At 69.7% G+C, this 55029-nt stretch carries 51 protein-coding genes, 2 tRNA genes and 1 pseudogene (2 of these 54 only partly in view); 38 read left to right on the top strand and 16 right to left on the bottom strand.

Translation table 11 applies throughout. The features are described 5' to 3' along the window. Both ccmA and ACQYVW_RS01100 read right to left on the bottom strand, forming a co-directional pair. A protein-coding gene (gene ccmA / locus ACQYVW_RS01105; RefSeq protein ID WP_434945763.1) for a heme ABC exporter ATP-binding protein CcmA crosses the window boundary here: on the bottom strand, window positions 1-489 show its 5' portion. It extends 162 nt beyond the left edge of the window; 489 of the gene's 651 nt are visible here — the first part of the coding sequence; the start codon lies at window positions 487-489; the stop codon falls past the left edge of the window. 34 nt (window positions 490-523) lie between these two features. Next, entirely contained in the window at window positions 524-1012 is a 489-nt protein-coding gene (locus tag ACQYVW_RS01100) for a DUF3293 domain-containing protein (RefSeq protein WP_434945762.1), read from the bottom strand. Between the two features lie 76 nt (window positions 1013-1088). Between ACQYVW_RS01100 and ACQYVW_RS01095 the strand changes: the two genes are divergently transcribed. Both ACQYVW_RS01095 and ACQYVW_RS01090 read left to right on the top strand, forming a co-directional pair. Beyond that, a complete protein-coding gene (locus tag ACQYVW_RS01095) occupies window positions 1089-2234 on the top strand; it encodes a pyridoxal phosphate-dependent aminotransferase (protein WP_434945761.1) in 1146 nt (381 codons plus the stop codon). 58 nt (window positions 2235-2292) lie between these two features. Then, entirely contained in the window at window positions 2293-3090 is a 798-nt protein-coding gene (locus ACQYVW_RS01090; protein WP_434945760.1) for an amidohydrolase, read from the top strand. A gap of 83 nt (window positions 3091-3173) precedes the next feature. On the opposite strand, the gene ACQYVW_RS01085 is transcribed toward ACQYVW_RS01090, so the two are convergent. Beyond that, window positions 3174-4268, bottom strand: coding sequence for an NAD(P)/FAD-dependent oxidoreductase (locus ACQYVW_RS01085; protein WP_434945759.1), 1095 nt, complete (start codon window positions 4266-4268; stop codon window positions 3174-3176). Window positions 4269-4361: 93 nt separating this feature from the next. Then, window positions 4362-4814: a PaaI family thioesterase gene (locus ACQYVW_RS01080; protein ID WP_434945758.1), complete on the bottom strand. Its 453-nt coding sequence runs from the start codon at window positions 4812-4814 to the stop codon at window positions 4362-4364. Between the two features lie 142 nt (window positions 4815-4956). Between ACQYVW_RS01080 and ACQYVW_RS01075 the strand changes: the two genes are divergently transcribed. The 13 genes from ACQYVW_RS01075 to ACQYVW_RS01015 all read left to right on the top strand — a co-directional run bounded on the left by ACQYVW_RS01075 (window position 4957) and on the right by ACQYVW_RS01015 (window position 18933). Beyond that, the gene (locus tag ACQYVW_RS01075; RefSeq protein WP_434945757.1) at window positions 4957-7311 is read left to right on the top strand and encodes a DNA internalization-related competence protein ComEC/Rec2; all 2355 of its coding nucleotides are present in this window, start codon (window positions 4957-4959) and stop codon (window positions 7309-7311) included. A gap of 54 nt (window positions 7312-7365) precedes the next feature. Further along, window positions 7366-8043 carry a MotA/TolQ/ExbB proton channel family protein gene (locus tag ACQYVW_RS01070; RefSeq protein WP_434933112.1) on the top strand — a complete coding sequence of 226 codons (678 nt, stop codon included), beginning with the start codon at window positions 7366-7368 and terminating at the stop codon, window positions 8041-8043. A 4-nt stretch (window positions 8044-8047) separates the two neighbouring features. Next, window positions 8048-8473 carry an ExbD/TolR family protein gene (locus ACQYVW_RS01065; RefSeq protein WP_434933113.1) on the top strand — a complete coding sequence of 142 codons (426 nt, stop codon included), beginning with the start codon at window positions 8048-8050 and terminating at the stop codon, window positions 8471-8473. A gap of 4 nt (window positions 8474-8477) precedes the next feature. Beyond that, the gene (gene msbA, locus ACQYVW_RS01060) at window positions 8478-10247 is read left to right on the top strand and encodes a lipid A export permease/ATP-binding protein MsbA (protein WP_434933115.1); all 1770 of its coding nucleotides are present in this window, start codon (window positions 8478-8480) and stop codon (window positions 10245-10247) included. Further along, entirely contained in the window at window positions 10244-11266 is a 1023-nt protein-coding gene (gene lpxK, locus ACQYVW_RS01055; protein WP_434945756.1) for a tetraacyldisaccharide 4'-kinase, read from the top strand. Before msbA ends, lpxK begins: the two co-directional genes overlap by 4 nt. Next, a complete protein-coding gene (gene kdsB / locus ACQYVW_RS01050) occupies window positions 11263-12033 on the top strand; it encodes a 3-deoxy-manno-octulosonate cytidylyltransferase (RefSeq protein ID WP_434945755.1) in 771 nt (256 codons plus the stop codon). Before lpxK ends, kdsB begins: the two co-directional genes overlap by 4 nt. Before the next feature lie 4 nt (window positions 12034-12037). Next, entirely contained in the window at window positions 12038-12520 is a 483-nt protein-coding gene (locus ACQYVW_RS01045; protein WP_434933152.1) for a low molecular weight protein-tyrosine-phosphatase, read from the top strand. Between the two features lie 9 nt (window positions 12521-12529). After that, window positions 12530-13954: a thioredoxin-like domain-containing protein gene (locus ACQYVW_RS01040; protein WP_434933118.1), complete on the top strand. Its 1425-nt coding sequence runs from the start codon at window positions 12530-12532 to the stop codon at window positions 13952-13954. After that, the gene (uvrC, locus tag ACQYVW_RS01035) at window positions 13951-15984 is read left to right on the top strand and encodes an excinuclease ABC subunit UvrC (protein ID WP_434933119.1); all 2034 of its coding nucleotides are present in this window, start codon (window positions 13951-13953) and stop codon (window positions 15982-15984) included. Before ACQYVW_RS01040 ends, uvrC begins: the two co-directional genes overlap by 4 nt. Beyond that, window positions 15981-16631, top strand: coding sequence for a CDP-diacylglycerol--glycerol-3-phosphate 3-phosphatidyltransferase (pgsA, locus tag ACQYVW_RS01030; protein ID WP_434933120.1), 651 nt, complete (start codon window positions 15981-15983; stop codon window positions 16629-16631). Before uvrC ends, pgsA begins: the two co-directional genes overlap by 4 nt. Next, a tRNA-Gly gene (locus ACQYVW_RS01025) sits at window positions 16622-16697 on the top strand. The genes pgsA and ACQYVW_RS01025 overlap by 10 nt, the downstream gene beginning before the upstream one ends. An 80-nt stretch (window positions 16698-16777) precedes the next feature. Next, window positions 16778-16851 (top strand) — tRNA-Cys (locus ACQYVW_RS01020). Window positions 16852-17304: 453 nt separating this feature from the next. Then, window positions 17305-18933, top strand: coding sequence for an FMN-binding glutamate synthase family protein (locus ACQYVW_RS01015; protein ID WP_434933121.1), 1629 nt, complete (start codon window positions 17305-17307; stop codon window positions 18931-18933). Window positions 18934-18942: 9 nt separating this feature from the next. Here ACQYVW_RS01015 and ACQYVW_RS01010 read toward each other — a convergent pair whose 3' ends face one another. The 5 genes from ACQYVW_RS01010 to ACQYVW_RS00990 form a co-directional block, all read right to left on the bottom strand. Beyond that, window positions 18943-19845, bottom strand: a complete 903-nt coding sequence (locus tag ACQYVW_RS01010; RefSeq protein WP_434945754.1) for an amidohydrolase family protein — start codon at window positions 19843-19845, stop codon at window positions 18943-18945. Window positions 19846-19967: 122 nt separating this feature from the next. Beyond that, window positions 19968-21260 (bottom strand): dicarboxylate/amino acid:cation symporter, encoded by a 1293-nt coding sequence (locus ACQYVW_RS01005; RefSeq protein WP_434933123.1) that lies wholly within the window; start codon window positions 21258-21260, stop codon window positions 19968-19970. A 228-nt stretch (window positions 21261-21488) separates the two neighbouring features. Continuing rightward, the gene (locus tag ACQYVW_RS01000; protein WP_434933124.1) at window positions 21489-22331 is read right to left on the bottom strand and encodes a MurR/RpiR family transcriptional regulator; all 843 of its coding nucleotides are present in this window, start codon (window positions 22329-22331) and stop codon (window positions 21489-21491) included. 1 nt (window position 22332) lies between these two features. Continuing rightward, window positions 22333-23427, bottom strand: a complete 1095-nt coding sequence (locus ACQYVW_RS00995) for a dipeptide epimerase (RefSeq protein WP_434933125.1) — start codon at window positions 23425-23427, stop codon at window positions 22333-22335. Window positions 23428-23470: 43 nt separating this feature from the next. Further along, window positions 23471-24862 (bottom strand): C40 family peptidase, encoded by a 1392-nt coding sequence (locus ACQYVW_RS00990; protein WP_434933126.1) that lies wholly within the window; start codon window positions 24860-24862, stop codon window positions 23471-23473. Between the two features lie 166 nt (window positions 24863-25028). Between ACQYVW_RS00990 and ACQYVW_RS00985 the strand changes: the two genes are divergently transcribed. The 5 genes from ACQYVW_RS00985 (at window position 25029) to ACQYVW_RS00965 (ending at window position 35244) form a co-directional block, all read left to right on the top strand. After that, window positions 25029-26555 (top strand): transglutaminase-like domain-containing protein, encoded by a 1527-nt coding sequence (locus tag ACQYVW_RS00985; protein ID WP_434933127.1) that lies wholly within the window; start codon window positions 25029-25031, stop codon window positions 26553-26555. 53 nt (window positions 26556-26608) lie between these two features. Further along, window positions 26609-29605, top strand: a complete 2997-nt coding sequence (locus ACQYVW_RS00980) for a TonB-dependent receptor (protein WP_434933128.1) — start codon at window positions 26609-26611, stop codon at window positions 29603-29605. A 329-nt stretch (window positions 29606-29934) separates the two neighbouring features. After that, on the top strand, window positions 29935-32847 hold the full coding sequence (locus ACQYVW_RS00975) for a TonB-dependent receptor domain-containing protein (protein ID WP_434945753.1): 2913 nt from the start codon (window positions 29935-29937) through the stop codon (window positions 32845-32847). Between the two features lie 146 nt (window positions 32848-32993). Continuing rightward, entirely contained in the window at window positions 32994-34505 is a 1512-nt protein-coding gene (locus ACQYVW_RS00970; RefSeq protein ID WP_434945752.1) for a serine hydrolase, read from the top strand. A 139-nt stretch (window positions 34506-34644) separates the two neighbouring features. Then, complete coding sequence (locus ACQYVW_RS00965; protein WP_434945751.1) at window positions 34645-35244, top strand: M15 family metallopeptidase; 600 nt, start codon at window positions 34645-34647, stop codon at window positions 35242-35244. Window positions 35245-35261: 17 nt separating this feature from the next. Here the strand turns inward: ACQYVW_RS00965 and ACQYVW_RS00960 are convergent, their stop codons facing one another. From ACQYVW_RS00960 to ACQYVW_RS00950, 3 genes are all read right to left on the bottom strand, one after another. Next, complete coding sequence (locus ACQYVW_RS00960) at window positions 35262-35441, bottom strand: hypothetical protein (protein ID WP_434945750.1); 180 nt, start codon at window positions 35439-35441, stop codon at window positions 35262-35264. Window positions 35442-35563: 122 nt separating this feature from the next. Beyond that, window positions 35564-36151: a cysteine hydrolase family protein gene (locus tag ACQYVW_RS00955; protein ID WP_434945749.1), complete on the bottom strand. Its 588-nt coding sequence runs from the start codon at window positions 36149-36151 to the stop codon at window positions 35564-35566. Between the two features lies 1 nt (window position 36152). Then, window positions 36153-36326 carry a hypothetical protein gene (locus ACQYVW_RS00950; protein ID WP_434933136.1) on the bottom strand — a complete coding sequence of 58 codons (174 nt, stop codon included), beginning with the start codon at window positions 36324-36326 and terminating at the stop codon, window positions 36153-36155. 213 nt (window positions 36327-36539) lie between these two features. Here ACQYVW_RS00950 and ACQYVW_RS00945 point away from each other — a divergent pair, with 213 nt between their 5' ends. After that, the gene (locus ACQYVW_RS00945; protein WP_434933137.1) at window positions 36540-36842 is read left to right on the top strand and encodes a DUF3247 family protein; all 303 of its coding nucleotides are present in this window, start codon (window positions 36540-36542) and stop codon (window positions 36840-36842) included. Window positions 36843-36871: 29 nt separating this feature from the next. Here the strand turns inward: ACQYVW_RS00945 and ACQYVW_RS00940 are convergent, their stop codons facing one another. Beyond that, entirely contained in the window at window positions 36872-37129 is a 258-nt protein-coding gene (locus tag ACQYVW_RS00940) for a hypothetical protein (RefSeq protein WP_434945748.1), read from the bottom strand. Window positions 37130-37276: 147 nt separating this feature from the next. Between ACQYVW_RS00940 and ACQYVW_RS00935 the strand changes: the two genes are divergently transcribed. The 3 genes from ACQYVW_RS00935 to ACQYVW_RS00925 all read left to right on the top strand — a co-directional run bounded on the left by ACQYVW_RS00935 (window position 37277) and on the right by ACQYVW_RS00925 (window position 40923). Continuing rightward, window positions 37277-38137: an SDR family oxidoreductase gene (locus ACQYVW_RS00935; protein WP_434945747.1), complete on the top strand. Its 861-nt coding sequence runs from the start codon at window positions 37277-37279 to the stop codon at window positions 38135-38137. Further along, a complete protein-coding gene (locus ACQYVW_RS00930) occupies window positions 38130-39209 on the top strand; it encodes a BON domain-containing protein (RefSeq protein ID WP_434945746.1) in 1080 nt (359 codons plus the stop codon). Before ACQYVW_RS00935 ends, ACQYVW_RS00930 begins: the two co-directional genes overlap by 8 nt. Window positions 39210-39381: 172 nt before the next feature. Then, on the top strand, window positions 39382-40923 hold the full coding sequence (locus tag ACQYVW_RS00925) for an FAD-dependent oxidoreductase (protein WP_434945745.1): 1542 nt from the start codon (window positions 39382-39384) through the stop codon (window positions 40921-40923). Here the strand turns inward: ACQYVW_RS00925 and ACQYVW_RS00920 are convergent. Beyond that, on the bottom strand, window positions 40853-41461 hold the full coding sequence (locus tag ACQYVW_RS00920; protein WP_434945744.1) for a hypothetical protein: 609 nt from the start codon (window positions 41459-41461) through the stop codon (window positions 40853-40855). The two genes, ACQYVW_RS00925 and ACQYVW_RS00920, sit on opposite strands and share 71 nt — an antisense overlap. Here ACQYVW_RS00920 and ACQYVW_RS00915 point away from each other — a divergent pair. Genes ACQYVW_RS00915 through cydB form a run of 4 tightly spaced genes read left to right on the top strand, consistent with a single transcriptional unit; the run spans window position 41399 to window position 45590 of the window. Beyond that, window positions 41399-42661 (top strand): SDR family oxidoreductase, encoded by a 1263-nt coding sequence (locus tag ACQYVW_RS00915; RefSeq protein ID WP_434945743.1) that lies wholly within the window; start codon window positions 41399-41401, stop codon window positions 42659-42661. The genes ACQYVW_RS00920 and ACQYVW_RS00915 overlap by 63 nt on opposite strands. After that, window positions 42652-43128: a DUF2269 family protein gene (locus tag ACQYVW_RS00910; protein ID WP_434945742.1), complete on the top strand. Its 477-nt coding sequence runs from the start codon at window positions 42652-42654 to the stop codon at window positions 43126-43128. The genes ACQYVW_RS00915 and ACQYVW_RS00910 overlap by 10 nt, the downstream gene beginning before the upstream one ends. A gap of 45 nt (window positions 43129-43173) precedes the next feature. Continuing rightward, window positions 43174-44577 carry a cytochrome ubiquinol oxidase subunit I gene (locus ACQYVW_RS00905; RefSeq protein WP_434945741.1) on the top strand — a complete coding sequence of 468 codons (1404 nt, stop codon included), beginning with the start codon at window positions 43174-43176 and terminating at the stop codon, window positions 44575-44577. Further along, window positions 44577-45590, top strand: coding sequence for a cytochrome d ubiquinol oxidase subunit II (gene cydB, locus ACQYVW_RS00900; RefSeq protein WP_434945740.1), 1014 nt, complete (start codon window positions 44577-44579; stop codon window positions 45588-45590). The genes ACQYVW_RS00905 and cydB overlap by 1 nt, the downstream gene beginning before the upstream one ends. Before the next feature lie 28 nt (window positions 45591-45618). On the opposite strand, the gene ACQYVW_RS00895 is transcribed toward cydB, so the two are convergent. Continuing rightward, on the bottom strand, window positions 45619-46116 hold the full coding sequence (locus tag ACQYVW_RS00895) for a hypothetical protein (RefSeq protein WP_434933149.1): 498 nt from the start codon (window positions 46114-46116) through the stop codon (window positions 45619-45621). A gap of 243 nt (window positions 46117-46359) precedes the next feature. Between ACQYVW_RS00895 and ACQYVW_RS00890 the strand changes: the two genes are divergently transcribed. Both ACQYVW_RS00890 and ACQYVW_RS00885 read left to right on the top strand, forming a co-directional pair. Next, on the top strand, window positions 46360-50013 hold the full coding sequence (locus ACQYVW_RS00890) for a hypothetical protein (protein WP_434945739.1): 3654 nt from the start codon (window positions 46360-46362) through the stop codon (window positions 50011-50013). A 60-nt stretch (window positions 50014-50073) separates the two neighbouring features. Further along, window positions 50074-51072, top strand: a complete 999-nt coding sequence (locus tag ACQYVW_RS00885) for a hypothetical protein (RefSeq protein ID WP_434945738.1) — start codon at window positions 50074-50076, stop codon at window positions 51070-51072. Window positions 51073-51218: 146 nt separating this feature from the next. On the opposite strand, the pseudogene ACQYVW_RS00880 reads toward ACQYVW_RS00885, so the two are convergent. Continuing rightward, window positions 51219-51377 (bottom strand): annotated as a pseudogene (locus ACQYVW_RS00880) (DUF3693 domain-containing protein); the annotation flags it as partial. Window positions 51378-51669: 292 nt separating this feature from the next. Here ACQYVW_RS00880 and ACQYVW_RS00875 point away from each other — a divergent pair. The 8 genes from ACQYVW_RS00875 to ACQYVW_RS00840 all read left to right on the top strand — a co-directional run. Beyond that, window positions 51670-51852 carry a hypothetical protein gene (locus ACQYVW_RS00875; RefSeq protein ID WP_434945737.1) on the top strand — a complete coding sequence of 61 codons (183 nt, stop codon included), beginning with the start codon at window positions 51670-51672 and terminating at the stop codon, window positions 51850-51852. A gap of 85 nt (window positions 51853-51937) precedes the next feature. Next, window positions 51938-52084, top strand: a complete 147-nt coding sequence (locus tag ACQYVW_RS00870) for a hypothetical protein (protein WP_434945736.1) — start codon at window positions 51938-51940, stop codon at window positions 52082-52084. Beyond that, window positions 52081-52680, top strand: coding sequence for a hypothetical protein (locus ACQYVW_RS00865; RefSeq protein WP_434945735.1), 600 nt, complete (start codon window positions 52081-52083; stop codon window positions 52678-52680). The genes ACQYVW_RS00870 and ACQYVW_RS00865 overlap by 4 nt, the downstream gene beginning before the upstream one ends. Next, the gene (locus ACQYVW_RS00860; protein WP_434945734.1) at window positions 52670-53761 is read left to right on the top strand and encodes a replication initiation factor domain-containing protein; all 1092 of its coding nucleotides are present in this window, start codon (window positions 52670-52672) and stop codon (window positions 53759-53761) included. The genes ACQYVW_RS00865 and ACQYVW_RS00860 overlap by 11 nt, the downstream gene beginning before the upstream one ends. Then, the gene (locus ACQYVW_RS00855) at window positions 53758-54030 is read left to right on the top strand and encodes a hypothetical protein (RefSeq protein ID WP_434945733.1); all 273 of its coding nucleotides are present in this window, start codon (window positions 53758-53760) and stop codon (window positions 54028-54030) included. Before ACQYVW_RS00860 ends, ACQYVW_RS00855 begins: the two co-directional genes overlap by 4 nt. Window positions 54031-54039: 9 nt before the next feature. Continuing rightward, complete coding sequence (locus ACQYVW_RS00850) at window positions 54040-54240, top strand: hypothetical protein (protein ID WP_434945732.1); 201 nt, start codon at window positions 54040-54042, stop codon at window positions 54238-54240. Window positions 54241-54255: 15 nt separating this feature from the next. Continuing rightward, window positions 54256-54480, top strand: coding sequence for a major capsid protein (locus ACQYVW_RS00845; RefSeq protein ID WP_434945731.1), 225 nt, complete (start codon window positions 54256-54258; stop codon window positions 54478-54480). A gap of 382 nt (window positions 54481-54862) precedes the next feature. Continuing rightward, on the top strand, window positions 54863-55029 hold the beginning of the coding sequence (locus tag ACQYVW_RS00840) for a hypothetical protein (RefSeq protein WP_434945730.1). 1114 nt of this gene lie beyond the right edge of the window; the window shows 167 of its 1281 coding nt (coding positions 1-167); it begins with the start codon at window positions 54863-54865; its stop codon lies off the right edge, out of view.

The raw sequence follows: 55029 nt of genomic DNA, 5'->3' as shown, positions 1-55029 counted from the left end.
TTCGTCGAGCAGCCACAGCGGCGCCGGCGACAGCCAGAGCCGCGCCAGCGACAGGCGCTTGCGCTGCCCGGCCGACAGCGTGCGCGCGGCGGCGTCCTCGTAGCCGGCCAGCCCGACGATCGCCAGCGCCTCTTCCGGAGACAGCGAGAGCCGGCGCCCCAGCAGCCCGCACAGATAGTCGAGGTTCTCCAGCGCGGACAGGTCGCCCTTGAGGCCGGGCAGGTGGCCGAGGTAGGCCAGGCTGCCTGCGCGCGCGGCGGGACCGGCGGAACGGCCGCCAAGGCGGATGTCGCCGCGCTCGCCATCGAGCAGGCCCGCCAGCAGGCGCAGCAGGGTGGTCTTGCCGGCCCCGTTGCCGCCCTGGACAAGCAGCGCTTCGCCGCGCTCGACGCGGAAATCCAGCGGGCCGAACACGGGCAGGTCGTTGCGGTCGAAGCTCAGGCCGCGCACGTCGAGCAGCGGCGCGGCGGCGGAAGGGGTCTCGGGCATCAGGCGCGCTTCGGCCGAAGACCGGCCATCGCGCTCATTCTACTAGCCAGTCGACGAAGCGGTCGTCGTCGTCGAGCTCGGCGGGCCGGCGCGCATCCATGCGCAGGCGCACCGGAGCGCCCGCCGGCCACCACAGCGCGCCGAGCTGCTCGAAGCGTCGCGACAGTGCGTCGTAGCCGGCCGCGTCCATGTCCATCACCAGCCAGCCCGGCTCGCGCCAGCTGCGGTTGCGCGCCGAGGAGAAGGCGGGAAGGTACTGGTGGCCGGTGGCGTCGAGCGTCTCGCACAGCAGCTGGTCCGCCTGCCGGTTCTCCACGGCGGCGCGTTCGATCGAGTAGGGATTCCAGGCCGATACCAGGCCGAAAGACCGTGCGTGCGGATATGCCAGTTCCAGCCCGGGCGCGGGCAGGCCGATGCTGATGTCGTGCCAGTCGCCTTCGCGCTGCCAGCGATATTCCGCGGCCAGGTAGGCGCGCAGCAGCAGCGCAAGACGCGCGTCATCGGGGGCTGGCTGCGTCGACATCGGCGACAAGGTTTAACCGATCGGGGCCGGACCGTAAACTGCCGGATCTCCCGCCCGCGCCGTGGATGGACGTTCGATGTTGCAAAGCAAGCTGCCGAAGGTCGGCACCACCATCTTTACCGTGATGTCGCAGCTGGCGCAGGAACATGCGGCAGTCAACCTCGGCCAGGGATTTCCCGACTTCGACGTGCCGGCACGGCTGGTGGAGGAGCTCGACCGGGCCATGCGCGCCGGCCACAACCAGTATGCGCCGATGACCGGCGTGCCGGCGCTGCGCCAGGCCATCGCCGCCAAGAGCGCGCGCGTCTATGGCCATCGCCCGGAGCCGGACGCCGAGGTCACGGTGACCAGCGGCGCCACCGAGGCCATCTTCAACGCCATCCACGCCGTGGTACGGGCGGGCGACGAGGTGGTGGTGCTCGACCCCTGCTACGACTGCTACGAGCCCGCCATCGACCTGGCCGGCGCGCGCGCGGTGCACGTGCCGCTGGACCCGGCCAGCTTCGCGCCCGACTGGCAGCGGGTGCGCGAGGCGATCGGCCCGCGCACGCGCCTGCTGATGATCAACAGCCCGCACAATCCGTCCGGGGCCATGCTCTCGGCCGAGGACATGCGCGAGCTGGCGTCGATCCTGGACGGCAGCGGCATCTACCTGCTCTCGGACGAGGTCTACGAGCACATCGTATTTGACGGGGCCCGGCACGAATCGGTGCTGCGCCACCCGGAGCTGCGCCAGCGCGCCTTCGTGGTGTCCAGCTTCGGCAAGACCTACCACTGCACCGGCTGGAAGGTGGGCTACTGCATCGCGCCGCCGGCATTGACCGCCGAGTTCCGCAAGGTGCACCAGTACAACGTGTTCTGCACCTTCGCCCCGGCCCAGCATGCCTTCGCCGCGATGCTGGAGGCCGAGCCGGAGCACTACGAACAGCTGGGCGCGTTCTACCAGGCCAAGCGCGACCGCTTCCGAGAGCAGCTCGCCACTACCCGGCTGCAGCCGCTGCCGGTACCCGGCGGCTATTTCCAGCTGGTGGACTATTCGGCCGTGAGCGACCTGGACGACGCGGCGTTCTGCCGCTGGCTCACGGTGGAGAAGGGGGTGGCCGCGATCCCGCTCTCGCCGTTCTACGACGCGCCGCCCGCGGGCCAGCGCCTGGCCCGCCTGTGCTTCGCCAAGAACGAGGCCACGCTCGACGCCGCCATCGAGCGCCTGCAGCGCCTCTAGGTTTCCGCGCCATAGGGACCGCCTACCCAAGCAGGTGCGGCTTGGATAGGCTGGACGCATGAACGACCTTCGCATTTCCCTGGTCCAGGGCGCGACCCTGTGGCACGACCCCGCGGGCAACCGCGACTACTACGGCCGGCTGATCGCGCCGCTGCGTGGCACCACCGACGTGGTGCTGCTGCCTGAAACTTTCACCTCCGGTTTTTCCAACGACGCCATCGGCAACGCCGAGACCATGGACGGCCCGACCGTGGAGTGGATGCATGCGCAGGCGCAGCGCCTGGACGCGGCCATCTGCGGCAGCGTGCAGCTGCGCGTGGACGGGGACGTGTTCAACCGCCTGTTGTGGGCCACGCCGGACGGGGGCCTGGCGCATTACGACAAGCGCCACCTGTTCCGCTACGCGCGCGAGCACGAACGCTACGCCGCCGGCCGCGACCGCCTGACCGTGGAGTGGAAGGGCTGGCGGATCTGCCCGCTGGTCTGCTACGACCTGCGCTTCCCGGTGTACTCGCGCAACCGCTACGACGTCGAGCGCCCCGGCGCGCCGGACTACGACCTGCTCATCTATATCGCCAACTGGCCCTCGGCGCGGGCCCATGCCTGGAAGACCCTGCTGCGCGCCCGCGCGATCGAGAACCTCTGCTATGTCGCCGGGCTCAACCGGGTCGGCACCGACGGCAGCGGGCTGCACTACTCGGGCGACAGCGCGGTGATCGACTTCCTGGGCCAGGCCGCCAGCGAGTGCACGGATGCCGAAGTGGTGTCGACCACGACCCTGCTGGCGTCCGAGCTGGCGGCGCACCGCGAACGCTTCCCGGCGATGCTCGACAGCGACGCGTTCGAACTGCGCTGACGGCCGGCCATTCCGGGACAGGCACACCCGCCGCTTGCGCGGGACCATCAGATCGTCCCGGGCTCCCGGCACCCACGCCAGGGTCACCGCCCGCCGCGCGGCCGTGCGTGGAAGTAGATGCGCTCGGCGGCCCAGCGCAGCGGCGGGGTGCCGAGCAGCAGGTCGAAGGGCCAGTCCCGTTGCAGGTGGTCGAAGGCCCAGCGCAGCAGCCGCTTGCCGCGATAGCGCGGCGCGGCGCGGGCGGCCAGGCGTGCAGGATCCGGGCCGTCATCGCGCAGATGCGCCGCGATCGCCCGTCCCACCGCTTCGCCGTGCCGCCACGCCGAATGGATGCCACCCGCCGTCACCGGCGAGACGATGCCGGCGGCGTCGCCGGTCAGGATCACGCCTGGCGCGGACAAGGGCCGCACCGGTCCACCGCACGGGATCAGGCCGGCACGGGTGGCGGTTGGCTGCAGCGCCGGATCCAGGCCGAGGCGTTCGCCGACGCGCCGGCGGAACGCGGCGATATCGGGCACGCCCGCGCGGTCGTCGCCATGCCGGAACGCCAGCCCCATCTGCACGCCGCGCGGGTTCTGCGCGGCCCAGCCGATGTAGCCCGGCGCAAGCCCGCGGTCGATGAAGCAGTGCAGCCGCCCGGGTTCGGCCAGCGTGGCGCCGTCGAACTCGTGCTCCACGCCGTACAGGAACGCGCGCACGCGGCCCAGTCCGGCGCGCATCGCCACCCGCGACTTGGCGCCATCGGCGCCCACCAGCCAGCGGCAGCCGCCGAGGCCGGCCACCTGCCAGCCGGCACCGTCGCGGCGCGCATCGGTGAACGACTGCATCAGCCGCAGCTCGACGCCGGCGCGCTCGAGTTCGCCTGCCAGCCAGCGCATCACCTCCGGCGTATCGGTCGCCAGGAAGTAGTAGTCGCGCCGCTGCAGCGCCATGCTGCGCAGGTTTGGCGCATACAGGCGTACGCCTTCGATGCGCCGGACCAGCGCGGGCGGGATCCCGGCCAGCGCGGTGCCCTCGGCGGCCTCACGCACGATGATGCCGGTGGTATGCAGGCGCATGCCCGGATCGCGCTTGCGCTCGAGCACGCACACGCGCAGCCCGGCCCGGCGTGCCGCCAGCGCGCAGGCCGCGCCTGCGAAGCTCGCGCCCACTATCACCACATCCCACTCCAGCTGCATCCGCGCTTCTCCGCCGCAGGTCGCGCACAGCCTGGCGTGGCGGGATGTGCGGGACGGGGAGCCGGGGTGAAGCGGGAATGAAGCGGGCGCGGATCAGCCCGCCGCGCGCTCGCCCAGCAGCTGGTTCACCGACTGCGCCAGCACGACGATCTTCCCGGCCTCGTTGCGGGCCTCGGCATGGATGTGCAGCGTGTTGCGGGTGCGCTCGACCAGCCAGGCGCGGCAGGTGATGCTGGCATCGTCCGGGGTGACCGGGCGCAGGTACTGGGTGTCCAGGCTGGCCGTGGCGCTGGGCGGCGCCACCAGGAACGAGAACGGACCGATGGTGTTGTCGAGTGCGGCGACGATGAAGCCGCCCTGCATGTTGCCCAGCGGGTTGCGGTAGCGCGGCAGCACCGGGAAGCGCATGCGCAGCGCACGCCCCTCTTCGTAGTCGACCAGTTCGCCCTGCATGTCCAGCAGGCAGGGGGGCGGCACCAGGCCATGCAGGCCGGGCGGGAGGCGCTCGCGGATCAGGGCGGACGGGTCGGGGGTCGAGTCAGGCATCGGACGGGCCGGGACAGCGGATCATCGATGTTAAACGCGGCCCGGCTTCGGAACATTCCTACGCCGCGCTGCGCCGCAACCCGATGCCCGACGGTCCGGCTGCCGGGGCACGCTGGCGGCCATCTCCCCCGGGGCAGAGACCATGGAAGGTCCACGCGGCGATCCGGCCCATCGGGCCCCGTTCGGTCCGGCGGTCGCCGCCAGCCTCTTGCTCGGCGTGCTGGCCTGCGCGCGGCTGCCGGCTCTGCCGCCGGCCCTCGTCCTGGCGCCGCTGGCCTTGTCCGGCCTCTGGGCGTGGTGGCGCTTCGACGACTGGCGGCGCCCGGCCGGCGCGCTGGCGCTCGGCTTCGCCCTGTTCGGCCTGCACGCGGCCGGCGTGCTGGCGCGGCAGCTCCCGCCGGCGCTGGAGCGCGGCGACTTCGCCCTCGAGGGCAGGGTGGTGCAGTTGCCCCAACACGAGCCCAGGCGCACGCGCTTCCTGTTCCGGGTGGCGCACGACCCCGGCCAGCCCGCGGCCCTGCGTGGCAAGCTGCTGCGGCTGTCCTGGTACGACGATCGCGATGGCGCGCCGTCACCCCGGCAGGAGCTCGTGCCCGGCAGCCGCTGGCAGCTGACGGCGCGTCTCCGGGCGCCGCGCGGCCTGCGCAACCCGGGCTGGTACGACGGCGAACGGCATGCGCTGGCGGCGCGGCTGGCGGCGACCGGCTACGTGCGGACCTCCGACCCGTGGCGGCGCCTGGACGGCGCCTCGGGTGTCGACGGCTGGCGCGATGGCATGGCCAGGCGGATCGACGCCGCGCTGGCGCGGCCGACCTCGCGCTTCGTGCGGGCGCTGGCGCTGGGCGATACGCGGGCGCTGGACGATCTGGACTGGGAAGTCCTGCGTGCCACCGGCCTGACCCATCTGATCGCGATCTCGGGCTTCCATGTCGGCCTGGTGGCCGGCTTCTTCGCGCTCACGATCGCCGGCCTGTGGTGGCTGCTGCCCGGCCTCGGTCGCTGGCTGCCGCGCCCACAGGCGGCCGCCTGCGGCGCGCTGCTCGGCGCGGCGGGCTATGCGGCCGTCGCCGGCTTCGCCCTGCCGACTGTGCGCACCGTGCTGATGATCGCGGTGGTGGTGCTGGCGCGGCTGTGGCGACGCCCGATGGGGGTGGTGGATTCGCTGGCGCTGGCGGCGCTGGCGCTGCTGCTGCTGCTCGATCCGCTGTCGGTACTGGCGGCCGGGTTCTGGCTCAGCTTTGCCGGCGTGGCCTGGCTGGCCTGGTGCCTGCCAGGCGCCCATGCCCAGCCGCTCTGGCGCGGCTTCCTGTCGGCGCAGTGGGTGGCCACGCTCGGCCTGCTGCCGCTGACGGCGGTCCTGTTCGGCCAGGCCTCGCTGGCCGGGCCGCTGGCCAACCTGGTCGCCATCCCCTGGTGGAGCCTGGTGGTGGTGCCGCTGGCACTGGTGGGCACCGGCCTGGAGGCGCTGTCGACGGGCTGGGGCGGCCCGGCCTGGCGGCTGTCGGCCTGGTGCTTCGATCTGTCCTGGCCGCTGTTCGAGCGACTGGCGGCTGGCCGCCTGGCGCTGTGGTGGCTGCCGGAGGCCCACTGGCTGGCGCTGCCGCTGGCGCTGCTGGGGGCGTTCTGGCTGCTGCTGCCGCGCGGGGTCCCGGGCAAGGCGCTGGCGCCGCTGCTGTTCCTGCCCCTGCTGTGGCCGGAGCGCGGGCTGCCGGCGCCAGGTCGCTTCGAACTGGTGGTGCTGGACGTGGGGCAGGGCACCTCGGTGCTGGTCCGGACCGCCGGGCATGCGCTGCTCTACGACGCGGGCCCGGCATTGCCGGAAGGCTTCGACGCGGGCGAGCGGGTGGTGGCCCCGGCCCTGCATGCGCTGGGGGTGCGCCGGCTGGATGCGGTGGTGGTCAGCCACGGCGATGCCGACCACGCCGGCGGCCTGGACGCGGTGCTGCGCAGGTTCCCTGCCGTTCCGGTGTTCGCCGCGCGCGACGCCGGTATCGCCGCGGCGGCGCCCTGCCTGGCGGGCAGCACATGGGCGTTCGACGGCGTCCGCTTCTCTTTCCTGCATCCGCACCTGCATTTCCCCGCCATGCGCAACGAGTCGAGCTGCGTGCTGCGGATCGAGTCGGCGCAGGGCTCGGCCCTGCTGGCCGGCGACATCGGCGCGGTGGTCGAACGCATGCTGGTGCACGACCAGGCCGGGTCGCTGCGCAGCGACGTGGTCCTGCTGGCGCACCACGGCAGCGACAAGTCCTCCGATCCGGCCTTCGTGGCCGCCGCGCAGGCGCGGATGGCGGTCGCCTCGACCGGCCACGGCAACCGCTTCGGCCACCCGCATCCACGGGTCATGCAGCGCTGGCGCGATGCCGGCGCGATCACCGCCGATACCGCGCGCGATGGCGCCATCCGCATCCGCATCAGTGACCAGCCGCACATCGAACGGCACCGCAGCCGCCATCCGCGCCTCTGGGACTCGGTGCGCAGGGCCGACGCGGAGCGTTGAGCGGGCTATCCTATCGGCCGTTGCTGGGGCAGGCCCGCGGGCCGGAGGAAGAGCGTGCTTGAACTGGTGAAGGCCGGCGGCTGGCCGATGCTGCCGCTGTTGCTGCTCTCGGCGGTGGGGCTGGCGATCATCGTCGAACGGTTCTGGGCGCTGCGGCGCAGCGCGGTGCTGCCGCCGGGCCTGGGGCAGGAAGTCCGCACCTGGGCCGCGCGTGGCCGGCTCGACCCCAGCCATATCGACTCGCTGCGCCGCAACTCGCCGCTGGGCGAACTGCTGGCCGCGGCCCTGGACGTGCGCCACCGCCCGCGCGAGGAGATCCGCGAGCGGGTGGAGGACGTGGGCCGCCACATCGCCCACCGCATGGAACGCTTCCTCAATGCGCTGGGCACCATCGCCGGCGCCGGCCCGCTGCTGGGCCTGTTCGGTACCGTGGTCGGCATGATCCAGATGTTCCTGGGGGTGATGGACCACGGCGTGGGCGATGTGAACCAGCTGGCCGGCGGCATCGGCAAGGCGCTGGTCTGCGCCGCCGCGGGCATGGTGGTCGCGGTGCCGGCGCTGATCTTCCATCGCTGGTTCCGCGCCCGCATCGACGGCTACATCGTCGACATGGAGCACGAGGCCATCCAGTTGATGGACGTGATCGACCCGCGCGCCCGCGCCGCGGCCGCGGCCATGGCCGCCTGGCCGCAGGGCGAGGGCCAGCCCGCCGCGCAGCCGGCGCAGGGTTGAGCGCATGCGGATCCGCGACCGCAGGGCCGAGGACGTGCCCGAGATCAACCTGGTGCCGCTGATCGACGTGATCCTGGTGCTGATCATCTTCTTCGTGATCACCACCACCTTCGACGCGCGCTCGGTGCTCAAGCTCGAGCTGCCGCGCGCAGACGGCCAGGCCAACACCCAGACCGATTCGCTGAGCCTGCTGATCAATGCCGAGGGCCGCTATTTCGTCGGCGACCGCGAGGCGCTGCGCACCGACGTCGAGTCGCTCAAGCGCACCATCGTCGAGGTCGCCGGCGACGACCGCGAGCGCACCGTGCTGCTGCGTGCCGATGCGCGCACGCCGTGGCAGGCGGTGGTCACGGCCTACGACGCGCTGGGCCAGCTCGGCTTCACCCGCATCGCCAACGCGACCGCGCCCGAGCAGGCGCCGGCGCCCTGATCCCATGAGCGATTCCTCCCGCACCACCGAGAGCCAGGGCGCCTGGCCGATCTACCGGCGCCTCCTCGGCCACGCCTGGGTGTACTGGCCGTTCCTGCTGGTCGCGATGGCGGCGATGATCGTCGAGGCGCTGGCCGGCGCGGCCTTCGTCTGGCTGATGGAACCGCTGACCAACGACGGCTTCGTCGATCCCAAGCCGGACATGGCGATCGTGCTGCCGCTGGCGATCGTCGGCCTGTTCGTGCTGCGCGGCCTGGCCACCTTCGCCACCGACTACGGCATGGCGCGCGTCGGCCGCAGCGTGGTGCGCGACCTGCGCGAGCTGGTGCTGGGCAAGTACCTGCGGCTGCCCAGCACGCGTTTCGACACCGAGGCGGTGCCGGCGATGGTCAGCCGGCTCAACTTCGATACCGAGCAGGTCACCCAGGCCAGCTCGGACGCGCTCAAGGCCATCCTCACCGACGGGCTCACCATCGCCTTCCTGTTCGGCCTGATGCTCTGGACCAGCGTCAAGGTGACCCTGGCGATGATCCTCATCGCGCCGCTGATCGGCGTGCTGGTCTGGTACGTGGGCGGGCGCTACCGGCGCATCAGTCGCGGCATCCAGGACGGCATGGGCGCGCTGGCGGCCAGCGCCGAGCAGTCGCTGGCGGCGCAGCAGGACGTCAAGGTGTACGGCGCGCAAATTTTCGAGCGCAGCCGCTATTCGAGCTTCGCCAACCGCATCCTGCGGCTGAACATGAAGGTCGAGACCACGCGCGCGATGTCCTCGGCCCTGGTCCAGATCCTGGCCGCGCTGGCGCTGGCGGCGATCGTCTGGGTCTCGGTGCACGAGGCGCTCGAGGGCCGGCTCAATCCCGGCGAGTTCGTGCAGCTGATGACCGCGATGATGGGCATCATTCCTTCGCTGCGCCGGATCACCAACGTACAGAGCGTGATCGGCCGCGGCGTGGCGGCGGCCGAGCGCCTGTTCGGGGTGCTGGACTCGGACGAGGAGCGCGATGCGGGCGCGGTGCCGCTGGCGCGCGCGCGCGGCGAACTGGTGTTCGACAACGTCTCGCTGCGCTACGAGCGCGACGAAGTGCGCCACGCCCTGGAGGGGATCAGCTTCACCGCGGCGCCGGGCACCGTGACCGCGATCGTCGGTCGCTCGGGCAGCGGCAAGACCAGCCTGGTGCGGCTGGTACCGCGCTTCTACGAGCCGAGTTCGGGCGCGATCAGGCTCGATGGCGTGCCGCTCGACCAGTACCGCCTGTCTGACCTGCGCCGCCAGATCGCCCTGGTGGGGCAGCGCGTGATGCTGTTCGACGACAGCGTCGCGGCCAACATCGCCTACGCCGCGGAAGCGACGCCCGAGGCCCTGCGCGCCGCCGCCGAGGCGGCCAATGCCTGGGAGTTCATCGAGCGCCTGCCGCAGGGCATGGACACGCCGATCGGCGAGAACGGCTCGATGCTGTCCGGCGGCCAGCGCCAGCGCCTGGCGATCGCGCGCGCGATCCTGCGCGACGCGCCGATCCTGATCCTGGACGAGGCCACGGCGGCGCTCGACACCGAATCCGAGCGCCTGGTGCAGGACGCGCTCACCCGGCTCATGCCCGACCGCACCACCCTGGTGATCGCGCACCGGCTGTCGACCATCGAACACGCCGACCAGGTGCTGGTGCTCGACCAGGGCCGGCTGGTGGAGCAGGGCACCCATGCCGAACTGCTGGCGCGGGGCGGTCTGTACGCGCACCTGCACCGGATGCAGTTCCGCGAGGGCGGCGAAGCGTGAGCCGAGGCGGCCCGAAGGTCCCTGCCTATTGGTACGGCGAGGCGGACGCGCCGATCCACGCACGCGCGCTGGCGGGCCTCTATGGCGCGCTTGCCGGTCTGCGCCGCGACCTCTACCGGCGGGGCCTGCTGCGCGCGCGCCACCCGGGCTGCCCGGTGCTGGTGGTCGGCAACCTGGTGGCCGGCGGCAGCGGCAAGACGCCGCTGACCATCGCCCTGGTCGAGCGGCTGCGCGCGGCCGGATGGACGCCCGGCGTGGCCAGCCGCGGCTACGGCCGCAGCGAAGCGGGCAAGCCCGCCTGGGTGCAGGCCGACACCGATCCGGCGCTGGGCGGCGACGAACCGGTGCTGATCGCGGCGCGCACCGGCGCGCCCGTGCGCGTCGATGCGGACCGCCACGCGGCCGCGCTGGCGCTGCACGCGGCCGGCTGCGACCTGGTGGTCTGCGACGACGGCCTGCAGCACTACCGGCTGGCGCGCGATCTCGAGGTGGAAGTGATCGATGGCCGGCGCCGCTACGGCAACGGCCGCCTGCTGCCCGCGGGGCCGTTGCGCGAGCCTCCGGCGCGCGGCGAGGCCTGCCAGTTCCGCGTGCTCAACGTCGGCAGCGATCCGGACCTGGCCGCCGGCTTCGGCGAATGGCCGATGTGGCTGGAGCCCGGACAGGCACGTCCGCTGACCGGCGGCCGGCCGAGGTCGCTGGCCTCCTTCGCGGGACAGCGCGTGCATGCGGTCGCCGGAATCGGCGATCCGGAGCGCTTTTTCTCGATGCTGCGCGGCCATGGGATCGCCGTGGTCCCGCATGCCTTTCCCGACCATCACCGCTATGCCGCGGACGATCTGCGCTTCGGCAGCGACCTGCCGGTGCTGCTGACCGAAAAGGACGCGGTGAAGTGCGCCGCTTTCGCCGGCGACCGCTGGTGCAGCGTCGGCATCGACGCGCGCCTGCCCGAAGCGTTCTGGATCGCGCTGCTCGGCAGGCTGTCGTCCCTCAGGCCCGAACCCAGGCAGGCTCCATGACCCCACCGGATTTCGTCGTCGCCATTCCCGCCCGCCATGCCGCTACCCGTCTGCCCGGCAAGCCGCTGCGCCTGCTCGCCGGCGAGCCGCTGGTCCTGCATGTGGCGCGGCGCGCCCTGGCCGCCGGCGCGCGCGAGGTCTGGGTGGCGGCCGACGACGAACGCATCGCCCAGGCGCTCGAGGGCAGCGGCGTGCGGGTGGCGATGACCCGCAGCGACCACCAGTCCGGCACGGACCGCCTCGCCGAGTGCGCCGACATCGCCGGCTGGGTCGACGACACGCTGGTGGTCAACCTGCAGGGCGACGAACCCTTCGCGCCGGCGTCGGGCATCCGCCGGGTGGCCGAGCTGCTCGCCGACGGCCACGCCGCCATGGCCACCCTGGCCGAGCCGATCGCCGAGCCTCCGGTGCTGTTCGATCCCAATACGGTCAAGGTGGTGATCGCCGACACCGGCCACGCCCTGTATTTCAGCCGCGCGCCGATCCCTTGGCACCGGGACGCGTTCGCGCGCGAGGGAACGGTGACCGTGGCCGGCGAATGGCTGCGCCACATCGGCATCTACGCCTATCGCGCCGGCTTCCTGCGGCGCTTCTCGCAGATGCCGCCGGGCAGGCTGGAGCAGATCGAATCGCTGGAACAGCTGCGCGTGCTGCAGGCGGGCTGGCCGATCGCGGTGGCGCTGGCGCCCGAGCCGTTCCCGCAGGGCGTGGACACGCCGGAAGACCTGGCCCGGGCCGAGGCGATCCTGGAGGCTGGCCGTGGCTGAACCGTTGCGCCTGCTGGTGGTCTGCCTGGGCAACATCTGCCGCTCGCCGCTGGCCGAAGGGGTGCTGCGCCGGCGGCTGGAGGATGCAGGCCTCGACCACCGCGTGGAACTGGATTCGGCCGGAACGGGCGACTGGCATGTCGGCCAGCCGCCGGATCCGCGCACCATCGCCAACGCCGCCCGGCACGGGGTCGACCTGACCCTGCTGCGCGCGCGCCAGCTGCACGCCGCCGACTACCGCCATTTCGACTGGTTGCTGTGCGCCGACAGCTGCAACCTGGCCGACGTGCGCGCGCGTGCGCCCGCCGACGCCACCGCGCGCAGCGCCCTGCTGCTGGAATGGGCCGGCCTGGGGCAGGGCGCGGAGGTGCCCGATCCCTACACGGGCGGCCCGGAAGCCTTCGAACACGTGTGGACCTTGATGGATCGCGCCGCCGGCGCCATCGTCACGCGCCTGGCCGACCGTACCGCACGGATTGACGCATAATCGTCCGCGATGGACGCGAACACCGCCCCCGAGTTTCCGCCCGGCATCGAGTGGCTGAACCTGATGGCGCCGCTGCGCATGGCGCAGCTGCGCGGCAAGGTCTGCGCGCTGGCTTTCGTCAACGCCGGATCGGCCTGGTGCCAGCAGCGCCTGGCCGACCTTGCGCGCCTGCGCGCCCGCCATGGCGACCGGCTCAACGTGGTGGCCGTGCACGTGCCCCGCTTCGACGGTGAGCGCGACGCGCGCCGGATCGGCAAGCGCCTCAACCGGCAGCGCTACGGCTTCCCGATCGGGCACGACCCGGACTGGACCCTGTGGCAGCACTACGGCATCGAAGCCTGGCCGACCGTGGTGCTGATCGACGGCGATGGCCGGATCCGCGAGCGCGTCGTCGGCGACGGCCCCATCCGCGAGCTCGACGCGCGCGTCAGCGCGCTCACCGACGAACTGGTTCCGACGCTGCCGAGCGCCGATCCCATCGAGATGCGGCGCGGCGGCGAACCGCCGCTGCCGCTGCGCTTCCCGTCGGGCCTGGTGGTGTCGGGCAACTATCTGTACGTGGCCGACTGCGAGCACCATCGGGTGCTCGAATGCGACCAGGCCGGGCGCGTGCTGCGCCAGTTCGGCAGCGGCGATCCGGGTTTCATCGATGGCCCGATGGAACTGGCCGCATTCAACCGGCCGCACGGCATGTGCCTGTGGCGCGACGTACTGTACGTGGCCGACAGCGGCAACCATGCGGTGCGCCGCATCGAGTTGCGCGGCGGCGACGTCGACACCCTGTGCGGTGCCGGTCGTTCTGGTACGCCGCGCGAAGGCGCCATCGCCGATCCGCGCGCGGTCGCACTCGACCAGCCGCGCTCGGTCGCGATCAGCGGCAGCGCCCTGTTCATCGCCACCACTGGCGACAACCGCATCTGGAAATACGAACTGGGCGCGCCGGGCATCGAACTGGTGGCGGGTTCCGGTCGCCTGGCCGTCGCCGACGGCAACGGCGTAGGCGCGTCGTTCGCCGAACCGGCGGCGCTGGCGGCCGTGCAGCAGGTGCTGTACGTCTGCGACGCCGCCGGCTCGGCCATCCGCAGCGTGAACGTGCGGACCGGCGCGGTCTCGACCCTGGTCGGCCAGGACCAGTGGCAGTTCGGTCATGCCGACGGGGCGCGCAGCGAAGCGCGCCTGCAGCAGCCGCTGGCGATCGCGCTCGATCCCGACGCGCCCCTGCTGTGGATCGCGGACGCCGGCAACGACGCGCTGCGCTGCCTGCGCCTAGGCGGCGGCGAACTGTCGACCACCAGCCTGCCGCAACGCCTGCATGGCGCGGCGGGGCTGGCCGTCGGCGGCGGGGCGATCTGGATCGCCGATACCGACGCCCATGCCGTGCTCCGCTTCGACCCCCGCACCGGCGCGCTGCGCCACGTGCCCATCGGCGAATGACCGGCGAGCAAGCGCCCGTTCCCCGCTCCGGCAGCCCGCCCGACGACGTTCCTTTCGACGGCAAGGCCTTCGCCCGCGGCCTGAGTACCGCACCCGGCGTCTACCGCATGATCGCCGCCGACGGCAGCGTGCTGTACGTCGGCAAGGCCGGCGCGCTGCGCAAGCGCGTGGCCAGCTATTTCGCCAACACGCCCAAGGCCTCGCGCACGATCGCGATGCTGGCCCAGGTGGCGCGCATGGAAGTCACGGTGACGCGCACCGAGGGCGAGGCGCTGCTGCTGGAGAACCAGCTGATCAAGTCGCTGCGGCCGCGCTACAACGTGCTGCTGCGCGACGACAAGAGCTACCCCTACGTACTCGTCACCCAGGAGCCGTGGCCGCGGCTGGCCCTGCATCGCGGTCCGCGCAGCCTGCCCGGGCGCTATTTCGGCCCGTACCCCGGCGTCACCGCGGTGCGCGAGACGCTGAACATGATGCACAAGCTGTTCAAGCTGCGCAGCTGCGAGGACAGCGTGTTCCGCAACCGCTCGCGGCCCTGCCTGCAGCACCAGATCGGCCGCTGCACCGCGCCTTGCGTGGGCCTGGTGCCGGCGCGCGAGTACGCCGACGCGGTACGCCGCGCCACCCTGTTCCTGGAAGGCCGCAGCGACGAACTCACCCGCGAACTGGGCGAGGCGATGGAGGCGGCGAGCGCACGCCTGGATTTCGAGGAGGCCGCACGCCTGCGCGACCTGGTCGCCAGCGTGCGCACGCTGCAGGCGCGCCAGTACGTGGACGGTCGCGCCGCGGAACTCGACGTGCTGGCCGTCGCGATGCAGGGCAGCCAGGCCTGCGTGCTGCTGCTGGCCTTCCGCGACGGCCGCAACCTCGGCACGCGCGCCTTCTTCCCCAGGACCAACGGCAGCGACAACCCGGCCGAGGTGCTGGCCGCCTTCGTCTCGCAGTACTACGGCGAGCAGCCGGCGCCGCGCGAGATCGTGCTCGACCGCGCGATCGAGGACATCCCCCTGCTGGAAGAGGCGTTCACCGCCGCCACCGGGCGCAAGGTGCAGATCCGCCACAGCGTGCGCAGCGAGCGCGCCGGCTATCTCGACCTGGCGCGACGCAATGCCGAACTCTCGCTCGCCACCGAACTGGGCAGCCGCGCCGCCCAGCAGGCGCGGATCGACTCGCTGTGCGCCCTGCTGGGCCTGTCGCAGGCGCCGGCCCGGATCGAGTGCTTCGACATCAGCCATACGATGGGCGAGGCGACCGTAGCGTCCTGCGTGGTCTTCGACGCCGAGGGCGCGGTGCGCAGCCAATACCGCCGCTACAACATCGCCGGCATCGAGCCGGGCGACGATTACGCGGCCATGCAGCAGGCCCTGACCCGCCGCTTCCGCCGCGCGGTCGAACCGCGCGAGACCGCCGGATCGGCAACCGCCGGGGAGCCGGTGGACGTGCAGGACGCGGGGGGCGGGCCGCAGGCGCTCGAGGACGATGCGCCGCAGTCGCCGCGTGAGCCCAGGCCCGCCGGCATCCTGCCCGACCTGCTGCTGATCGACGGCGGGGCGGGGCAGGTGGCGCAGGCGCGTGGCGTACTCGACGCCCTCGGCATCGCCACCGCGGCCGGACCCGGCGACGCTGGCGTGATCATCGTCGGCGTGGCCAAGGGCGAGGAGCGGCGCGCCGGCCACGAACGCCTGCTGCTGCCCGACGGGCGCGAGCTGCGTCCCGGCGCGGATTCGCCCGGCCTGCAGCTGATCCAGCAGGTCCGCGACGAAGCGCACCGGTTCGCCATCACCGGACACCGCGGGCGCAGGCAGAAGGCGCGCAGTCACAGCCGGCTCGAGGACATCCCCGGCATCGGACCGCGCCGCCGCGCCAGCCTGCTCAAGCATTTCGGCGGCCTGGGCGGACTGAAGGCCGCCGGAATCGAGGAGATCGCGCGGGTGGAGGGCGTCAATGCGGCACTGGCCGCACGAATCTATGCGACCCTGCACGGCCTGCAGGACGCCGTTCCCCCCGGCACACCCCCATCGTCGAAATGAAGCTGACCGTCCCCACCTGGCTGACCCTGCTCCGGATCGTGCTGATCCCGGTGCTGGTGGCCGTCTTCTACATGCCGTCCCAGTGGACCAACTTCGCGTCGGCGTTCGTCTTCATCCTGGCCGCCGTCACCGACTGGCTGGACGGCTGGATCGCGCGCCGCTACCACCAGTACTCCGCGTTCGGCGCCTTCCTCGACCCGGTCGCCGACAAGCTGATGGTGGCCGTGGCGCTGTTCCTGATCGTGCAGGGACATCCCACGCCGTGGATGGCGTTCTGGGCCGCGGTGATCGTGGGCCGCGAGATCGCGGTCTCGGCGCTGCGCGAATGGATGGCCGAACTGGGGCAGCGCGCCACGGTCAAGGTGGCGGCTATCGGCAAGATCAAGACCATTGCCCAGATGGTGGCGCTGTCGTGCCTGCTGTACTCGATCAACCCCCGGCATCCGCTGCAGCCGGGCACCGACATCTGGATGGGCGTGCCCGTTTTCCACATCGGCGACTGGCTGCTGGGCGGCGCCGCGCTGCTCACGTTGTGGTCCGGATTCGCCTACCTGCGCGCGGCATGGCCGGTCCTTCGCGCGGCAGAGCAATCAGCTGTTGACACCAAGCAGACACCCGGTAAAATGCGCGGCTCAACGCGGGAATAGCTCAGTTGGTAGAGCGCAACCTTGCCAAGGTTGAGGTCGCGAGTTCGAGTCTCGTTTCCCGCTCCAGTTTCAAGCAGGCCCCGGCATCGCCGGGGTTTTGTTTATCGGCGCCACGAGCGTGTATCGTTCACGTGGCGCGCGTCACCGGCCTGGTGGCAGAGTGGTTATGCAGCGGACTGCAAATCCGCGTACGCCGGTTCAATTCCGACCCAGGCCTCCATCTCCCGCACAGGGAGCAAGACGCGATCGCCGGCCACGCCCGAGTGGTGAAATCGGTAGACACAAGGGACTTGAAGATTTGAGCCCTCCGCGGGAAACCGCGGGGGTGGCACCCGTCAAAGTCGGTGAACGCCCTGGACTCCGGTCCGCGCCAACGCCGAGCCAAGCCCTCCATGGCGGGGGGAAGGTGTAGAGAGCAGACGGCGGGCACCTACAGCGCATTGCGCCATGGTGAAGGCGTGCTCCAGACCACGAACGGCCGCGGCCGGCGGCGAAAGCCGAAGTGGTACGAAAATCCCTCGACCTCGCGGTCATGCCGGTTCGAGTCCGGCCTCGGGCACCACCACGCGATCCTCGGGCACGCCTGCGCGCGCGGCGACGGGGCACGCGCCCGCCACACCGGCTGTGTGATGATGGCTTCGCGCCAGTCCGGCGCGCGTCGCCCCCGGTGCCCATGTTCCATCGCAAGACCGTCTGGTTCGCCTGCATCGCGCTGACCGTGCTCGCCCTGGCGCTGTCGCTGACCTGGTCGCGATCCTGGTGGTGGGCGGTGGCCGTGGCCGGCGCGCTGGCGCTCGTGGGCCTGGTCGACGTGGTGCAGAAGCGCTCGACCCTGCGTCGCCTGTATCCGGTGATCGCGCACTTCCGCTACGGCTTCGAGTCGATCCGGCCGGAGATCCGCCAGTACTTCATCGAGGACGACCTGGCCGAGGTGCCGTTCTCGCGCGAGAAGCGCGCGCTGGTCTACCAGCGCTCGAAGAACGAGCGCGACACCGTGCCCTTCGGCAGCGAGCACGACCCCTACAGCGTCGACTACGAGTGGATCAACCATTCCCTCGCGCCGGCGCACGCCGAGTCGCACGACTTCCGGGTGCTTGTGGGCGGCGCGCAATCCACGCCCTACGACGCGAGCGTGTTCAACATCTCGGCGATGAGCTTCGGCTCGCTCTCGGCCAACGCCATCCGCGCGCTCAACGAGGGCGCCAGGCGCGGCCGCTTCTACCACGACACCGGCGAGGGCTCGATCTCGTCCTACCATCGCGAGCGCGGCGGCGACCTGGTCTGGGAGATCGGCTCGGGCTACTTCGGCTGTCGCGACGAGGCCGGCCGCTTCAGCGAGGAGCGCTTCGCCGCCAACGCCCGCGACCCGCAGGTGCGGATGATCGAACTCAAGCTGTCCCAAGGCGCCAAGCCCGGCCACGGCGGCATGCTGCCGGGCGCCAAGGTGACGGCCGAGATCGCCGCCGCGCGCGGCGTGCCAGCGGGGGTGGACTGCATCTCGCCGGCCTCGCATTCGGCGTTCTCGACCCCGCAGGGCCTGCTTGCCTTCATCGCGCGGCTGCGCGAACTGTCCGGGGGCAAACCCACCGGCTTCAAGCTCGCGATCGGCCATCCCTGGGAATGGTTCGGCGTGGCCAAGGCGATGCTGGAAACGGGGATCACCCCCGACTTCATCGTCGTCGACGGGGCCGAGGGTGGCACCGGCGCCTCGCCGCTGGAGTTCATCAACCACGTCGGCGTGCCGATGCACGAGGCCTTGATGCTGGTGCACAACACCCTGGTGGGCGTGGGCCTGCGCGACCGGATCAGGCTGGCCGGCGCCGGCCGCATCGCCAGTGCCTTCGACATCGCGCGCACCATCGCGATGGGCGCAGACTGGTGCAATGCCGGGCGCGGTTTCATGTTCTCGCTGGGCTGCATCCAGTCGCGCAGCTGCCACAACGACCAGTGCCCCACCGGGGTGGCCACGCAGAACCCTGCGCGCTGGCGGGCGCTCGACGTCGAGGACAAGGCCGCGCGCGTGTTCAATTTCCACCAGAACACGCTGCGCGCCCTGCGCGACATGCTCGGCGCGGCGGGCCTGGAACACCCCTCGCAGCTGGGACCCGAGCACATCCTGCGCCGCGTCTCGCCGACGGAAGTGCGCTCGCTGGCCGCGCTGTACCGGTTCCTGGCGCCGGGCGAACTGCTCGACCACGTGCCCGAGCACGCGGTGTTCCGTGCGTTCTGGGCCGGCGCCCGCGCCGATTCGTTCCAACCGCCGGAGCGCGCGCTGGAGATGCGGCGCAGCAAGCTGACCTGACCGCCGGGCTTATCGCGCCTCCAGCCCGAACAGCCGCGCCGCGTTGCGCCAGCGGATCGCGGCCTTCTCGTCCTCGTCCAGGTCCAGCCGCTCGAGCGCGTCCACGGCCGCCGCCAGGCCCATCTGCGGGTAGTCCGAGCCCAGCAGGATGCGGTCGATGCCGACGTTGCGCAGGGTCCACACCAGCTCCGCCTCCAGCGGCGAATCGGCGAGCAGCACCGGCCCGGAAATGTCGAAGTACAGGTTGTCCATCGCGAAGCCGTCGGCGGTACGCGCGAACATCACGATGTTCCAGAAGCGGAAGTTCATTCCGCCCATGTGGGCCAGGATGAACTTCGTGCCGGGCACCCGGACCACCAGGTTGAACAGCTTCTCGTGGTCGCCCGGCAGGATCCCGGCGTTGTCCATCAGCACCGCCAGCCCGAGTTCGCCGGCGCGGCGCGCCAGCGCCTCCACCCGCGCGTCGGCCACGTCGAACTGCTGGGTGTGGGCGTGCAGCTTGAGCAGCTTCACGCCGGCCGCCGCTACGCGCGCGAGCTCGTCCAGCGCCGCATCGCCGTCGTAGGGATGGACGGTGGCCGCGGCGACCACGCCGGGACGCGCGGCCGCCAGCGCGATGATGCCGTCGTTGCCGGCGCGGATCGCGCCCAGGTCCCCGGCCCGCGCCTGGTGGGGGCCGCCGAACCACATCGCGCCGATGCCGCCGGTCTCGATGCCGGCTTTGCGCGCCTCGGTCTCGTAGGCATCGAGCGATTGCGCGCCTTCGCGCAGATGCACATGCACGTCGAACACCGGCGGCGCGGCGGCCACGCTGCAGCAGGCCGCCAGCGACGAGGCCAGCAGCAGCAGGCCGGAATACCGGCGCCGCGACGATGCGGGGCGGGTGGACGGAAGGGGGACGATGGACGACACGGGGTTCTCCTGGCTGGGACGGACGCCGACGCCTGGCGTCGGACCCTGCTGCAGCGCTCTTGGCACTGGCTCGTCCCGACAGGACGCAGCGCAGCCTGCTTTCGTGACGGCCCCGGTCCGCGCTACGCGTCCGCGATGTCGGCGCCCGCGTCAGCCGAGCCGCCGTGCCGGGCGACGATCGCCGTGGCCGTGACATCGGCCGAGGTATTGGCCACGGTGGCGAACACGTCGGGAATCGTGTCCACCGCCAGCAGTACGCCCAGCGGCTCGACCGGCAGGCCCATCGACTGGGTGACCGGCATGTTGGTGGTCATGAAGCTCACCTGGCCAGGCAGGCCGACCGACCCCATGCTGACCACGATGCTCAGCGCCACGGCGGTGCCCAGCTGCACGCCGGTCAGGTCCACGCCGTACATCCAGGCGATGAAGCAGGCCACCACGATGTACTGGGGCGGGCTGGCGATGCGGAACAGCGATACCGCCATGGGCAGCACCAGCGAGGTGACCGCCAGCGGATAGCCCAGCCGCATGCGTGCGCTCTCGATCATCACCGGCAGCGAGGCCAGCGAGGACTGGGTGCTGGCGGCAATGGCCTGCACCGGCAGCAGGGCGCGTGCGAAACGCGCAGGCCGCTCGCCCGCGGCGACCGCGGCGACCACGTACAGCAGCAGGGTGATCGAGAGGTAGAGCACGCACTGGGTCAGGATGTAGTAGCCCAGCGCGCTGAGCATGTCGAGGCCGACCCGCGCGCATACCGCCAGCACCAGGGCGAACACGCCGACCGGGGCGGCCCACAGCACCCAGCGCACCACCACGATCATGGTGTCGCCGACGGTGCGGACCAGTTCCAGCAGGCGCGCGCGGCGCTCCGGCTCGATGCGGGTCAGGCCGAAGCCGAAGAACATGGCGAACACCACCAGAGGCAGCATGGCGCTGTTGGCGGCCGCGGCGATGGCGTTGCTGGGAATGATGTTGGCCAGCCAGGCACCGATCGCCGGCGCATCCGGCAGGTTCTCGGGCGCCTGGATCGCTGCCCGGAACGTGGCGATGAGCGCTTCGTCGCGCGGCAGCATCGACAGGAAGGTCGGGGCCGCGATCGAGGCGAAGGCCCCCGACAGCGCCAGCAGGACCAGGAACACCACGATCGCGGTGCGCGCGGTGCGCCCCGATGCGGCCGCGTCGGCAGCCGAGTTGATGCCCACCACCACCAGCGCTGCAACCAGCGGAACCACCGTCATCTGCAGCGCATTGAGCCAGAGTCGGCCGATCGGCTGCACGGCATCGGCCACCTGGATGGCGCGCCCCGGATCGAACGCGGCCAGCAGCAGGCCCACCGCCGCGCCGAGCGACAAGGCGATCAACACCCGCGCGGGCGTAGAGAGACGGGAGCGGGGGGCCGGCGGGACTGCGGTCATGGGCTTCCTGGCGATCTGGAGGTGGATGCGGCGGCTGACTGGATAACACGAACCGGCCGGCCCTGCCTGCGCGAACGGGCCGATGGCTGGAGCCAGCAGGCATGCGCAGGCCGCGCCGCGCGGCATCCGGCCAGGTCGAGGCGGGCCGCGCCATGCACGATGCTCGCTCGCGCGCCAGGGCGGCCACCGCGCGCGGTCGCCGGCACCGCCCGGTCGATCCCGCCCCGATCACTCATCGAGCAGGGAACGCAGGTGCTCGCGGTAGTCGTCGAGCCGCCGCCGGCGCGACTCGTCGCCGCACAGGCCGAGGAAGACCAGGTCGAGCAACTGGTGCAGGGCCGCCTGGTAGAGCAGCGGCTCCACGTGCCGCGCCTCGTCGTGGGCCGAAACCAGCAGCGCGAGGTCGGCGTGCGCACGCAGCGCATTGGCCGTGTGGCGCGTGATCGTCACCACCTTGCCGCCACGCGCGCGGAACAGTCGTGCCAGCCGGCCCAGGGCGGCCGCCTCGCCACGTTCGGAGAGCAGCAACAGCAGGGCGCCGGGTTTGGCGTTCGAGACCTCGGCCGGCACCAGCACGGGGTCGAAATGGTGGATCGCCAGCAGCCCGAGCTGCGACAGGCGGATCGCGAAGGCGCGGGCCGTCACGCTGTCCTCGCCGATCCCGACCACGAAGATCCGGTCGGCCTCCTGCAGCATGCCGGCGAAGGCCTGCAGGCGTTCGGGTGGATTGAGCAGGCGGGTCTCCTCTTCGGCCCGCGACTTGGCCTGCCACAGGCTGCGTGCGAGCGTGTCCTCGCCGTTCTCCACGCCCGCGGCGGCCTCCGGCTCGGCGCTCTCGCCGTTGCGGGCGATCGCCTCGCCGATCGAATACTTGAGGTCCGGGTACCCCTTGAAGCCCAGCTTCTGGCTGAACTTCACCACGCTGGACTGGCTGATGCCCAGCGCATTGGCCAGTTGCTGGGAAGAGTAGTCGCGCAGCAGCTGCGCATTGTCGAGGATGAAGTCGGCGATGCGGCGCTCGATCGCCGACATCTGCCCCCGTCCCGCGCGGATCAACAGCAGCGGCTGCATCTCAACCGATCGGCTGGTAGCCGCGGATCGCGCGGATGCCGAGGCCAGGAGCCTCCGACACCGAGATCTCGGCTTCGTTGAAACTCACCCCGCCATCGACCGGGTCGAAGGCGCACAGCGAGGGACCGTCGAGGTCGATCTTGGTGATCACGTCGGACTTGGCGATCGCCACGTGCACCGCCGCCGCGACGCTGATGCTGGTCTCGATCATGCAGCCGATCATGCATTCCACGCCGTACAGCGCGGCGATGTCGGCGATGCGGATCGCGTTGGAGATGCCGCCGGTCTTCATCAGCTTGATGTTGATGATGTCGGCGGCGCGCTGCTCGATGAGGCGGATGACCTCGAGCGGCCCGAACACGCTCTCGTCGGCCATCACCGGCGTCTTGATCCGGTCGCTGACGTACTTGAGCCCGGCGATGTCCTGTGCGCGCACCGGCTGCTCGAGCAGTTCGAGGTGCACGCCCGCATCCTCCAGCGCGTGCATCGCGTGCACGGCCTGCTTGGCGGTCCAGCCCTGGTTGGCGTCGAGGCGGAGCAGGGCGCGGCCCTCGACCGCGGCGTGGATCGCCTTCACCCGCTCCACGTCCAGCCCGATGTCCTTGCCGACCTTGATCTTGAGCGTCTCGAAACCGCGCTCGACCGCCGACAGCGAATCGGACACCATCTTGTCGATGTGGTCGACGCTGATGGTGATATCAGTGGTGATGACCGGCTCGCCACCGCCCAGCATGCGGTAGAGCGGCGCCTCGTACAGCTGCCCCCACAGGTCGTAGACCGCGATCTCGACGGCGGCCTTGGCGCTGGTGTTGCGCTCCAGCGCGGTTTGCACCAGGCGCACGATGCGATTGAGGTTGGCCACGTCCTCGCCGATGAGGCGCGGCGCGATGATCCGGCCGATGGCCTCGATCATCGAGCCGTGGGTGTCGCCGGTGATCAGCGCGGTGGCGGCGGCCTCGCCGTAGCCGACGTGGCCGCTGTCGGTATGGATCGAGACGATGATGTCCTCGACCGTGTCGACCGTCCGCAACGCGGTCTTGAACGGCGTCTTCAGCGGCACCCGGACCCGGCCCAGGCGCACCTCGGTGATCTTCATTCCATGAGTCTCCCTGCGGCGGTCGCCGCGGCTGCCCTTCCGGTCACGGCCGGATGCGCTGGATGCTGGTGATGCGGTCGACGGTCGCGGTGGTGGCGTTGGACATCTTCGGCAGCAGCGGCGTCACCACCACGCCGTTGAGCCGGTAGCGGCGCAGTTCCCCGTCCTCGCCGAGCAGGGACATGCCGCTGGTGTCGTGGATCACGTACGTCTCCCCATCGACGTGGCCGAGGATCATCATCACATGGCCCGGGATGTAGACCAGGTCGCCCACCTGGCTCCGGGCCAGCTGGCGCAAGCGTTCGTCGTGGCCGGTTTCCGTGCCCATCTGCACGCCATCCAGTCCCGGGCTGCGCGACTGCGCGCTCGTATTGCGCGGAAGCAGCACGCCGAAACTGCGGTAGATCTCGGACACGAAGCCGCTGCAGTCGCGGGCGTCGTAGCGATGGCCCCAGCCGTATCGCTCACCCAGGAACTTGAACGCCTGGCCGATCAGGTTGGCCTTGGTCAGCGGCAGATAGTCGTGCGCCACATCGGCCGAGCGCGGGATCAGGGCCGGCGCAAACGAGAGCGCGCCATCTTCGCCGCGCACCGGCAGTTCGACCGCATGACCGAAGGCCGGATGCTGGCCGTTGAGCGGCTCGTCGCGCGGCCAGGACGCCAGTGGCAGGCGCACGCCCATGTCGAGCAGCACGCCGGACACCGCCGGCCGCTCGGGCGTGTGCACGGTCCTCACCTGCGCACCGGTGACGACCAGGAAGGGCATGCGGCGGGTATAGGCGAAGATCTCGGCCTTGTCGCCGAGCGCCACCGCATCGGCTTCGATCCAGGCGGCATAGGTTTCGCTGAGCACGAACAGCCAGCGACGGTCGCGACTGCGGTGGACCACCGCCACGGGCGTCCCGGGGAACAGCGCGCTCTCCTGGAAGCGGTCGATGTCGCGATCGTCGGGCGTGCTGAACACGCGCAGATGGGTGGGAAAGGTGCGCAGGTCCGCGCGTCGCACCACCATCCCGTAGCGCGTCACCTGCGTCTGCGGCACCGCCTTCAGGTCGAGCGCGGCGACCAGCCGCTCGATCGCGCGGTCGCTGCCTTCCTTGCCGGACTCGTCGTACAGGGTGCGGGACGGGCGGGGCGAGGCCGACTCGATCCAGGCGCGTACCTGGTCGGCCTCGAGCGTGACCGGCAGTTGTTCGATGTCGTATAGCGAGGGTTCGGTCTGGCGCATGCGCGCGTTGTGCGCGGCGATGGCCTCTGCGTCGAGGATGACGTCGTCGGCATCGCGCAGGCGCGCGGTCCAGTACTCCGGCACCAGCTGCGCCTGCACCACGCCAGGCAGCACCTCGGCCTGCGGATCGCCGGACATCCGGGCATGGAGGGGCCAGCAGCAGGCAGCGATCACCCAGCTCGCCAGGAGCAGCCGCGCCCCCCTCATTGAAGTGCGCTTGTGCAAGACCTGATCTCCGGCGGGACGCGTCGGCAGCGACGTTGAAGAATAGATCATTCGTTTTTGGTACCTGTCAAGAATAATTTATTGACGGCGCATTTCAGCCATGTTACACAGCCCCTGACCGCCACCCCAGCGAAGGGGAGCCGCGCCAATGCCGAGCCGCCGCCGCGAATGCCAGACACGGGGTCAGGATGCCCGGCGGCGGACCGCGTTCCGGCTGGGCGCGGCTTTGGCGCTGACGGGCCTGCTGGCGACGGCCGTCGACGCGGGTGCGAGAACCTCGCCTCCGCGGCCCGAGTACGAGGCGCTGCCGGAGATCGTCGAGTTGGTGGACGCGGGCCGGTTCGAAGAAGCCGAGCGCCTCACCGACCAGGCCGAGGCGGCCGAACCGTCCGCGACGAGCCGGCGCGAGATCGCGTTCCAGCGCGAACGCATGCGCCGCATCCTGCTGGACTTCCGCCTCGACGGCGACCAGCTGCGCGCTGCGGTGCTGCGGGAAATCCCCGACCTGCGCGACGACGAGTTCGACCGCTGGCGGCGCGCCGGGCTGTTCGATGCGATGCGGATCGATGGACAGCTGCGTTACTTCGCGCGGGCGCCGCACAACCTGTTCCGGCTGAGCGCGGAGGCGCGGGCGCGCCGCGCACGCCCGCGGCCCTTCTACGACAGTCCGCTGCAGCTTGCCCAGCATGCCCACCATGCCGAGGTGCGGGCGGGTGCCGGTGCCAGTACGGCAGCGGCGCCCCGGCGAGTCCGGATCACGCAGTCGCTCGTGGTCAAGCCCGACGCGGTGCCCGCTGGCGAAACCATCCGCGCCTGGCTGCCCTACGCACGCGACATTCCCGGCCAGCAGGAGGGCATCCAACTGCTTCGCAGCGAACCGGCGCGCGCCCGGCTGGCGCCGCCGGACACCCTTCAGCGGACCGCCTATCTCGAGCGACAGGCGAGGGCGGGGGAGCCGACGCGGTTTTCGGTCAGCTACGAGCTGACCGTCTTCGGGCAGCACGTGGCGGTCGATCCGGAGCGGGTGGTTCCCGTCGTGTCCACGCCGGAGCTGGCCCCGCACCTGGAAGAACGCGCACCGCACATCGTGTTCACCGATGCGATGCGCCTGTTTTCCGCGCAGGTGGTCGGCGATGAGACCAACCCCTATCGCATCGCACGCAGGCTGTTCGATGCGGTCGACCGCATCCCGTGGGCCGGTGCGCGCGAGTACTCGACGATCACCAACCTCGGCGCGCATGCGCTCGAGTCAGGACGCGCCGACTGCGGACAGCAGACGCTGCTGCTGATCACCCTGCTGCGGCTCAACGGCATCCCGGCGCGCTGGCAGTCGGGGTGGATCTTCTCCGACGGCAGCTACAACAACATGCACGACTGGGGCTGGCTGTACCTGGCCCCGTACGGATGGATGCCGATGGACGTCACCTTCGGCCGCCTGCCGGGCACGGATCCCGGGCTCGAGCACTTCTACCTCGGCGGCATGGACGCCTATCGCGTCGCCTTCAACGACGACTACGGCCGCGATTTCGTCCCCGCCAAGACCCACTTCCGCTCCGAAACCATCGACCTGCAGCGCGGGGAGGCCGAGTGGGACGGTGGAAATCTCTACTTCGACCAGTGGGACTACGACTTCGAATGGGAGCTGCTGCCGCTCCCGCAAGACCAGCGCAGCTGAACACGCCAGCCACAGCAACTGTTCCGGGGAGATCCGCAATGAAGGTCAGACATGTGAAGTTCCGCCGCGCCGCCCTCTGCATCGCGCTTGGCGCTTGCTTCGCCGCCGCCACACCGATCGTGCTTGCGCAGAGCTCGACGGGCGCCGTCGCCGGTCGCGCCGGGGCCGGCGACCAGATCACAATCACCAACACGGCCACCGGAGCGAGCAGGACCGTGACCGTTGCCGCCGACGGCAGCTACCGGCTGACCCAGCTTCCGGTCGGCGACTACAGCCTGCAAGTGGTCCGGGATGGACAGAGCGTAGGCAGCCCGGTCGCAGTCGGCGTTTCGCTTGGGGGCACGACCACCGTGAACCTCGGCGGCGACGGCGGCCTGGTCAACCTCGACTCGGTGCAGGTGATAGGCGAGCGGGTGGTCAACCGCGTGGATGTCTATTCGACCGAATCGGCCACCAATATCCGGCGTGAAGAAATCGCCCGCATGCCCGTCGAGCAGAGCCTGAGTTCGGTGGCGCTGCTCGCGCCCGGCGTCATCGCCGGTGCAACGTCCAACGTCAGCGGACTTTCCTTCGGCGGTTCGTCCGTAGCGGAGAACTCGGTATTCATCAACGGGCTCAACGTCACCGACTTCTACAAGCGCCACAGCTTCTCCACCGCGCCGTTCGACTTCTTCCAGGAGTTCCAGGTCAAGACGGGGGGATACTCGGTGGAGTTCGGGCGCGCGACCGGCGGCGTCATAAACGCGGTCACGCGACGTGGCAGCAACGAGTTGCAGGGCGGCGCCACGATCACCTTCGAACCCGCGGCGTGGGCGTCCGACAGGGAAGACCGGTACTACGCCGATGGCAGCACCAACGTCCGCGGCAGCCGGGACCGGAGCAACTTCACCAAGGCCAACGTCTGGGCATCGGGCCCGATCGTCCAGGACAAGCTCTTCCTGTTCGCAATGTACGAGCAGCGGGACAGTAATTCCCGATATACCAACGCCAGCGGCAGCAGCCTGACCAGAAGCGGTGGCGACAACGGATTCTGGGGGACCAAGCTCGACTGGAACATCAGCGACGACCACCTGCTGGAGCTGCTCGCCTTCTCGGACGAATCTGCCAACGACACCAGCACCTACGCGTACAACTGGAACGACGGCACCATCGGGGCGAGCAGCGGCGACCGCTCGACCGAGTCCGGCGGCAAGAGCGGTTCGATCACCTACACCGGCCGCTTCGGCGACAACTTCACCGCCAAGGCGATGTACGGCATCAATGGAAGCAGCAGCTTCGGCCGGGCTCCGGCAGACGACTTGTGCGAGCAGGTGGGCTACGAGAACTCGTCCTACGGAGCCGTCTACCGCGCGATGGGCAGTCCCGTGCTGGGCTGCCATCCCGGCGGAACCGTGGTCGAGCATGAGGACGAACGCAAGGTCAAGCGACTCGACTTCGAGTGGGCGCTCGGCGACCACCTGCTGCGTTTCGGCTGGGACCACGAACTCATGACCACCGAGCGCACCGATCGTTACCCCGGCCCTGGTGGCAGGGTATGGACCGCCTATGGCCGGACCAGTCCGACGCAGGTCCTCGACAATGGCACACCGCTTCCCGTGGGCGTCGACGCCTTCCTGCGGGCGCGCAAGCGCGCTGCCGGTGGCGTGTTCGACATCGAAACAAGCGCCGTGTATCTGGAGGACATCTGGAATGTCACCCCCAGCCTGATGCTCAACCTCGGACTTCGGGTCGACAACTTCGAGAATTTCGACGCCGGTGGCAACAGCTATATCAAGCTGGAAAACCTGGTTTCACCGCGCCTGGGGTTCTCCTGGGACATGAAGAGCGACGGCAGCACGAAGCTGTATGGCAACCTGGGGCGGTACTACATGCCGGTGACCAGCATCATCAGTTACAACTTCGCCGGCGGGTTGACCGACGAGTACACGTTCTACGCTCTGGACGGATGGCGCCAGGAAGCGAACCCCGTGACGGGCGCGCCATACATGGCCCCGATCGTCGGGGCGCAGCTCGGCCCGGTCGACGACAGCTTCAACCTGCAGAACGAGCCGGTGGACGAGGACCTCGATGCCGTCCATCAGGACGAAGCGATCCTCGGCTTCCAGCAGATGATCAACCAGGCCTGGTCGTGGGGTGTCAATGCCACCTACCGGCGCATGGACAATGCCATGGACGACGTCCGCATCAACGCACTGTGCGGTGTGCGGCATGGGACTTTGTGGCCCATCGCCAATCCCGGAGACGAACTGACGCTGTGGGGCACTACCGACATGGGCTGTGCTCAGGATGGCTGGGTCACCATCGACACTTCGAGGGAAGGCTACATCACCGTCGGCAGCGACCGTATCGTGGGTTACGCCAACCCCCGCCGCACCTACAAGGCAGTCGAGTTCCAGATCGACCGCGCGTGGGACGACAAATGGGCGTTCAACGCGTCGTACCTGTGGTCCAAGTCGGAAGGCAACCACGAGGGGCCGGTCAACTCGGATACCAACTATGGTGATACCGGCATGGTCCAGCACTGGGACCATCCGGCCAACAACGAACGATACGGCGACCTGTTCAACGATCACCGCCACCAGATCAAGCTGCGCGGCAGCTACAAGCTCAACGAGATGTGGACGTTCGGCAGCACGCTCACCATGCTGTCCGGCGGCCCGAGGACTGCCTTCGGAGTGACCTGGCCCGACGAGAACTTCGCCGTTGCCAGCTTCACCAGCACCGGCAGCGGTGGCGGCACCGGCTGGCTCTGCGTGCAGAACTGCTCCGGGCCGTGGGCTGATCGCGTGCACGAGTGGTCGCCACGCGGCGCATACGGGCGGATGCCCTGGATCTACAACCTCGCGGCCAGCGTGACCTGGACGCTGCCGGTCGAAGGCATCGACCTGAAGGCCCGATTCTCGGTCTACAACCTGCTCAACAAGCAGGAGGTGGTCGCCGTGTCTTCGCGCTACGAGTCCAACCCCGGCGTGGTCCGCTCGACCTTCGGCACGGGCACGGCCTGGCAATCGCCGCGATACGCGCAACTGGTAGTGACCTGGAACTTCTGAGTTCCGTCCCGCTTGCGGCCACCCGATCGGGTGGCCGCTCTTCTTCGACCTGTATTACGCCTGATGGCGGGCCGGCAACGCAGAACGATCGGGCGGCGGATTCCAGCCGCGCCGTCGGAGGATGCGGCCGCACCCACGCGCAGCCAGCATCGATCCCAAGGCGTCCGCAGTCGCCGCCCCGGCACGGACGCAGCCGACATCAAATTGACATGTTTCTCCGGTGCATGTTAAGCAGCATGACGAGAGGGCGCATGCGACGATGCATGCCAACGGACACCTGGCCACCAGGGCCGTGCATCGCCATCGTTTGATTTTTCCGGGGAATCTTCATGCCAGCAGTCCACAGCCGTACCCACGCCGCGACCGCATCGACGCTCGCGTTCGCCATCGCGCTCACACTGGCAGGGACTGCCGCCGCCCAGGACACCACGACCGCGCCGGGGGCCGACTCCACGCGCACGCTCGACCGCATCCACGTCACCGGTTCGCGCATCAAGCGCACCGACATCGAAACCGCGCTGCCGGTGACCGTGATCCAGAAGCAGGAGATCGAGGCGCAGGGCATCACCTCCGCCGAGCAGTTGCTGCAGTTCCTCAACGTCGCCAGCAACGGCCCCGACAGCCTGGCGGCCAATAGCGGCATCGCGCCGCCGGGCACGCGCGGCAACAACGGCGTGTCGGGCGCAAACCTGCGCGGGCAGGGCGCCGACGCGACGCTGGTGCTGCTCAACGGCAGGCGCGTGGCCAGCCACGGCCTGGCCGGGCAGGTGGTGGACCTCAACTCGATCCCGTTCGCCGCCATCGACCGGGTGGAGGTGCTGCGCGATGGTGCGTCCGCGGTCTACGGGACCGACGCGATCGGCGGGGTCATCAACTTCATCACCCGCAACGACTACCAGGGCGTCACCGTCAGCGTGGGGGCCGATGTCACCCAGGATGGGGGCGGCGACATCTATCAGGCCAGCGTGCTGGCAGGCATGGGCGACCTCGATACGGACCGCTGGAACGCCTGGCTCGCGGTCAGCGCCAAGAGCAACGGGATCCTGCGCGGCAAGGATCGGGACTTCGCCAACAGCTTCCAGCCGGACCGCGGCCTTTCGCCCGATACCCGCGGCACGCCGTTCGCCAACGTGTTCGGCGCCGCCGGAAGCATGGTCGGCGTGGACGCCAATCCCGGCACGCCGGTGGCCTACGGCATGATCGACCCGGCCACAGGCAGCATCGTCTCGGCCATCAACCTGCTCGACCTGCCTGGAGCCGCCGGATGCGAAGCCGGCGGCGACATGATGGGCCCTTACGATCCCGACATCTGGGCAGGGCCCGCCTCGCGCTACGCCTGCGCCTGGGACTACGGGCGTGCCCGCACCATCCAGCAGCCGGTGGACACCACGCAGTTCGTCGGCCGCGCGACATGGCAGATCTCCGACGATCACCAGGCCTACTTCGAAGTGATGGGTTCGGACGTCACGTCCACGCGTCACTTCGAAGCCCAGCAGATCACCTCCAGCGTCAATGCGGGTCCTACCGCGCTCGATGCCTACGAGCGCAATGCCCGGACCGCCGACACCTACGACCGGATCTACGACGGCCTGGCCGCGTACTTCGGCACGGACTACCTGGTGGAAGGCGCGCCGATCGCCTATCGCTGGCGCTGCGAGGCCTGCGGCCCGCGCCAGATCGAAACGTCCACGGAGGCCTTGCGATTGCTGCTCGGCTTCGAGGGTACCCTGGGCTCGTGGGACTACAGTGCGGGCCTGTCGCGCGCGCGCAGCGAATCCAGCTCGGTGCTCGGCGGCGGCTACTACTTCACCCCGGCGCTCAAGACGATGCTGCGCACCGGCGTGCTCAACCCCTTCCTGATGCCCGGCCAGGACCAGTCGCCGGAAGCCTACGCGGCGCTCGACGCGGCGTCCGCGCGCGGTCTGCTGCTGTATCGCGGCGAGACCACCATGACCACGTTCGACGTCAGCTTCTCGGGTGGACTGGGCTGGCATCTGGGCGGCGGCGAGGTGCAGGCCGCGTTCGGCGCCGACGTGCGTCGCGAGGAATACGAGTTCGGCGGGCCGGCCGAGTGGACGCAAGGCAATGCCTACGTATTCGGCGCCCCCGGCGATTCGGTGAACTACATCCAGCCCGTGCATCGCGACGTCCGGGCGGTCTTCGCCGAGTTCTACCTGCCGATCCTGGACAGTCTCGAGGTCACCGCCGCCGGCCGTTACGACGACTACGGCGATTTCGGCAGCACCAGCAACCCGCGCCTGTCGTTCAAATGGCAGCCGGTGGACTGGCTCGCGTTCCGCGGCGCCTACAGCACCAGTTTCAAGGTTCCGGACTTCGCGCGTCTGTTGCGCGGAACCTCTTCGACGCCCTATACGGGCCTGGACCTGGCCGACCCGGCAGTCTGCCCGGGCGGCCGCTACAACCCCAACGTGGCGGCGTGCAGCGAGCAGATCAGGCCCGACATCCTGTCGGGGGGCAATCCCGCCCTGATTCCGGAAGAAGCTGACCAGCGCAGCATCGGCCTGGTCCTGGCACCCACGGAGAACTTCAACCTCAGCGTGGACTGGTGGGAGATCGAGCGGACCAACACGATCCGCAGCGGCTTCAGCCTGACCCAGATGGGCGCGAACTACGATGCGTACGCGGCCAGCTACATCCGCGACAGCGCCGGCACCATCGTCGCTATCGACCAGCGCGCCATCAACTCGGGCGGCACGCTGTCGCGCGGCGTGGAGATCGACGCCAACCTGATTGGCGAACTGGCCGGCGGGCGCTGGCAGATCAACCTCAACGGCAGCTACCTGGACAACTTCCAGGTGAAGGATTTCGCCAATCGCCCCTACAGCGAGAACCTGGTGGGCAAGTACGAGCGCTACTTCAACCTGCCGCTGCAGTGGAAGCACACGCTGAGCCTCGGCTGGGCCAGCGGCGACTGGACGCACACGCTCACCCAGGTCTATCGCGACGGTTACGAGGACTGGCAGCCGCCGGGCATCGCCAACGGCTACACGCCGGCCAACTGGGATCCGGACGTCGAGGAATACATCACCTACAACTACGGCGTGAGCTGGACGGGCATCGAACACCTGAAGGTGAGCTTCGGCGTGCGCAACCTGCTCAATACCGATCCGCCGTTCACCGTACGCTATCTCGACGATGGCGACGGCGCCGGCTGGGAGGCGCGCGTCGCCGACCCGCGCGGGCGCTCGTTCAACCTCATCCTCGAAGCCAGGTTCAACTGACAGACCCGGTCACGCCCCGCTCGAGCGGGGCGCGACCGCGTAGGCCACACAGCTCCGCCATGCGAATTTTTCCGATTGCCCTCGCGTTATCCCTGCTCGCATCGTCGGCCGCCGCCTCCGAGGTGCGGGCTGCCGAAGTCCATGACGTGCGACTCCTCGACGCGGCTTTCAACGACGCCTTCGAGCGCTATCGACCGCCAGGCCTCGCCGTGGGCGTGATCGTGGATGGCGAGATCGTTTTCGCCAGAACCCAGGGCGAACTGGCCGCCGGCAGCGGCGAACCGATCGATCGCGACACGCTGTTCAAGATCGCATCCAACAGCAAGGCGATGACCGCGGCGGTGCTGGCCCGGCTGGTGGACCAGGGCAAACTGGAATGGACGGATCCGGTGATCCGGTACCTGCCGGATTTCCGCATGCACGATCCCTGGGTGACGCGCGAGATGCAGGTGCGCGACCTGCTGATCCACAACAGCGGCCTGGGCGCGGGTGCGGGCGATCTGATGCTGTGGCCGGAACCCAACCTGTTCACCCGCGCCGACGTGATCCAGGGGCTGCGGCACCTGAAGCCCGCCTACAGCTTCCGCTCGCGTTACGCCTACGACAACACGCTTTACATCGTCGCGGGCGAAGTCGCGGCGGCCGCGGGTGGCGCTCCGTTCGACCAGTTGCTGCGCCGTGAACTGTTCGAGCCGCTCGGCCTGCGTCGCTGCCAGGCAGGCCAGTGGCAGCGCGATGTCGTGGGCAACGTCGCGCAACCGCACCGGCGGGGAGACGACGGGCGCCAGCTGGTGGCGCGCGCCGATGCCGAGATCATCGAGGACGTGCCCATGCTGGCGGCGGGAGGCATCCGCTGCAGCCTGGACGACATGCTGCGCTGGGCCAGCATGTGGCTGCAGCCCGATCGCCATGGGCTGGACGCTGCGGGAAAGCCCTACCTCTCGCCGCGGCAGCGCGAGGAGGTCTGGAAGGCGCACATGCCGATGCCGCTGTCGGCGCGCATGCGCGAATGGGACAACAGCCACTTTTCGGCCTACGGCTACGGCTGGCGGCTGACCGATGTGGACGGCACCTGGAAGGTGTCGCACACCGGCACCCTGTCGGGCATGTATTCGGCGCTGACGCTGCTGCCGCACAAGGGCGTCGGCATCGTGGTCCTCGCCAACGGCAACATGGACGAGCTCCGCACCGTGCTGACCCAGGTCCTGGTCAAGCGCTTCACGCGGCCGCAGGACGGCTCGCTGACGGTGGCGCATTACGCGCGCCTGCTGGAGGCGCGCGGTTCGGGCCCGGCCGAGGCGGGCGCGGGCGAGGCCGGCGCCACGCCTCGCATCGCCGCGACGCCTTCGGACGAGGAAATGGAAACCGGCGTCTACCTCGATCCCTGGTTCGGCGAGGTCCGGCTGTGCGCGGCAGGCGAGGGCGTCGAGTTCCGCGCGCTCAAATCGCCGAAGCTGCACGGTACGGTGATGCGCAGCGGCGAGCGGCTGCTCGTGGACTGGCATGACCCGGGCGTCGATGCGGAAGCCTGGCTGTCGTTCGAACGCGACGACGGCCCGGTGCGAATGACCATGGCCAAGGTGGATCCCGATGCGGACTTCAGTTATGACTACGAGGATCTGGCTTTCGAACGCATCGGCGGCTGCGCTGCGCGCTGAGCGAGTTCTCGCGGCCATGGCCATGGCCGTACTGCTGGGTTCGGGGTGTGGCGCGGCATCGCAAGCGCCTCGCGGCCCGGCGTCGCCGGCGCTGGCCGCCGCAGCAGCGGAGGCGCCTTCCACGCCGTCGTCCGTGGGAATGGTCGACATCGCCGAACTGGCGCCGGGCATCGATCTCGACATCCGCTACGCCGGCACCAACAATTTCACCGGCACCCGCGTGGATGGTTACGACGCAGCCAGGTGCTACCTGCTGCGCGAGGCCGCCGAAGCGCTGCGCGACGCGGAGCTGGAGTTGCGCACCGAGGGCCTGCGCCTGCGGATCTACGACTGCTACCGGCCGGCGCGCGCGGTCCGCCAGTTCGTGCGCTGGGCCGCGGACGCCAGCGACCAGTCCACCAAGGCGGCCTACTACCCGGCGCTGGACAAGGCCAGCCTGGTGCCTGGCTACATCTCCGACCGATCAGGCCACAGCAAGGGCGCAACGGTGGATCTGAGCCTGCTGGACTGTCGCAGCGGCCGCTGCGAGTCCCTCGACATGGGCACGGACTACGACTTCTTCGACCCACGCGCCAATACGGACCACTCCGGGATCACGCCGGCCCAGCGGCGCGCACGCACGCAGCTGCGCGACGTCATGGCGCGGCATGGCTTCGAGAACTATCCGATGGAGTGGTGGCATTACAGCTTCCGGATGGAACCGCCGCCAGAGGCCTTCCACGATGTCCCGATCCGCTGATGACCGGTCGGCCGGGCTCAGCCGATCTTCTTGAACGTGTTGGTGTTGCCGAGCTTTTCGATCTTGCCGCCGGCCTTGCGGAATGCCGCCAGGTGGTCCTCGATCTGCTCGCGGGTCAGGGAGGCGTTTTGCTTGCCACCGGCCTTGCCGGACTTACGGAGAACGGTGTTGTTGGTCTTGGGGGCCATCAGGGTCATCGGTTGCGGATGGTGCGTCACCATACCGTGAAGCCCGTAAAAATTTGTCAATTGGTGGCGGACGTCGGCCAAATGCCCCGTATCTGCAGCGAATTCAGTCGTATCTCGGCCTAATCGACGGCTCAGCGTCCGCCTGCCGCGGAACCCCGGTCTGCCGCCCAGGCCACCGCGGCCCGGCTTCCCAGCACGCGCGCGGTGCCCGAGCCTTCGATCACCCGGAGTGCCGGCATCTGCAGTTCCGCCCGGCCCGCCACCGCATCGCGGACCACGGCGACCTCGAACTCCCGCGAATTGCCATCGATCGCAGTGGCCAGCACGCAGCTTTCCAGCGCCATCCCGGTCAGCAGCAGGCGGCGCACTCCGAGCTTGGCCAGCAGCACGGGCAGGGGCGTCGCGAGGAACGCCGAGTGTTTGGGCTTGAGGACGAAATGGTCGCGTGGCCCCGGATCCAGGCGGGTGGCGATCTCGGCCGGCGCTCCTCCGGCATGCACCGCCATCGCCACCTGCTCGCGAAAGTCGGAACGCCAGCGGGCGAAATTGTCGTTGGCGAACACGACCGGCCAGTCGCGATCGTGGAACCGCCGGCGCAGCGCCTGGATCCGTCGCGCCGCCGCCACCGCCCGCGGCGCGATCCTGTCGGCGCCGGGAAAATCCAGCAGCCCGATCATGTCGATGATCAGCAGCGCGGCAGGCGCGCGGCCTTCGTCCATATCACTCTGGCCTCTTGGCCGGAATGAACGGCGAAACCGGATCGCTGGCGGGGAAGGTTTCTTCCAGCGCCTCGTCCTGGTTCTCGCTTTCCCTGGCCTTGCGCTCCCGACGCTCGCCCGGAGTCTCGTCTTCGGGCGTGGTGGAATCCTGTGGATCCTTGCGATCGCGACTCATGGTGGTGTCTCGGTTGGGAGGCGTGAGTGATAGCGCAGCGGGTGTTGAGCGCGCGTGACCCTGCGCCAGGGCGTTGCGACGCGGAAGTCGTGCGGGCCTGAACCCCAGCCATCGGCGGCGCGCGCACGCGCCTGTCTCGACGCCGCGCACGCGTCGACTTGACACGTGACTGCGTAGGATCCGGCAGCAACACACTATCGAAGGCGCAACGCCATGACACAGCATGCGGAGCGGGTCCATGTAAGACAGCAGGACGTCGAACGATTGTCCTCGCTGTGCGATGCGCTCGGGGAACAGGAACGGGTCACGATCACCTTGGCCAACGGCGCGAAGGTATCGGGCGTGGTCATCGCCAAACCCGGCCTGCAGACCTTCCTCGATCACAGCGGAAACGAGGGCGTGAATGCGGTCCTCAAGCTCGACAACATCGGCGGGATGGGCGTGATCCGCTACTTCTGGCTGGACGACGTGGTCGACGTGTCGCACCAGCCCTCGACCGAAGCGCCGGGACGCTGACCCGCGCCCGGCCCCGAGGAGGCCGGAAGTCACCGTGCCGGCGGCGACGTCTTCTCCGGTTCGACCGGGGTGGTCGATGTCGGCGGATAGCGGCGCAGGCAGGCCTCCCGTTCGGCACCGATCATGCTTTCGCAGTTGGCGATACCCGCGGCATCCTGCGGCGCCGGGCTCACCGGAACAGCGGGGACATCCTCGGCGGGAACGGTCCCGATGGGATCTGCATGCTTTTCGCAGGCGGTGGCCAGCGTCAGACAGGCGGCCATCAGCAGACAGCGCATGGGGTTCATGGGGGAATCCGAAAGACGGGCGGGCCAGCTTGCAATTGCTGCGGTACGCCCTGCGTGAAGCCGTCCGTTACCGAATCCTAAGGCGGCCGCGACATCGGCTGCACGCGCCGACTGCCATCGTGCTCTTCCCCATGCACGGAGCGCGAAATGAACGACGATGCACACAAGCTACCGCCGCAGGAGCAGGCGCACCAGCCGGGGCAGCAGTCGCAGATGCATCCGTTACCCGAAAGCATTCGCGAAAGTTATCGCGGGTCGGGGCGGCTGCAAGGCAAGGTGGCCTTGATCACCGGTGGCGACAGCGGCATCGGGCGCGCGGTCGCGCTTCACTTCGCCCGTGAGGGCGCCAAGCTGGTGATCGGTTATCTCGACGAGCGCGACGACGCCGCCGAGACCGAACGCCTCGTGCGCGAGGAAGGCGGGGAGTGCAGCAGCGTGGCAGGCGATGTAGGCGACCCGGCGTTCTGCCGTGAACTGGTGCGTCGCACGGTCGACCTCCACGGCAGGCTGGACATCCTGGTGAACAACGCTGCCGAGCAGCACACGGTGGAGAAGCCGGAGGACCTGACGCCCGAACAGGTCGAACGTACGTTCCGGACCAATGTCTTCGCCTACATCAATCTCGCGACCGCGGCGCTGGAGCACCTGGGCGAGGGTGGGTCGATCATCAACACCGGCTCGGTGACCGGTGTGCGCGGTCACGAGAAGCTGATCGACTACGCCTCGACCAAGGGCGCCATCCACGCGCTCACCTTTTCGCTGGCCCAGGCCGTGGCAGATCGGGGCGTACGCGTGAACGCGGTCGCCCCCGGCCCGATCTGGACCCCGCTGATCCCGGCCAGCTTCAGTGCCGAAGAGGTCGCGGAGTTCGGCACGTCAACCCTGCTAAAGCGCGCCGGCCAGCCCTCCGAGGTCGCGCCGGCCTACGTCTTCCTGGCCAGCGAGGAATCGTCCTTCATCACGGGCCAGACCATCCACATCAACGGAGGAGGGCACATCAGTGCGTAATTCCAATCGATGGAACCGGGGCTCCGGCTCCGACAACGAACGCCAGACCGCCGGCGTCGGCGAACTGCGGGCGGTCGCCGAACGCCTGCTGGAAACGGGCGCGCACTATCTCGAACAGGGCCGCGAATGGCTGCACGCGGCGACCCGACGCGAGCAGGGCGGCCATGACGAAGCGGAGCGGCGCCGGGAAGGCTTCCGCGGTAGCGAGGAAGGTTTCGGCCCGCCGCCGCAGGGCTTCGGCAGCGGCGGCGAGGACCCGCTGGGTCCGTGGTCCAGCAGTGATCGCCGGGGCGGCTCCGGAGGCGCGTCGGGCTCCGGCAACCGCGCCTACTCGACGCGGAATACGCCCTACGAGGGGCGGACGAGGGCCGGCTACGACTACGACGATCATCGCGCACGCGAGTTCGACGCGCATGCCGATCACCTGGCGCGGCAGCGACCGGGCGGCGCGATGCACGAGGACGGCTATCGGTCCCCCGGTCGCCAGGACTGGATGCGGGACGCGGATTACATACCGGGCAGTTATGGTTTTGGCGGGGAAGGGCGGCCGCAAACCGGCGCTGCGTCCGGCCGCGGTGGACAGGGTTCGGCACGTGGAGGCAGCGATCATTCCGGACATTGGGACCAGGCCTACCGCGCGCAGGGCCAGGGCGGCCAACGTGGTCGCGGGCCCCGCGGCTGGTCGCGCTCGGACGAACGCATCCTGGAAGATGTCAACGAACGCCTCTGCGACGATCCGATCGTCGATGCCACCGAGATCGAGGCGCGTTGCGAACAGGGGCGGATCGTGCTGGAGGGCACGGTGCCGACGCGCTGGATGAAGCATCGCGCGGAAGACATCGCCGACGCAGTCCCGGGCGCCAAGGAGGTCGACAACCGCATCCGCGTGGCCGCCGAGGAACCAGCGCCGCGCGGCGACTTCGACACCGGCAGCGACCAGCGCCGGACATCGGAAGATCCGCTGTCGCAGGACAGCGCATCGAAGCAGCAGACACGGTCGGCCACGGCAACTCCGGCCACGGGTGCGGCGGCCTCGCAAGGCGCGGCACCGGACCCGCAGCAGCCGCACTGAGCAGGCACTCGGGGTAGCCCAGCAGGGCTCCCCGATGAAACGAGGGCGGAGGGGCGCAACCCTCCGCCTGCGTCGCCGGGAACGGCGGCTCCTCTTCTCTACTGGTGATGCACCCTCCCTTCACTCCCGCATTTGCAAGCTGGCCCGAGTGATAGGCGCGCAGGGAGTCACCATGGGCACGGCAAGGACCATTCCGGTCTGGGAGGACATCGGCGCACGGACGCGGGCATGGTGGAGCGAGGAGCCCGGACCTTCCGGTTGCGATGTGGTCGTAGTGGGCGCGGGCATTGCAGGGCTCACCACTGCCCTGTGCCTGCTGCGCGAAGGTCGCGAGGTCCTGCTGGTCGACCGGCAGGGCGTGGGCGCCGGCGAAACGCTCAGGACCAGCGCCCACCTGGCATCCGCACTCGACAACCGCTTCAGCGTCCTGGCCCGGTACCACGGTCGCGAGGGCGCCAGACTGGCCGCAGCCAGCCATGCGGCCGCCATCGACTGGATCGAAGCACTGGCGATGCAGGACGCGGACGCCTGCGGATTCCGGCGCGTACCGGGATATCTGTTTCCGTGCGATGGCGACCCGTCCGGCCTGGAGCGCGAGGCTGCAGCGGCCGCCGATGCGGGGCTGGATGTGGCCTTGTTGCGCGATGGCGTCTCGGGGCTGCCCGCGCTGGGGCCGGTTCTGCGATTCGACGGGCAGGCGCGCATCGCGATCGGCGACTACCTGTTGCACCTGGCGCACTGCGTCCACGACGCGGGAGGCCGCTTCCTCCGTGCCGAGGCGACGGCGATCGACGGAGGTCCGCGCGCGGTCGTGCAACTGCGCAGCGGCGGGCGCCTGCAGGCGCGCAGCGTGGTCTCCGCGGCCAACGTGCCCTTCCACCAGACAGGCGTCGCCTGGCTCGAGCAGGCCGCGTACCGCACCTATGTGGTCGCGGGTCACGCGCCGCGAGGCGCCATTCCGGATGCGCTCTACTGGGATGACGGCGATCCCTACCATTACGTGCGCCTGCTCGAGGATGGCGACGATCGGGTCCTGGTGCTGGTCGGCGGCGAAGACCACAAGGTCGGACAGGACGACGACCCGGAAGCGTACGTGCGCCTGCAGGCCTGGGCCCGCAGGCGCTTTCCTGCGATCACGCATTTCACTTCGGCATGGTCCGGGCAGATTCTGGAACCGGCCGACGGCCTTGCCTTCGCCGGCGCCGATCCGGAGATGGAGAACGTCTACCTGATCACCGGCGACTCGGGCAATGGCCTGACCCACGGCACGCTGGGGGCGCTGCTGCTCTGCGACCTGATCCAGGGGCGGCCCAACCCCTGGGCCGAACTTTACGACCCTGCACGACGCCGCTGGGCCAGCGCGGGGCCATGGCTGAAGGAAAACCTCAACTCAGGCGCGCAGTACCGCGACTGGATCGCACCGGCAGACCTGTCCGATCCTGCCGAACTGACGCCTGGCAACGGCGCGGTGCTGCGCAGGGGCCTGCGCCGTCTTGCGGTCTACCGGGACGGTCACGGCGTGCTGCATGCGCACGACGCCCGCTGCACCCACATGGGTTGCGTGGTGCGCTGGAGCAGGGAGGAGAAGTCCTGGGATTGCCCCTGCCATGGCTCGCGATTCGAGGCGGTCACCGGGGCGGTGCTCAACGGCCCGGCGAGCGAGCCTCTGGCGCCGTGCGAACTCGACGAGGCTTCCGGGCAGGAGGGGCAGTGAGTGTCTTGCTCCTCCCGCGCGAGGCGAGCGTGGTGGCGACGTACAGCCCGAGTGCGAACGCGGCGTACGCGCAACCGATGCCCGCCGGGCCGATCCGGTGTTCGAAGCCCGGGCTGAGTCGGCGGGGCACCACGTGATAATCGACTACGTAGGCGACGGCGGCGACGCCGGCGGCGCGGATGATACGTCCAGCCGGCGGCGACCGATCCGGCCGCAGCGTCTCGTAGCCGATTGCCCAGAACAGCGAGCTGGCATGGTGCACCGCGTAACCGGTGAGCGTGTACTTCGGCGAGGGCCGCGCAATATGGCGAGCCCGCGGATACCAGAACCACTGGCTGGTGGCGTTGGTGCCCGCGGCGGCGGTGCCGCTGCGGCTGCGGCTGAACATCGACACGACAAGCGTGCTCAGCACGCTGGCGAGCGAGCCCGAGCGCAGGGCACGCATGGGCAGGGTGGTCGTCGGCCCCTCGCCGTCGTGGTGCTCGGCGGCGGCCTGGTGGGCGCGGCGCTGGTCGATGCGCTGGCCGCCCGCGGTCATCGGACCGCCCTCGCCAGGCGCGGCACGCGGGAACATGCCGGGACCGCGGTACTGGCCTGGGATTTCAATGCGCTGCCCGACGAACGCACCCTGGCGGACGCGCTGGCGGGAGTGGACGTGCTGGTCAATACGGTCGGCATCTTTCGCGAGGCAGCAGAGCAGAGCTTCGATGCAATACATGTGAAAGGACCGCGCCAGCTGTTCGAGGCCGCCTGCCGCGCGGGCGTTGCGCGCATCGTCCAGCTGTCGGCCCTCGGGGCCGATCCGGCATCCTCCCTGCCGTACTTCGCGAGCAAGGGGCAGGCCGAACAGATCCTGCGCGGACTGCCGGTGCAGGGGGCGATCGTGCGGCCCTCGCTGGTGTTCGCGCCCGCCGGCGCCAGCACGCGCTGGTTCGCGCAACTCGCCAGCCTGCCGCTGCTGCCGCTGCCTGGCGGCGGCCGCCAGCGGATCCAGCCGGTGCACCTGGACGACCTGGTGGAAGCCCTGGTCCGGCTGGTGGAAGCGGACCGGGTTCCCCAGTCGCTGGATGCGGTCGGGCCGCGTGCGCTGACGCTCGTCGAATACCTTGGCCTGTTCCGCCGTGGCATGGGGTTGCGCGGCCGCACCGTCTCCGTTCCATCGTTCGCCGCGCGCGGTGCGGCCTGGCTGGCGGCTTCGTTCTGGCCGCGCGTGCCCTTGGACCCCGACGCCTTGGCCATGCTCGACGCCGGGAACACGGCCGACCCGGGACCCCTGACACGATGGCTCGGCCGCCCGCCCCGCGCACCGGAGTCCTTCATCGGCCCGCACGCCGGCGCCATCATGCGCTGGCCGGCGCTGCTGTCATGGACCGTACCTGCGATGCGCTGGACCGTGGCTGCCATGTGGATCGCCACCGGGATCGTGTCGCTGTGGCTGTACCCGCGCGAACTGAGCCTGGACATGCTGGCCCAGGTGGGCTTGCGGGGACCGCTGGCGGACGCGGCCCTGTGGTCCGCCGCACTGCTCGACATCGCCCTCGGCGTGGCGTTGCTGCATGCGCGCTGGCGCGCGCCCGCCTACCTCGCGCAGCTGCTCCTGGTCCTCGGGTACACCGTCATCATCAGCATCTGGCTGCCCGGGCAGTGGCTGCACCCGTTCGGCCCGGTGCTCAAGAACCTGCCGCTGCTGGCGATGATCCTCGCCCTGCTCGCACTCGACCGGAAACCATGGACCTGATCCTGGTCAAGTACCTGCATGTGCTGTCCTCGACGCTGCTGTTCGGCACCGGCATCGGCACGGCGTTCTACCTGTTCTTCGTCAGCTGGACACGCGACGCGAAGGTCGTGGCGGCCGTCGCCCGTCTGGTGGTGACCGCAGACTGGATCTTCACCGCCACCACGATCGTGTTCCAGCCGCTGAGCGGCTTCTACCTGGCCCATCGCATGGGCATCCCCTGGGCCACGCCGTGGGTGTTCTGGTCCACCGTGCTGTTCGTGATCGCCGCGTTGTGCTGGCTGCCGGTGGTGTGGCTGCAGATCCGCCTGCGCGACATCGCAGTCGAGGCCGCCGCCACCGGCAGCGAGCTTCCGCCGCGCTACGCCGCGCACCTGGGCGCCTGGGCCGCGCTGGGCGTGCCGGCGTTGATCTCGTTCCTGGCGATCTTCTACATGATGGTGTCGCGACAGGTGCCGTTCGTCGACTGAGGCGGGTTCACCCGCTCTTAGCGGGCGCGGTGCTATCCAGTGGCGATGGATGCCTTGCTCCTGTCGCGGATCCAGTTCGGCTTCGTCATCAGCTTCCACGTCCTGTTCCCGGCCTTCACGATCGGGCTTTCGAGCTGGCTGGCCTTCCTGGAATACCGCTGGCTGCGCACCCGCGACGCGGTGTGGAAGGACCTTTATTTCTTCTGGCTGAAGATCTTCGCCGTGTCCTTCGGCATGGGCGTGGTCAGCGGCATCGTGATGAGCTTCCAGATCGGCACCAACTGGTCCGTGCTCGCCGAGCGCGCCGGCGCGGTGCTCGGGCCGCTGCTGGGCTTCGAGGTGCTGACCGCGTTCTTCCTCGAGGCCACCTTCCTGGGCGTGATGCTGTTCGGGTGGAAGCGCGTGCCGGAGCGGCTGCACTTCCTGTCCACCTGCATGGTGGCCCTGGGCACGCTGATCTCGACGTTCTGGATCCTCTCGGCCAACAGTTGGATGCAGACGCCGCAGGGCTACGAGCTGGTGGACGGCATCTTCCATGTCACCTCGTGGCGCGAGGTGATCTTCAACCCGTCGTTCCCGTATCGCCTCACGCACATGACCCTGGCGGCCTTCCTGACCACCTGCTTCGTGATCGGAGGCGTGTCGGGCTGGTACCTGCGCCGGGGCGTGCACCAGGAGGCGGCGACCCGAATGCTGCGGCTGTCCACCGCCTTCGCCCTGATCGTGGTGCCGCTGCAGATCCTGGCCGGCGACCTGCATGGCCTCAATACCGCCGAGCATCAGCCGCTGAAGGTGGCGGCGATGGAAGGACACTGGGAGCGGTTGCCGGAAGGGGAGGGCATGCCGCTGGTGCTGTGGGCGGTGCCCGACCAGGACGCCGGCACCAATCGCCAGCAGGTGGCGATCCCGAGGCTGGGCGGCCTGATCCTTACCCACACCTGGGACGGGCAGATCGATGCGCTGGATTCGGCGCCCGCCGAAGATCTGCCACCGGTCGCGCCCGTGTTCTATGCGTTCCGGGTGATGGTCGGGCTCGGGGTCGCGATGCTGCTGCTGGCCATCGCCTCGGGCGTGCGCTGGCGGCAGGGACGCCTGGCCACCTCCCGCGGCCTGCACCTGGCCTGGAACCTGATGCTGCCGGCCGGGTTCGTCGCGATTCTCGCAGGCTGGTTCGTGACCGAAATGGGCCGCCAGCCCTGGGTGGTGTACGGCCAACTCCGCACCGCGGAGGCGGTGAGCAACGTCGACGCGACCAGCGTGGCCATCTCGCTCGGCGTCTACGTGCTTGCCTACGCCGTGGTGTTCGGTTTCGGCGCCGCCTACATCATGAAGATGCTGCGCCGCGGGCCGCTGCCGCATGAGCCCGAACCGGAGACCGAGGGCGGCGACCGGACACCCGCACGGCCGCTGAGCGCGGCCGATGCATCGCTCGAAGAGGGGACGCGCTGATGCCGATCGAAACCTGGCTGCCGGTCGTCTGGTTCGGCGTGATCGGCTTCGGCGTGCTGATGTACGTCGTACTCGACGGGTTCGTGCTGGGCCTGGGCATCCTCGCGCCATTCGCGGAGGACGAAGACCAGCTCGACCTGATGATGAACACCGCCGCGCCGATCTGGGACGGCAATGAAACCTGGCTGGTGCTGGGCGGTGCGGGGTTGCTGGCTGCGTTCCCGGCGGCCTACGCGCTGGTGCTGTCCGCCCTGTACCTGCCGGTCCTGCTGATGCTGGTGGCGCTGGTGTTCCGCGGCGTCGCCTTCGAATTCCGCTTCAAGGCCGGAAGCACCCGCTGGCTGTGGGGCTGGGCGTTCGCGCTGGGCTCGCTGTGCGCGGCGTTCTGGCAGGGCGTGATCCTCGGCGCCCTGGTCGAGGGCATGCCGGTGGAGGAGGGGCGCTACATCGGCGGACTGCTGTCGTGGTTCAGTCCGTTCTCGATGCTGACCGGCGCCGCCGTGGTGTTCGGCTACGCGCTGCTGGGCAGCACCTGGCTGATCCTCAAGACCGAGGGCGACCTGCAGCGCGTGGCACGCGTGCTGACGCGGCCGCTGGTCCTGGTGGTGGCCGTGTTCATGGGCCTGGTCAGCGCCTGGCTGCCGTTCCTGGATTCGCGCGTGATGTCGCGCTGGTTCGAGAACGGCAACTTCTGGTGGCTGTCGCCGGTGCCCGCGCTGACGCTGCTCACGGCGCTCGCGCTGTGGCGCGCGGCGATGGCGCGGGGCCGCGACGCGCGCCCGTTCGTGCTGACCCTGTGCTTTTTCGGGCTGGGCTTCGCGGGGCTGGTGCTGGGCATGTGGCCCTATCTGGTACCGCCATCGCTGACCATCTGGGAGGCGGCCGCGCCGCCGTCCTCGCAGGGCTTCATGCTGGCCGGCGTGGCGGTGCTGCTGCCGGTGATCCTGGGATATACGGCCTGGTCCTACCGCGTATTCCGCGGCAAGATTCTGGCGGGGCAGGGATATCACTGACACGCCGCGCCAGGCACGGCGGCGTACATCAGCTCATTGCCGTGGCCGCATCGTAGGCCAGGCGCGAAGCCCCCGCGCCCTCCAGCGCCTGCTGCACCGCAGGCAGTTTCTCCGGCTCGGCGTCGACGATCACCAGCACGCTGCCGGCGTCGAGTTCGGAGCGGAAATGGCGCCTGATGGGATCGCGGACCGAAGCGCCGGCCAGCGACCCGCCGAGCCCGCCCATGGCCGCCACGATGCCGGTCGAGAGGATCAGCGCGTAGGCGGGCATCCCCCAGAGCAGCATGATCGCGATACCCGCCACCAGGCCGATGACCGCGCCCATCAGCACGCCCCGCATGGCGGCGGGAACCAGGTCGCTGTCGGCCAGCTTGCGGCGGTTGCTGACCCGCCGGACCTCCGTGTCGGAGCGCGCGATGATGTGGACATCGTCGTCCGGAATGCCCCCCTGGGTCGCCAGGGCCGCCATCCGGTTGGCGTCCTCGACGCTGCCTGCCTTGAACACGCTGCGATGCTTGATGGACATGCTTGACCTCGCTCACGTCAACCGCGGGAAGAGGGCTGGAGTCTAGGGAGGCCGGCGTGCGGTACGCGTGTACGCGCGCGCCGTGAACGCGTCTCGAGGGCCTGGCCGGACGCGCTGCCCTGTGCTGCGGTGCATGGCGGCCCTTGCGCGATCTCCCCGCCACCAGGTGACCGTTCCCGGATCGCCGCGGCGTTGGTGAGGAGGAACCCGTCGCGCGGCGACGGCGCCAGAGGATCCCCCGCCATGGCACGCAAGACCCGTTCCTCCTCCCCCCGCGCATCCGTCGCCGCGGCGTCCGCGGCCAGCAGCGGCACCGGTGCGTCCCGCGTCGCGCAGCCCGCCGCGGAGCGTTTCGATGCCCCGATCTCGCGCGCGTTCCTGCCGGCCTTCGACGCGGTGGATGCAGACGAAAAGCAGTTGCACGCCCTCAGCGAACAGGACCGCGAACAATGGATGGCGGCCAAGCTCGCCGACGTCAGCCATTTCCGCGTTGGCCTGGGCTCGCTGAAGCTGCACGCCCGCACCGCACGCGCGCTGGTGCCGCAGGTGCGGGCCTTGCCCCGGCAGGTGCGCGGCCGCCTGCTGAACGCGGATGGTTCGGCGGCGGCCCGGGTCAGCGTGACGCCGACGCTGCCCGGCCACGATGACGCCGCGCTGGCCCGCGCCGTGCTGACCGACGACTTGGGCGTGTTCGTCCTGCCGCTGCCCGACGTGGACGACGCCCAGCGCCGCGCGCTGTTAGCCGACGGACTGGGCCTGCGGATCACCGGCGCGGGCAATGCCACCGCAACGCTGGTGGTGGCGCTGCCGCGGCGTGGCGGGCAGGCGCTGGGCGAGCTCGCCCTGCGGGCCAACCTGCAGCCGCTGCCCCGGAACATCGTGTCCGCGCTGGTCGACCTGCTCGACGATCTTCCGGCCGTGACCGGGAGCCCCGGGCTCAGCGACGGCACCCAGGAGCCGGTGCGGATCCAGATCGGCCAGGACGCATGCAACATCCGGTTCGAGGAGGACGCACACCTGCGGCGGTTTCCCTACCGCACCCTGGTCCGGCTGATCGAACCGCGCACCACGACCGTGAGCCGGGTCATGATCTTCCGGCCAAGTTTCGACGTGGCCGGTGCCGCCGACAAGGCGATGATGACGCCCCTGTTCAATCCCGCCTGGCCGGGCGTGTTCGCCGGAACGAGCACGCGCTTCGTCGAGCGTGTGCCGGTGGACAAGCCGATCAGCGTCGACGGATTCCGCGACCAGCTGATCGGCGTCACCGGCAACCGGATCGGTCCGCAGCGCAGCGTGCCGATGGCGGGAACGCTGGGCCTGGGCTATGTGCTGAACCTGGCGCAGGTCTGGAAATACGACGGGCTGACCCTGGGCAACCTGCTGTACTCGCTGCCGCTGGCGCCGGGCGAGCAGCAACGCATCGCGGTGTCCGAACGGCGGGCCACCGCGTCGGTGCGGGACCAGGAACAGCTGAGCATGTTCGAACAGCAGTACGCGGCCCTGCGCGAGGACGCGTCGAGCTCGGCCGTGTTCCATTCGGCGTTCACCGAGCGCATCGACGCCGAAACCATACAGAGTGGCGAGTCGAGTTCGCCGGGCAGCGGCATCGGCGGCGCCATCGGCGGACTGCTGGGCGGCGTCGCCGGCTTCTTCGCGGGCGGGCCGGCCGGGGCGCTGGCGCTGGGCACGGCCGGCGCCGCGATCGGTTCGTCGGTCGGGGCGGGCATCGGCGGTATCAACAGCAGCGGCACGTCCTCCAGTTCGCTGGACGGCGCCCGCACCTACAGTTCGCGGGCCGCCGAAGACCTGCACCGGGCGGTGGAGCGCCAGGCATCGGCGCGCCGCTCGGCCAACCGCACCGCGATCCGCCTGGCCACCGCGACCGAGACCGAGTCGGTGACCACCAAGGTGATCACCAACCACAACAAGATGCACGCGCTGACCATCCAGTACTGGGAAGTGCTGCGCAAGTTCGTGGCGACCACCGAAGTGGAGGGCTGCACGCTGGTGTGCTTCGTACCCCTGGACCTGGTGCGCTTCCTGCCGGCCGGACAACCGCTGGCGCTGACCTCGGAAGCGACGGTGGACACGCGCACGGAACTGGTGGTGCGCTTCTCGATGCTGCATCGCCATGCCGACGCGATCCGCTCCTGGCTGCCGGCGCGGCACCGGGAGGGCCTGCGCGTCCTGGAGGCGTTCACGGCTGATCCGCGCGCGCAGGTCGACCTGGGCGCACCGTCCGCGAGCACGCTCAATTTCTCGATCAACGGCCGCTGGCTGCCGTTCGAACGCGCCCAGGTGCAGGTGGTCATGCGCGACGGCCGGCGCCTGCGGCCGGTGCAGCTCGTCTCCTCGCAGGCGGCGCTGGAACAGAAGAAGTTCGGCACCCGCGAAGCGTTGATGGCCGAACTGGTGCGGCGACGCGACGAGGACACCGTGGCGATGAGCGGACGGCTGCTGCTGCCGCAGGACGCGGAAGCGGCAGACGTGGTCGCGTTCGAACTCACGCGCTGGTTCGACCCGCTGCACTACCAGTTCGACCTGGAGATGATCCCCGCGTTCGCGGCGCTGAAGGCCCTGGGCATCAACGTGGGCCTGCCGCAGTTCGAGTCGTCGCTGCGGTTGAGTCCTGCCGAGCTCGAACAGGCGCTGCGCGGCCCGCTGGTCTGGGATTTCAAGGCGGCCGTGGACGGGGTGAACACCCGCATCGAGGCCGACTCGCTGGCTTACGGCCAGGAGTTTCCGCCCAGCGGGCTGGCGATTCCGGCGATCGAGTCGCCCGCCGTGCTGTCGTTCCGCGACGTGATGCGCATCGAGGCCACGCTGCAGCATGTGGTGCGCAACACGCTCAAGTATTCCAAGGCGGTGTGGATGAGCCTGAGCGCGGAGGAACGCATCGTGATGCTCGAGGGCTATACCGTTGGCCTGCCCGAGGACGGGCTGGATCCCGACGCGCTCAACGATCCCGGCCAGCACGTGCCGCTGCTCAACTGCGTCGCCAACCAGGTGCTGGGGTTCTACGGCAACTGCATGGTGCTGCCCTTCAGCATCCCCGCATCGTTGGCCGTCCAGCTCAACGGCGACGCGGAGGGGGAGGGGGAGGGCGGCGAACAGGAACCCTTGACCACCGCCGCGGTGCAGGACGCGCTGACCCAGTTCCATCGCGAGGGCTTCTCGCCACCGGAGTCGCGTTTCACGCTGCCCACGCGCGGCGTCCTGGGCGAGGCGGTGCTCGGCCACTGCGCGGCCGCCGAAAAGATCGATCTGACCCGGTTCTGGAACTGGCAGGACTCGCCCGCGCCGGAAGCGACCGCGATCGCCGGTGTGGGCCTGCGCGGCGGCGGGGTAGGGAACCTGGGGGCACCGGATTCGCTCGCTTCCATCCCGCAGATCGTCAACAACGTGGGCGAAGGCTCGGCCCTGGGCGCGCTGGCCCAGGCGCTGGCGGCGCGCGGTGGCGACGCCACGCCGTTCTCCGCGGAGTTCGTGACTAAGAACATCGACGCGGCCGGGACCGCCCGCAGCGGCGCGCTGACCGCACTGACCGACCTGTCCAAGCAGGCGATGAACACCGGCGTGGAACTGTTCAAGGCGCAGGCCGCCGCGGACAAGGACAAGGCCAAGGAAGACGACAAGGGCAAGGCGATCGACGCCGCGGTCAAGGATCTCAAGGACAACGCCGCCTCCTACCTGGGCGGCGCGGCGCAGGCGGCCACGGGGGGCGGAGACACCGCGGCCGGCGTGTTTGCAGCGGCCAAGATCCTGTCGCTGACCGGCGGCGCGGAACTGCCGAAGGACAAGGCCGAAACCCTGCGCGCCGCCTACGACAAGAGCGAGGGCGGCAGCCGCACCCTGGCCAGCACCGCCTGGCTGACCGCATTGAAGCTGATTCCCTGACCGGGCCCGGCCGCCGCGCATCGCGCCGGCCGCGACCACGCTTTCTCCTGGAGCCGCGTCATGAGCGACACCACCCAATCTCCCGTCGATACCTCCTTCGCTGGCCTCGTCGACGCACTGGTCGAACTGATCCGATCCGGCGTCCGGCCCGATGTGCTGGAGGCGCAGCGCGTCCTGCTGCAGCGCCTGTCGACACAGGGCGACGTGTTCCCGGCGCGGATCCCGGCGCCACGCAACATCACCGAGGTCGGCGGCTATCTCAACCTGCTCGAGCGGGCCGGACACATCGACCTGCGCTCGTCGGCACTGGCGGGGGCGCTGGGCATCGCCGGGCCGGCGATGGGCGGCGAAGTGCTGGCCGGGGTCGTGCCGGTGGGGTTCGTCGATGCGCCCAACCACCGGCCGGCAGGGCCGGGCCAGGCGTCGATCCCGCCGCTGCTGCGCATACGCGCCGACTTCCACGCGCCGCTGATGTCGGCCTTGGCGGCCATCCAGGCGGCGGGCTGTGCACTACCGCTGCGCGTGCCGCGCGCGGCGCTGCCCGCGTCGCAGCCCGGCGCCGGCCCTTGCGGCCCGGACCTGGCTGCCGTCCTGGACGCGCTGGGTCGCAGGCTGTCGGTCTTTCCGGGCACCATCCTGGTCGATCCTGCCGCCGATCCGCTCGCCATCGCGCGCCCGGAAGCGCCGGCCAGCGAGCCGCTGCGCCTGGTCGCGCGCGAACTCACCGGGGCCGGAGCCGTGCCCGAAGCGAGCTGGGTCGCCGTTCGTGCTTCGGCCAACGCGGTGACCGACGACGCGCCGGCGCCACGCCGCTATCTGGATCTCGCGCCGCTGCTATCCGCGGCCGGCTGGCACCATCCCGCGCCAGTGCAGCCACCGTCCGACCTGGGCCATCGCGGCACGCTGGTCGAACTGGTGAACTTCACCGGACTGATCGCCGGCGAGACGACGCTGGGCGAGGAGCTCGCGCTGCTGTACCCGCCGGCGGCGATCGCGCGGTCGGCGTTCGCTACCAGCGCAGATCTGGTCTGGGACGGGCAGCAGTTCGCAGGCGCATGAGCCGTGATTGTCTGGAGCGGCAGCCCGGCGAGCACCGTCGGAGCGGGGCTGTCGTCGCTGGTGCAGGCCGGCTCCTCGACCGATCGTGGTATTTCTGACTTCGCATAATGCATCGTTCCTCCGCTCGCTACGTGCCCGTAGGCCGCCTGTACGGGCTGTGGAAGGGCCCCGACGAACGCGACCGCTAGGAGGGTAGCGGTAGCCGCTAGCCGCCTTGCAATCGACTGCCACCGCGCTTTTGCTTCGCCCTCAGTCCTCGCCGCCTGGGCGATGGCCAGCCACTTGTCTACGTCCTCGCCTGCCATCCGCGCGAGCGCCATAACGTCACCGTCCGTTGGCACCTTCACGCCTGACCGCCAGTTGGTGATCAGTTGCTTGGAGCGGTCCAGCCGCTCGCCGATGTCGGTGTAGTTCGCCCCGGTTCGAGCCTTCGCAGCGTCGATCAGGTCCGCAATGGTTTCCATGAGTATCCCCGGGGGTTGACAACAGTCTCCCGGCGAGCATACTGCGCCCGTGTATGCCGTAGGGCATACCGCCCCGCCCCGGTGCCCTGCCGGGTGTCGGGGCACCTACAGGGCGCAGGGCAGGGGATAGGGCATGGCACGACTCACCGACACGGAGCGCGGCGCTCGCATGGCGCTCGACGTTGCCACTCACTGGCTGCACCCGGACCTGTTCGGTCTCGATCCGGCTTTCGATGAAATCGCCCAGGGCGTGTTCGCCGCTGCCGCCGAGCAGCTGGCCGAATGCCGGGCTTGCCGCCAAGCGGTGGCCGCATGAACGCCCTCGACCACTACACCTGGCAAGCCATGCTTGCCGAAGCGCTCCGCGCTGCGGATGCCATTCCCACCGGGGACCACTGGGCATGACCCGCTGCCTGATCTGGGGCGGGAACAGCATCGTGTTCGCCGCGCTCGCCGCCCATCCCAACCTTCCCACCGGCTGGAGCATCGCCGCGGCTGCCGTCGCTGTCGCCTGCTGGTCTCGCGGTTTCCAGGTGGCGCGCGCATGAGTGCCCACGTCGCTGTGCTGTTCGCCAGGGCTGACAGCAACTACAAGCAGCTGCCGGGCGTCGATGTGTACGACGAAGCCCGCGACGCTCGCACGTTCACCGGCCGCGTGCCGGTCGTCGCGCATCCTCCGTGTCGCAGCTGGGGCCGCCTGCGCGCCCTGGCGAACCCGCTTCCGCATGAGCGCGACCTGGCAATCTTCGCCGTCGCCCAGGTGCGGGCGAATGGCGGCGTTCTGGAGCATCCCGCGCGCTCAACCCTCTGGGCCGCCGCTGGCCTTCCTGTGCCCGGCGAGCGCGACGCTTGGAATGGGTGGACGCTGCCCATCGTGCAACGGGACTTCGGACACCGCGCCGACAAGCCGACCTGGCTTTATATCGTCGGCGTTGAGCTGGACGCGCTGCCTCCGCTTCCACTCGCTCTCGGCCACGCCACGCACGTCGTCGGCCGTAGCGGGCGCAACCGTGACGGCTCCCGCCTCCGCAAGGGGGATGCCGCTTGGCGTCCCGAAGTCAGCAAGGCCGAGCGCGAGCACACGCCGCCGCTGCTCGCCGCCTGGCTGGTCCGCGTCGCCCAGGAGGCCACCCATGCCCGCTGACGGCACTTTTCACCAGTCAGCCGGTGCAACCGGGCCGGCGCAGCCGGTTGGCCCGGGCAGTAACACGGGCCAAAAGTCCCCCGAAACGCTCCCGAAGGCCCGCGCCTCGAACACGTCCACCACGGCTGTTCGCCCTGAAAAGTCCTCGCTGACAGCCCCGATCATCGACTACTGCACTGCCGTTCTCGACTCGGACAAGGCGAAAAAGCTGTTCCGCAAGATGGGCATGACCGACGTTCTGCGCTACGTGTTCGGAACCGGTACGGCCATCGCAGTCGGCCCGCTACAGGACCGCGTTTTCAACTTCTACCAGCGCAGCGCCACGATGGTGGATGCCACCGGGAGCGTGTGCGGGAAGATTGGCCTTCGCGACGACGGGGCCATACAGATCAGCCTGACGGGGCAGGGGTGTCAGCACGTGCCCTCGTTCCCGCAGGTTGCGGACAGGCTCGATGACCTGGGCGCTCGATGCAGCCGCATCGACATTGCCGTCGACGACCTTACCGGCGACACATTCGATATCCAGACCTTTCTCGATCTCTACGACCAAGGCGAGTTCACGACCAATGGACGCCCTCCGCTTGCTTCGTTTGTCTCGGATTGCGGTAGCAACAAGGGTTGCTCTTTCTACGTCGGCCAGAAGGGCCACAAGCAGCTCAACATCTACGAGAAGGGCAAGCAGCTGGGCGATCCCGAGTCCAGGCACACGCGCTGCGAGTTGCGGCTCTACGCTAAGCGCATAGACCTGCCGAACGACGCGCTCCGCTCGCCTGGCAAGTATTTCGGTGCCGCGTATCCGTTGCTGGAAGCCTTCGTCGTCGGCGAGGTCGAACGCCTCGGCATCAAAGAACAGATCGTCAACGCGACGACTGCCGCCGCGGTGCGTTTCCTGCGCACGCAGGCCGGCACCACGCTCAATGCCTTCCTCGACGCCCTGGGCGAGGAAGAGGGCATGGCTTTCATCAGGAAATCGATTCTTCGGACCGACCGCCCCGGCCGTTGGAAGCACATCACGGGCGACCTTTCGGCGCTGATCCGCGCCCAACTCGAACAGTCACTAGCAGAGGAACCATCCCTATGAAAGTCACCATCACCAGCACCCACGTGGACGAGAAGAAGTGGTCGAAGGGCGACCGCTCCGGCGTCATCCGCACGCAGGAGGCCATGGCCGAAACCCCGCGTTTCAGGCAGGTCATCCGCCTCGACCTCGGCCCCACCAACGAGCCGCACCCGGTCGGCGAGTACGCGCTCGACCTGGAACAGGCCGTCAGCGTCGGCGACTTCGGTGACCTGAAGATCGCGCGCCGCTTGCCGCTGGTGCCCGTGGCATCGGCCAAGCGCGTGGCCTGACCCGTGGCCGTGTACGTCCTCGCCTGTGACGAAGCGGACTACGACGTCCAGGCGGGGACGTGCGCACAAGAAATCTGGATTCCTCCGCCGTCAGTGATTCCGGCGCTGTCGATAGAGGATGCACAGCAGATAGGCGCGCAGATCGCTCTCCTCCTGGCTGTGGCGTTCGTGTTCCGCACCCTCCGGAAATACCTCGAGCAATTCAACTGACCAAGGAGTCAAGCCATGCTGCAGAAGTTCTCCAACAAGTGGGCCGCCCTGACCGCCGCCCTGATGTTCGCCCTGGTGACGCCGGCCGCGTTCGCGTCCGGTGGCGGTGGTGGTGTCGACGTGTCGGCCACCGTGTCGGCCATCGGCGACGCCCTCGGCCCGATCGGTCAGATCGGCATCGCCGTGCTGGGCGTGCTGGTCGCGATCAAGGTCTACAAGTGGGTCCGTCGCGCCATGTAACGGCCGCCCCCGGCGAGGGTCCGACTCCCCGCCGGGGGTTTCTTTCTGCAAGGAGACAGTGATGGAAGGTTGGATTTGGCTCGTCGCGTTCTTCGCCGCACTCCTGATCGTGTTCTGGGACTGACCGATGGATCTGGGGCGCACCTTCTGGAAAGTGACGCGATATGCGCGAGCGGCACGCTTCTGGCTGCTGTTGGCGCTTGCCGCGTTAGCGTTCTTTGGCTGCAACGAAGCCCACGCTACGGATACATGCCCGAACACAAATCCGCGGCAATGTGATCGTGGCGAAGCGTATGCCGATGCGCGGTCACAGGCGGCCGCGCTGGGACCGTCCAGGTGCCCCACACATGGATATCCATCGTTCAGCCGCGTTGGGGAGCCGATGCACACGCCCACCGGTACAAGCGGTTCCTACACTGGCACGTACTACTGCAAGAGCAACAACGGCACGGAAAGTTCCTTGCCTTTCAATGTGCCTCTAGGTTCTTTCTACGGCGCGTGTGCGGCGCCCACCGTCTGGAATGAACAATTGAAGATTTGTTGGACTCC

It is taken from the genome of Luteimonas campi (genome assembly GCF_051162505.1).
Taxonomy (GTDB): Bacteria; Pseudomonadota; Gammaproteobacteria; order Xanthomonadales; family Xanthomonadaceae; genus Luteimonas.
The sequence above is the reverse complement of the archived record's forward strand: the minus strand, read 5'-3'. Positions and strand labels throughout refer to the sequence as shown.

Excerpts from the sequence above, each read along its gene's own strand:
- ACQYVW_RS01100 (WP_434945762.1), bottom strand. The coding sequence starts at position 1,012 with ATGTCGACGCAGCCAGCCCCCGATGACGCGCGTCTTGCGCTGCTGCTG.
- ACQYVW_RS01095 (WP_434945761.1), top strand. The coding sequence starts at position 1,089 with ATGTTGCAAAGCAAGCTGCCGAAGGTCGGCACCACCATCTTTACCGTG.
- ACQYVW_RS01090 (WP_434945760.1), top strand. The coding sequence starts at position 2,293 with ATGAACGACCTTCGCATTTCCCTGGTCCAGGGCGCGACCCTGTGGCAC.
- ACQYVW_RS01085 (WP_434945759.1), bottom strand. The coding sequence starts at position 4,268 with ATGCAGCTGGAGTGGGATGTGGTGATAGTGGGCGCGAGCTTCGCAGGC.
- ACQYVW_RS01080 (WP_434945758.1), bottom strand. The coding sequence starts at position 4,814 with ATGCCTGACTCGACCCCCGACCCGTCCGCCCTGATCCGCGAGCGCCTC.
- ACQYVW_RS01075 (WP_434945757.1), top strand. The coding sequence starts at position 4,957 with ATGGAAGGTCCACGCGGCGATCCGGCCCATCGGGCCCCGTTCGGTCCG.
- ACQYVW_RS01065 (WP_434933113.1), top strand. The coding sequence starts at position 8,048 with ATGCGGATCCGCGACCGCAGGGCCGAGGACGTGCCCGAGATCAACCTG.
- msbA (WP_434933115.1), top strand. The coding sequence starts at position 8,478 with ATGAGCGATTCCTCCCGCACCACCGAGAGCCAGGGCGCCTGGCCGATC.
- kdsB (WP_434945755.1), top strand. The coding sequence starts at position 11,263 with ATGACCCCACCGGATTTCGTCGTCGCCATTCCCGCCCGCCATGCCGCT.
- ACQYVW_RS01040 (WP_434933118.1), top strand. The coding sequence starts at position 12,530 with ATGGACGCGAACACCGCCCCCGAGTTTCCGCCCGGCATCGAGTGGCTG.
- uvrC (WP_434933119.1), top strand. The coding sequence starts at position 13,951 with ATGACCGGCGAGCAAGCGCCCGTTCCCCGCTCCGGCAGCCCGCCCGAC.
- pgsA (WP_434933120.1), top strand. The coding sequence starts at position 15,981 with ATGAAGCTGACCGTCCCCACCTGGCTGACCCTGCTCCGGATCGTGCTG.
- ACQYVW_RS01015 (WP_434933121.1), top strand. The coding sequence starts at position 17,305 with ATGTTCCATCGCAAGACCGTCTGGTTCGCCTGCATCGCGCTGACCGTG.
- ACQYVW_RS01005 (WP_434933123.1), bottom strand. The coding sequence starts at position 21,260 with ATGACCGCAGTCCCGCCGGCCCCCCGCTCCCGTCTCTCTACGCCCGCG.
- ACQYVW_RS01000 (WP_434933124.1), bottom strand. The coding sequence starts at position 22,331 with ATGCAGCCGCTGCTGTTGATCCGCGCGGGACGGGGGCAGATGTCGGCG.
- ACQYVW_RS00995 (WP_434933125.1), bottom strand. The coding sequence starts at position 23,427 with ATGAAGATCACCGAGGTGCGCCTGGGCCGGGTCCGGGTGCCGCTGAAG.
- ACQYVW_RS00990 (WP_434933126.1), bottom strand. The coding sequence starts at position 24,862 with ATGAGGGGGGCGCGGCTGCTCCTGGCGAGCTGGGTGATCGCTGCCTGC.
- ACQYVW_RS00985 (WP_434933127.1), top strand. The coding sequence starts at position 25,029 with ATGCCGAGCCGCCGCCGCGAATGCCAGACACGGGGTCAGGATGCCCGG.
- ACQYVW_RS00975 (WP_434945753.1), top strand. The coding sequence starts at position 29,935 with ATGCCAGCAGTCCACAGCCGTACCCACGCCGCGACCGCATCGACGCTC.
- ACQYVW_RS00965 (WP_434945751.1), top strand. The coding sequence starts at position 34,645 with ATGGTCGACATCGCCGAACTGGCGCCGGGCATCGATCTCGACATCCGC.
- ACQYVW_RS00960 (WP_434945750.1), bottom strand. The coding sequence starts at position 35,441 with ATGACCCTGATGGCCCCCAAGACCAACAACACCGTTCTCCGTAAGTCC.
- ACQYVW_RS00955 (WP_434945749.1), bottom strand. The coding sequence starts at position 36,151 with ATGGACGAAGGCCGCGCGCCTGCCGCGCTGCTGATCATCGACATGATC.
- ACQYVW_RS00950 (WP_434933136.1), bottom strand. The coding sequence starts at position 36,326 with ATGAGTCGCGATCGCAAGGATCCACAGGATTCCACCACGCCCGAAGAC.
- ACQYVW_RS00945 (WP_434933137.1), top strand. The coding sequence starts at position 36,540 with ATGACACAGCATGCGGAGCGGGTCCATGTAAGACAGCAGGACGTCGAA.
- ACQYVW_RS00940 (WP_434945748.1), bottom strand. The coding sequence starts at position 37,129 with ATGAACCCCATGCGCTGTCTGCTGATGGCCGCCTGTCTGACGCTGGCC.
- ACQYVW_RS00935 (WP_434945747.1), top strand. The coding sequence starts at position 37,277 with ATGAACGACGATGCACACAAGCTACCGCCGCAGGAGCAGGCGCACCAG.
- ACQYVW_RS00925 (WP_434945745.1), top strand. The coding sequence starts at position 39,382 with ATGGGCACGGCAAGGACCATTCCGGTCTGGGAGGACATCGGCGCACGG.
- ACQYVW_RS00920 (WP_434945744.1), bottom strand. The coding sequence starts at position 41,461 with ATGACCGCGGGCGGCCAGCGCATCGACCAGCGCCGCGCCCACCAGGCC.
- ACQYVW_RS00910 (WP_434945742.1), top strand. The coding sequence starts at position 42,652 with ATGGACCTGATCCTGGTCAAGTACCTGCATGTGCTGTCCTCGACGCTG.
- ACQYVW_RS00905 (WP_434945741.1), top strand. The coding sequence starts at position 43,174 with ATGGATGCCTTGCTCCTGTCGCGGATCCAGTTCGGCTTCGTCATCAGC.
- cydB (WP_434945740.1), top strand. The coding sequence starts at position 44,577 with ATGCCGATCGAAACCTGGCTGCCGGTCGTCTGGTTCGGCGTGATCGGC.
- ACQYVW_RS00895 (WP_434933149.1), bottom strand. The coding sequence starts at position 46,116 with ATGTCCATCAAGCATCGCAGCGTGTTCAAGGCAGGCAGCGTCGAGGAC.
- ACQYVW_RS00890 (WP_434945739.1), top strand. The coding sequence starts at position 46,360 with ATGGCACGCAAGACCCGTTCCTCCTCCCCCCGCGCATCCGTCGCCGCG.
- ACQYVW_RS00885 (WP_434945738.1), top strand. The coding sequence starts at position 50,074 with ATGAGCGACACCACCCAATCTCCCGTCGATACCTCCTTCGCTGGCCTC.
- ACQYVW_RS00875 (WP_434945737.1), top strand. The coding sequence starts at position 51,670 with ATGGCACGACTCACCGACACGGAGCGCGGCGCTCGCATGGCGCTCGAC.
- ACQYVW_RS00870 (WP_434945736.1), top strand. The coding sequence starts at position 51,938 with ATGACCCGCTGCCTGATCTGGGGCGGGAACAGCATCGTGTTCGCCGCG.
- ACQYVW_RS00865 (WP_434945735.1), top strand. The coding sequence starts at position 52,081 with ATGAGTGCCCACGTCGCTGTGCTGTTCGCCAGGGCTGACAGCAACTAC.
- ACQYVW_RS00860 (WP_434945734.1), top strand. The coding sequence starts at position 52,670 with ATGCCCGCTGACGGCACTTTTCACCAGTCAGCCGGTGCAACCGGGCCG.
- ACQYVW_RS00855 (WP_434945733.1), top strand. The coding sequence starts at position 53,758 with ATGAAAGTCACCATCACCAGCACCCACGTGGACGAGAAGAAGTGGTCG.
- ACQYVW_RS00845 (WP_434945731.1), top strand. The coding sequence starts at position 54,256 with ATGCTGCAGAAGTTCTCCAACAAGTGGGCCGCCCTGACCGCCGCCCTG.